The organism is Paenibacillus plantarum (genome assembly GCF_013141695.1).
GTDB lineage: Bacteria > Bacillota > Bacilli > Paenibacillales > NBRC-103111 > Paenibacillus_E > Paenibacillus_E plantarum.
Window position 1 is genome coordinate 57,672 of record NZ_WHNY01000027.1, and the last position, 56,575, is coordinate 114,246.

Annotated in this window: 59 protein-coding genes, 1 pseudogene and 1 riboswitch (2 of these 61 only partly in view); of the genes and pseudogenes, 36 read left to right on the plus strand and 24 right to left on the minus strand. The window is 48.1% G+C overall.

What is annotated here, in order from left to right; all coding sequences use genetic code 11:
* The 4 genes from GC096_RS08985 to GC096_RS09000 all read right to left on the minus strand — a co-directional run.
* Positions 1-2,465 carry the 5' portion of an Ig-like domain-containing protein gene (locus GC096_RS08985; RefSeq protein ID WP_171629907.1) on the minus strand. 136 nt of this gene lie to the left of the window's left edge, so the window shows 2,465 of its 2,601 coding nt (coding positions 1-2,465); its start codon is at positions 2,463-2,465; its stop codon lies beyond the left edge, outside the window.
* A 187-nt stretch (positions 2,466-2,652) separates the two neighbouring features.
* The gene (locus GC096_RS08990; protein ID WP_171629908.1) at positions 2,653-3,942 is read right to left on the minus strand and encodes a glycoside hydrolase family 18 protein; all 1,290 of its coding nucleotides are present in this window, start codon (positions 3,940-3,942) and stop codon (positions 2,653-2,655) included.
* 412 nt (positions 3,943-4,354) lie between these two features.
* Positions 4,355-6,277 carry an alpha/beta fold hydrolase gene (locus tag GC096_RS08995; RefSeq protein ID WP_171629909.1) on the minus strand — a complete coding sequence of 641 codons (1,923 nt, stop codon included), beginning with the start codon at positions 6,275-6,277 and terminating at the stop codon, positions 4,355-4,357.
* 59 nt (positions 6,278-6,336) lie between these two features.
* The gene (locus GC096_RS09000; protein ID WP_171629910.1) at positions 6,337-6,918 is read right to left on the minus strand and encodes a TetR/AcrR family transcriptional regulator; all 582 of its coding nucleotides are present in this window, start codon (positions 6,916-6,918) and stop codon (positions 6,337-6,339) included.
* A 221-nt stretch (positions 6,919-7,139) separates the two neighbouring features.
* Here GC096_RS09000 and GC096_RS39320 point away from each other — a divergent pair.
* The 4 genes and pseudogenes from GC096_RS39320 to GC096_RS09015 form a co-directional block, all read left to right on the plus strand.
* Positions 7,140-7,277 (plus strand): annotated as a pseudogene (locus tag GC096_RS39320) (YiaA/YiaB family inner membrane protein); the annotation flags it as partial.
* Positions 7,254-7,568, plus strand: coding sequence for a YiaA/YiaB family inner membrane protein (locus tag GC096_RS39325; RefSeq protein ID WP_246302660.1), 315 nt, complete (start codon positions 7,254-7,256; stop codon positions 7,566-7,568). The pseudogene GC096_RS39320 and the gene GC096_RS39325, both read left to right, overlap by 24 nt.
* 86 nt (positions 7,569-7,654) lie before the next feature.
* On the plus strand, positions 7,655-8,302 hold the full coding sequence (locus GC096_RS09010) for a hypothetical protein (protein WP_171629911.1): 648 nt from the start codon (positions 7,655-7,657) through the stop codon (positions 8,300-8,302).
* Positions 8,299-9,021, plus strand: a complete 723-nt coding sequence (locus tag GC096_RS09015) for an S-layer homology domain-containing protein (protein WP_171629912.1) — start codon at positions 8,299-8,301, stop codon at positions 9,019-9,021. Before GC096_RS09010 ends, GC096_RS09015 begins: the two co-directional genes overlap by 4 nt.
* 1,221 nt (positions 9,022-10,242) lie before the next feature.
* On the opposite strand, the gene xylA is transcribed toward GC096_RS09015, so the two are convergent.
* A complete protein-coding gene (gene xylA / locus GC096_RS09020) occupies positions 10,243-11,562 on the minus strand; it encodes a xylose isomerase (RefSeq protein ID WP_171629913.1) in 1,320 nt (439 codons plus the stop codon).
* Positions 11,563-11,735: 173 nt separating this feature from the next.
* Between xylA and GC096_RS09025 the strand changes: the two genes are divergently transcribed.
* From GC096_RS09025 to GC096_RS09035, 3 genes are all read left to right on the plus strand, one after another.
* Positions 11,736-12,911: an ROK family transcriptional regulator gene (locus GC096_RS09025; protein WP_171629914.1), complete on the plus strand. Its 1,176-nt coding sequence runs from the start codon at positions 11,736-11,738 to the stop codon at positions 12,909-12,911.
* A 145-nt stretch (positions 12,912-13,056) separates the two neighbouring features.
* A complete protein-coding gene (locus tag GC096_RS09030) occupies positions 13,057-13,563 on the plus strand; it encodes an HPP family protein (protein WP_171629915.1) in 507 nt (168 codons plus the stop codon).
* Between the two features lie 73 nt (positions 13,564-13,636).
* Entirely contained in the window at positions 13,637-14,143 is a 507-nt protein-coding gene (locus GC096_RS09035; protein ID WP_171629916.1) for a Crp/Fnr family transcriptional regulator, read from the plus strand.
* Positions 14,144-14,618: 475 nt separating this feature from the next.
* On the opposite strand, the gene hmpA is transcribed toward GC096_RS09035, so the two are convergent.
* Positions 14,619-15,836 carry an NO-inducible flavohemoprotein gene (gene hmpA, locus GC096_RS09040; protein WP_171629917.1) on the minus strand — a complete coding sequence of 406 codons (1,218 nt, stop codon included), beginning with the start codon at positions 15,834-15,836 and terminating at the stop codon, positions 14,619-14,621.
* A gap of 318 nt (positions 15,837-16,154) precedes the next feature.
* Here hmpA and GC096_RS09045 point away from each other — a divergent pair, with 318 nt between their 5' ends.
* Positions 16,155-18,128, plus strand: coding sequence for a beta/alpha barrel domain-containing protein (locus GC096_RS09045; protein ID WP_246302661.1), 1,974 nt, complete (start codon positions 16,155-16,157; stop codon positions 18,126-18,128).
* A 431-nt stretch (positions 18,129-18,559) separates the two neighbouring features.
* Here GC096_RS09045 and GC096_RS09050 read toward each other — a convergent pair whose 3' ends face one another.
* Entirely contained in the window at positions 18,560-19,195 is a 636-nt protein-coding gene (locus tag GC096_RS09050) for an FMN-dependent NADH-azoreductase (RefSeq protein ID WP_171629919.1), read from the minus strand.
* Positions 19,196-19,449: 254 nt separating this feature from the next.
* On the opposite strand from GC096_RS09050, the gene GC096_RS09055 reads away from it, so the two are divergent.
* The 5 genes from GC096_RS09055 (at position 19,450) to GC096_RS09075 (ending at position 24,512) form a co-directional block, all read left to right on the plus strand.
* A complete protein-coding gene (locus GC096_RS09055) occupies positions 19,450-20,490 on the plus strand; it encodes an agmatine deiminase family protein (RefSeq protein WP_246302655.1) in 1,041 nt (346 codons plus the stop codon).
* A 6-nt stretch (positions 20,491-20,496) separates the two neighbouring features.
* Positions 20,497-21,372, plus strand: a complete 876-nt coding sequence (gene aguB / locus GC096_RS09060) for an N-carbamoylputrescine amidase (RefSeq protein ID WP_171629920.1) — start codon at positions 20,497-20,499, stop codon at positions 21,370-21,372.
* A gap of 3 nt (positions 21,373-21,375) precedes the next feature.
* Positions 21,376-21,996, plus strand: a complete 621-nt coding sequence (locus tag GC096_RS09065) for a LysE family translocator (RefSeq protein ID WP_376769482.1) — start codon at positions 21,376-21,378, stop codon at positions 21,994-21,996.
* Positions 21,997-22,208: 212 nt separating this feature from the next.
* Complete coding sequence (locus GC096_RS09070) at positions 22,209-23,918, plus strand: methyl-accepting chemotaxis protein (RefSeq protein WP_171629922.1); 1,710 nt, start codon at positions 22,209-22,211, stop codon at positions 23,916-23,918.
* 87 nt (positions 23,919-24,005) lie between these two features.
* The gene (locus GC096_RS09075) at positions 24,006-24,512 is read left to right on the plus strand and encodes an ankyrin repeat domain-containing protein (RefSeq protein ID WP_171629923.1); all 507 of its coding nucleotides are present in this window, start codon (positions 24,006-24,008) and stop codon (positions 24,510-24,512) included.
* A 53-nt stretch (positions 24,513-24,565) separates the two neighbouring features.
* Here GC096_RS09075 and GC096_RS09080 read toward each other — a convergent pair whose 3' ends face one another.
* Entirely contained in the window at positions 24,566-25,084 is a 519-nt protein-coding gene (locus GC096_RS09080) for a DUF2812 domain-containing protein (protein WP_171629924.1), read from the minus strand.
* Positions 25,077-25,409 carry a PadR family transcriptional regulator gene (locus GC096_RS09085; protein WP_171629925.1) on the minus strand — a complete coding sequence of 111 codons (333 nt, stop codon included), beginning with the start codon at positions 25,407-25,409 and terminating at the stop codon, positions 25,077-25,079. The genes GC096_RS09080 and GC096_RS09085 overlap by 8 nt, the downstream gene beginning before the upstream one ends.
* Positions 25,410-25,597: 188 nt before the next feature.
* Here GC096_RS09085 and GC096_RS09090 point away from each other — a divergent pair, with 188 nt between their 5' ends.
* From GC096_RS09090 to glyA, 3 genes are all read left to right on the plus strand, one after another.
* Entirely contained in the window at positions 25,598-25,924 is a 327-nt protein-coding gene (locus tag GC096_RS09090; RefSeq protein WP_171629926.1) for an EthD family reductase, read from the plus strand.
* 25 nt (positions 25,925-25,949) lie between these two features.
* Positions 25,950-26,567: a dihydrofolate reductase family protein gene (locus GC096_RS09095; protein ID WP_216626073.1), complete on the plus strand. Its 618-nt coding sequence runs from the start codon at positions 25,950-25,952 to the stop codon at positions 26,565-26,567.
* Positions 26,568-26,771: 204 nt separating this feature from the next.
* A complete protein-coding gene (gene glyA / locus GC096_RS09100) occupies positions 26,772-28,016 on the plus strand; it encodes a serine hydroxymethyltransferase (protein WP_171629927.1) in 1,245 nt (414 codons plus the stop codon).
* On the opposite strand, the gene GC096_RS09105 is transcribed toward glyA, so the two are convergent.
* Positions 27,996-28,877 carry a LysR family transcriptional regulator gene (locus GC096_RS09105; protein WP_171629928.1) on the minus strand — a complete coding sequence of 294 codons (882 nt, stop codon included), beginning with the start codon at positions 28,875-28,877 and terminating at the stop codon, positions 27,996-27,998. The genes glyA and GC096_RS09105 overlap by 21 nt on opposite strands.
* Before the next feature lie 114 nt (positions 28,878-28,991).
* On the opposite strand from GC096_RS09105, the gene GC096_RS09110 reads away from it, so the two are divergent.
* On the plus strand, positions 28,992-29,711 hold the full coding sequence (locus GC096_RS09110) for an MOSC domain-containing protein (protein ID WP_171629929.1): 720 nt from the start codon (positions 28,992-28,994) through the stop codon (positions 29,709-29,711).
* Here the strand turns inward: GC096_RS09110 and GC096_RS09115 are convergent.
* Positions 29,691-30,911: an MDR family MFS transporter gene (locus tag GC096_RS09115; protein WP_171629930.1), complete on the minus strand. Its 1,221-nt coding sequence runs from the start codon at positions 30,909-30,911 to the stop codon at positions 29,691-29,693. The two genes, GC096_RS09110 and GC096_RS09115, sit on opposite strands and share 21 nt — an antisense overlap.
* Before the next feature lie 234 nt (positions 30,912-31,145).
* Here GC096_RS09115 and GC096_RS09120 point away from each other — a divergent pair, with 234 nt between their 5' ends.
* Positions 31,146-31,865, plus strand: a complete 720-nt coding sequence (locus GC096_RS09120; protein WP_171629931.1) for a hypothetical protein — start codon at positions 31,146-31,148, stop codon at positions 31,863-31,865.
* Positions 31,866-31,946: 81 nt separating this feature from the next.
* Here the strand turns inward: GC096_RS09120 and GC096_RS09125 are convergent, their stop codons facing one another.
* The gene (locus GC096_RS09125; RefSeq protein ID WP_171629932.1) at positions 31,947-32,138 is read right to left on the minus strand and encodes a CDGSH iron-sulfur domain-containing protein; all 192 of its coding nucleotides are present in this window, start codon (positions 32,136-32,138) and stop codon (positions 31,947-31,949) included.
* Between the two features lie 267 nt (positions 32,139-32,405).
* On the opposite strand from GC096_RS09125, the gene GC096_RS09130 reads away from it, so the two are divergent.
* Positions 32,406-32,840 carry a YkvA family protein gene (locus GC096_RS09130; RefSeq protein ID WP_171629933.1) on the plus strand — a complete coding sequence of 145 codons (435 nt, stop codon included), beginning with the start codon at positions 32,406-32,408 and terminating at the stop codon, positions 32,838-32,840.
* Between the two features lie 359 nt (positions 32,841-33,199).
* Here the strand turns inward: GC096_RS09130 and GC096_RS09135 are convergent, their stop codons facing one another.
* Entirely contained in the window at positions 33,200-34,270 is a 1,071-nt protein-coding gene (locus GC096_RS09135; protein ID WP_171629934.1) for a branched-chain amino acid aminotransferase, read from the minus strand.
* A 131-nt stretch (positions 34,271-34,401) separates the two neighbouring features.
* Here GC096_RS09135 and GC096_RS09140 point away from each other — a divergent pair, with 131 nt between their 5' ends.
* Positions 34,402-35,292: a LysR family transcriptional regulator gene (locus GC096_RS09140; RefSeq protein WP_171629935.1), complete on the plus strand. Its 891-nt coding sequence runs from the start codon at positions 34,402-34,404 to the stop codon at positions 35,290-35,292.
* A 36-nt stretch (positions 35,293-35,328) separates the two neighbouring features.
* Positions 35,329-36,354, plus strand: coding sequence for a TRM11 family SAM-dependent methyltransferase (locus GC096_RS09145; protein ID WP_312886227.1), 1,026 nt, complete (start codon positions 35,329-35,331; stop codon positions 36,352-36,354).
* A gap of 6 nt (positions 36,355-36,360) precedes the next feature.
* Here the strand turns inward: GC096_RS09145 and GC096_RS09150 are convergent, their stop codons facing one another.
* The 5 genes from GC096_RS09150 to GC096_RS09170 all read right to left on the minus strand — a co-directional run bounded on the left by GC096_RS09150 (position 36,361) and on the right by GC096_RS09170 (position 41,066).
* Positions 36,361-36,981, minus strand: coding sequence for a DUF3298 and DUF4163 domain-containing protein (locus GC096_RS09150; protein ID WP_171629970.1), 621 nt, complete (start codon positions 36,979-36,981; stop codon positions 36,361-36,363).
* 158 nt (positions 36,982-37,139) lie between these two features.
* A complete protein-coding gene (locus GC096_RS09155) occupies positions 37,140-37,304 on the minus strand; it encodes a hypothetical protein (protein WP_171629936.1) in 165 nt (54 codons plus the stop codon).
* 128 nt (positions 37,305-37,432) lie between these two features.
* Positions 37,433-38,533: a Ger(x)C family spore germination protein gene (locus tag GC096_RS09160; RefSeq protein ID WP_171629937.1), complete on the minus strand. Its 1,101-nt coding sequence runs from the start codon at positions 38,531-38,533 to the stop codon at positions 37,433-37,435.
* Positions 38,530-39,630 (minus strand): GerAB/ArcD/ProY family transporter, encoded by a 1,101-nt coding sequence (locus GC096_RS09165; RefSeq protein ID WP_171629938.1) that lies wholly within the window; start codon positions 39,628-39,630, stop codon positions 38,530-38,532. The genes GC096_RS09160 and GC096_RS09165 overlap by 4 nt, the downstream gene beginning before the upstream one ends.
* Positions 39,627-41,066 carry a spore germination protein gene (locus GC096_RS09170; protein WP_312886228.1) on the minus strand — a complete coding sequence of 480 codons (1,440 nt, stop codon included), beginning with the start codon at positions 41,064-41,066 and terminating at the stop codon, positions 39,627-39,629. Before GC096_RS09170 ends, GC096_RS09165 begins: the two co-directional genes overlap by 4 nt.
* A gap of 201 nt (positions 41,067-41,267) precedes the next feature.
* On the opposite strand from GC096_RS09170, the gene GC096_RS09175 reads away from it, so the two are divergent.
* Positions 41,268-41,837 carry a pyridoxamine 5'-phosphate oxidase family protein gene (locus tag GC096_RS09175; RefSeq protein ID WP_171629939.1) on the plus strand — a complete coding sequence of 190 codons (570 nt, stop codon included), beginning with the start codon at positions 41,268-41,270 and terminating at the stop codon, positions 41,835-41,837.
* Positions 41,838-41,878: 41 nt separating this feature from the next.
* Entirely contained in the window at positions 41,879-42,121 is a 243-nt protein-coding gene (locus tag GC096_RS09180) for a DUF2935 domain-containing protein (RefSeq protein ID WP_171629940.1), read from the plus strand.
* A 10-nt stretch (positions 42,122-42,131) separates the two neighbouring features.
* Here the strand turns inward: GC096_RS09180 and GC096_RS09185 are convergent, their stop codons facing one another.
* On the minus strand, positions 42,132-42,524 hold the full coding sequence (locus tag GC096_RS09185) for an acyl-CoA thioesterase (RefSeq protein WP_171629941.1): 393 nt from the start codon (positions 42,522-42,524) through the stop codon (positions 42,132-42,134).
* 198 nt (positions 42,525-42,722) lie between these two features.
* Between GC096_RS09185 and fumC the strand changes: the two genes are divergently transcribed.
* A complete protein-coding gene (gene fumC, locus GC096_RS09190) occupies positions 42,723-44,111 on the plus strand; it encodes a class II fumarate hydratase (protein WP_171629942.1) in 1,389 nt (462 codons plus the stop codon).
* A gap of 114 nt (positions 44,112-44,225) precedes the next feature.
* Here fumC and GC096_RS09195 read toward each other — a convergent pair whose 3' ends face one another.
* Both GC096_RS09195 and GC096_RS09200 read right to left on the minus strand, forming a co-directional pair.
* Positions 44,226-44,642, minus strand: coding sequence for a hypothetical protein (locus GC096_RS09195; protein WP_171629943.1), 417 nt, complete (start codon positions 44,640-44,642; stop codon positions 44,226-44,228).
* 44 nt (positions 44,643-44,686) lie between these two features.
* The gene (locus tag GC096_RS09200) at positions 44,687-45,031 is read right to left on the minus strand and encodes a YtxH domain-containing protein (protein ID WP_171629944.1); all 345 of its coding nucleotides are present in this window, start codon (positions 45,029-45,031) and stop codon (positions 44,687-44,689) included.
* A gap of 260 nt (positions 45,032-45,291) precedes the next feature.
* On the opposite strand from GC096_RS09200, the gene GC096_RS09205 reads away from it, so the two are divergent.
* The 3 genes from GC096_RS09205 to rsbW (GC096_RS09215) all read left to right on the plus strand — a co-directional run bounded on the left by GC096_RS09205 (position 45,292) and on the right by rsbW (GC096_RS09215) (position 47,280).
* Entirely contained in the window at positions 45,292-46,428 is a 1,137-nt protein-coding gene (locus tag GC096_RS09205) for a SpoIIE family protein phosphatase (protein ID WP_171629945.1), read from the plus strand.
* A 79-nt stretch (positions 46,429-46,507) separates the two neighbouring features.
* Positions 46,508-46,840, plus strand: a complete 333-nt coding sequence (locus tag GC096_RS09210) for an STAS domain-containing protein (RefSeq protein WP_171629946.1) — start codon at positions 46,508-46,510, stop codon at positions 46,838-46,840.
* Positions 46,837-47,280 carry an anti-sigma B factor RsbW gene (gene rsbW / locus GC096_RS09215; RefSeq protein ID WP_171629947.1) on the plus strand — a complete coding sequence of 148 codons (444 nt, stop codon included), beginning with the start codon at positions 46,837-46,839 and terminating at the stop codon, positions 47,278-47,280. The genes GC096_RS09210 and rsbW (GC096_RS09215) overlap by 4 nt, the downstream gene beginning before the upstream one ends.
* A gap of 29 nt (positions 47,281-47,309) precedes the next feature.
* Here rsbW (GC096_RS09215) and GC096_RS09220 read toward each other — a convergent pair whose 3' ends face one another.
* The gene (locus tag GC096_RS09220) at positions 47,310-47,777 is read right to left on the minus strand and encodes a Dps family protein (RefSeq protein ID WP_171629948.1); all 468 of its coding nucleotides are present in this window, start codon (positions 47,775-47,777) and stop codon (positions 47,310-47,312) included.
* 168 nt (positions 47,778-47,945) lie between these two features.
* Here GC096_RS09220 and GC096_RS09225 point away from each other — a divergent pair, with 168 nt between their 5' ends.
* From GC096_RS09225 to GC096_RS09260, 8 genes are all read left to right on the plus strand, one after another.
* Entirely contained in the window at positions 47,946-48,404 is a 459-nt protein-coding gene (locus GC096_RS09225; protein ID WP_171629949.1) for a DUF948 domain-containing protein, read from the plus strand.
* Between the two features lie 13 nt (positions 48,405-48,417).
* Positions 48,418-48,789 carry an STAS domain-containing protein gene (locus GC096_RS09230; protein WP_312886230.1) on the plus strand — a complete coding sequence of 124 codons (372 nt, stop codon included), beginning with the start codon at positions 48,418-48,420 and terminating at the stop codon, positions 48,787-48,789.
* Positions 48,786-49,232, plus strand: coding sequence for an anti-sigma B factor RsbW (gene rsbW, locus GC096_RS09235; RefSeq protein ID WP_171629950.1), 447 nt, complete (start codon positions 48,786-48,788; stop codon positions 49,230-49,232). The genes GC096_RS09230 and rsbW (GC096_RS09235) overlap by 4 nt, the downstream gene beginning before the upstream one ends.
* Entirely contained in the window at positions 49,229-50,002 is a 774-nt protein-coding gene (locus GC096_RS09240; RefSeq protein ID WP_171629951.1) for a sigma-70 family RNA polymerase sigma factor, read from the plus strand. Before rsbW (GC096_RS09235) ends, GC096_RS09240 begins: the two co-directional genes overlap by 4 nt.
* A 99-nt stretch (positions 50,003-50,101) precedes the next feature.
* Positions 50,102-52,879 carry a CHASE3 domain-containing protein gene (locus GC096_RS09245; protein ID WP_171629952.1) on the plus strand — a complete coding sequence of 926 codons (2,778 nt, stop codon included), beginning with the start codon at positions 50,102-50,104 and terminating at the stop codon, positions 52,877-52,879.
* Positions 52,876-53,742, plus strand: coding sequence for a CheR family methyltransferase (locus tag GC096_RS09250; protein ID WP_246302656.1), 867 nt, complete (start codon positions 52,876-52,878; stop codon positions 53,740-53,742). Before GC096_RS09245 ends, GC096_RS09250 begins: the two co-directional genes overlap by 4 nt.
* Before the next feature lie 644 nt (positions 53,743-54,386).
* A complete protein-coding gene (locus GC096_RS09255; RefSeq protein ID WP_171629953.1) occupies positions 54,387-54,551 on the plus strand; it encodes a DUF1328 domain-containing protein in 165 nt (54 codons plus the stop codon).
* Between the two features lie 77 nt (positions 54,552-54,628).
* Positions 54,629-55,024 carry a YflT domain-containing protein gene (locus GC096_RS09260; protein ID WP_171629954.1) on the plus strand — a complete coding sequence of 132 codons (396 nt, stop codon included), beginning with the start codon at positions 54,629-54,631 and terminating at the stop codon, positions 55,022-55,024.
* 78 nt (positions 55,025-55,102) lie between these two features.
* On the opposite strand, the gene GC096_RS09265 is transcribed toward GC096_RS09260, so the two are convergent.
* Together GC096_RS09265 and GC096_RS09270 are read right to left on the minus strand one after the other, a co-directional pair.
* Positions 55,103-55,303 (minus strand): cold-shock protein, encoded by a 201-nt coding sequence (locus GC096_RS09265; RefSeq protein ID WP_081787428.1) that lies wholly within the window; start codon positions 55,301-55,303, stop codon positions 55,103-55,105.
* Positions 55,304-55,368: 65 nt separating this feature from the next.
* Positions 55,369-55,569, minus strand: a complete 201-nt coding sequence (locus tag GC096_RS09270; RefSeq protein WP_028555458.1) for a cold-shock protein — start codon at positions 55,567-55,569, stop codon at positions 55,369-55,371.
* 224 nt (positions 55,570-55,793) lie between these two features.
* Positions 55,794-55,890, plus strand: a riboswitch (purine riboswitch).
* Positions 55,891-55,951: 61 nt separating this feature from the next.
* On the opposite strand from GC096_RS09270, the gene GC096_RS09275 reads away from it, so the two are divergent.
* A protein-coding gene (locus GC096_RS09275) for an 8-oxoguanine deaminase (RefSeq protein WP_171629955.1) crosses the window boundary here: on the plus strand, positions 55,952-56,575 show its 5' end (the start). The gene runs 741 nt beyond the window's last position; 624 of the gene's 1,365 nt are visible here — the first part of the coding sequence; it begins with the start codon at positions 55,952-55,954; the stop codon falls past the right edge of the window.

The following is a 56,575-nucleotide window of genomic DNA, read 5'->3' on the forward strand; positions in this document are numbered from 1 at the left end:
GCCGGCTTGGTCACATCTTCTTCGGATCCATCTGTATACGTAGCCAAGGCTTCTACTTTCGCTGTTTCGCCTTCTTTAAGCGTAAGTTTAACGACATTGGTCTTCAAATACTTCAAAGAATCAATTTCCACAGGAATGGATACGGTTTTACCTCCAAAGAAGCCAGTGATGGTTGTTTTCCCTGAAGCTGTTGCTGTGAAAAGTCCTTTTTCGATAGTTCCAAGTTTATAAGAAGAAACTTTCCAAGTTGCGCTATCCGTGACGTCTTTCGTTGAGCCATCGGACAAAGTTGCAGTTAATTTCAGTTGTGTTTCAGATCCGCTTTTCGTTACAAAAAAGGATTTATTCGCTGTTAAGCTATCAATCACACCGATTTCTACGGGAATAGAGATTGATTTACCTCCATAAGTTGCTGTGATGGTTGCTTTACCGCGGGCAACAGGTGTAACAAGACCCTTAGATACGGTAGCAATGCCTGTATTGCTTGACTTCCATTCGATATCGGTCGTAACGAGAACATCTTCCCCGTCGTCATTTGTTGCTGTAATTTTGATTAATCTTGTTTCATTTAAATCAAAAACCAAGCTAGTTACATTGGCTTTCAACTCACTAGCCATATCGACTTTTACTGGAATCGTAACTGTTTTGTTGTCCAGTTGAGCGGTAATTGTCGTTTCGCCGGACGCGATGGCTTTTACGACACCTTTGTCAACAGTAGCGGCTTTAACATTGCTGCTTGTCCAAATGACATCCGTAGTTACAGGTTTCTTGGTATCATCGGTATACACCGCTTCTGCAGTAAGGGTTGCCGTTTCGCCCTTTTTCATAGTTAATTTCTCTTGGCTAATCGTAAGAGTCTTCAACTCGCCTACCGAAACTTGCACAGTTGCTTTACGCGTACCGTATTCGGCAGTTACCGTAGCAGCCCCCGTAGCAATACCCGTAATGATACCGTCACGAACCTCAACAACATCTTTGTTGCTTGATGTCCATTTGGTTTTGTCATTCAGTTCGTCATCCGTGCGGCCTTTGAAATTCGCAGTCATGGTGACCGTAGTAGAGTCTCCGACTTGCATATTCACTATTTTCTTGTCTAGTGTGATGTTGGTAGGGACGTCAACTTCAACTCGGGTTGTCGTCGTTTTGCCGCCATAGGCAGCAGTTACAGTAACAACACCAGCTTTATACGTTTTGATAAGTCCATTCGTTACCGTAGCGATATTTTCATTATCTACGCTCCATACGGCTCTATCTTTTACAAGATTGTCTGTTGTGCCATCGGCATAGGTTGCAAATAACTCAAGTTGCTGAGTTTCAGTTGTTTTCAAGACAACGAGCTCGCTGCTCACGACCAAACGACGTGGAACCTCAACATCAACTTTGGCTGTGACTGTTTTATCCCCATACTTCGCAGTGATCGTTGCTTCGCCAATTGCGTTACCGATGAGCTTGCCTTTGGTTACAGAAACGATACTCTCATCGCTGGAAGTCCATTCTGCACGATCCGAAATATCCGTAGGCGTAGTGCTTGTTGGATAGGTAGCATTAAGCTTTAATGTGCCTGTTCCATTTTTCTTTAACAAAATACTTTGTTTATCTAACTCAAGTTTCTGCGTGCTATCCACATCAACCGTAATTGTCGTTGATTTGGTACCGTAGGTTGCAGTTAACGTCGCTTTCCCTACACTGTATCCGGTAATTGTTCCTTTGAGGGCATCTGCCACCTCTGGCTTGTCTGATGTCCATACCGCTTTCGTAGCTACGTTATCTTTGGTGCCATCCGGGTATGTAGCCGTTAATTCAAGCACGCTAGTCCCCTTCAGAAGTAAGGAAACATTGGATTTTTCTGCATCAAGGCGACGTACAACCTCGACATCGACATCCAAAACGATCGATTGATTCATATGAGATACCGTAATGGTCGTGCTTCCTGGGTTTTGTCCTTTAACTAGACCATTCGTCACCGTAGCGACAGAGCTGGATGCGACTGTGTAGTCTGCTTTACTTGTTACATCTGCAGAAGTACCGTCGTCATAGTAAGCTGTTATCAGCACTTGGCTCGTTCCATTGAGACGAAGGTCAAGGGCTTGTTTGTCGGTGGTTAACGATTTTACTTTTTTCGTAACGGTTACGTTAACGATGACAGTCTCTCCAAGATAGGTGGCTGTAATGACGGCTTTACCTTCTTTTTTGGCTGTCACGACACCCGCGTAGACAGATGCTACATCGGTCGTGCCGGAGTTCCAATCGGTCTTGACCGTTGCATTTTCCGTAGAGCCAGTTGTGAAAACGGCCGTTGCTGTCAGATTAGCTGTATCGCCAACCTGCAAGTTAAGCTCATTTTTGTTCAGAACTAATTTCGAAATGTCAGTCGCGGCAAAAGCACTTCCAGTGAAAATAGCCTGACTTGCAAGAATGAAAATGACAACTAGGGACAACCATTTACTTTGAGAAAACCATTTCATGCTTCATTTCCCTCCATTAAAGCTGTTGCTAGAATCTGCTTGTTGAAAATTGATATCTATTTTCATCGGCATTTCTTCGCGGAAAATGAAGGGAAATGCTTATTTAATTTGTTGAGATTTTGTTGATTATGTCGAAAAAGAGAACCCCACCATCTACACGCGCTTGCGGGAAGGGTGCTCAATGGCGTTAACCGCGTTTCACAATTTTGAAATTATCTTCAAGCAGCAGCCAGTTCTGCGGGAACTTGAGTCCAAGCTTCCAATAACTAATACCGCGAAGTCCGAGCTCTTCGATCAATCGGAACTTCGCTTGAATCGAGCGAGCGTCCTCGAACCAGACGGTGTGCTCCTTGCCCGCGTCATCCCAATAGTTAAAGTGCGGCGCTTGTGCCGTGTAGTCATATAAAATTTGCGCGTTATATTTGCGGGCTAGATCAATGGCTGCCTGTGGCGAAATCGCTTTGGCGTAGGCGCCTCCTTGGACAAAGGGCAGCGTCCAATCGTAACCGTACAAATTTTGCCCCATCATGATTTTGGAAGATGGCATTTCACTGCGTGCGTACTCCAACACTTTGCGAACAGGTCCAATAGGGGAAACGGCCATAGGCGGTCCGCCACTGTAACCCCACTCATAGGTCATGATAATGACAAAATCGACAATCTGGCCATGGGCTTTATAATCATGAGCTTCGTACCAGGCTCCTGCTTGTGTGGCACTTGTTTTTGGCGCGAGGGCAGTGGATACGAGATAGCCTTTCCGATGAAAGCGATCTACCGCTTTGCGCAGGAACTTGTTGTAAGCCTCCCGATCCGCGGGCAGTAGATGTTCAATGTCAAAATGAATATCTTTAAACCCAAGCTTATCAGCAGTGGTTTCGATGTTTTGTAGCAAACGATTTTGGACAGCTTCGTCGGTTAAGATCACATGCCCAAGTTCTGCGCTGAATTGGTCATTCTCGAGGTTGGTGACTACCATCATGAGGGTGACGCCATGCTGCTGGGCGATTTCGCGCAAATCGTTAAGCGGCGGCTGGACCAAGGTGCCATCTCGGTTAATGCGGAAGCTGAAGGGAGCTAAGTAGGTCAAATGAGGTGCGGCTTCGCGGGCAGCTTGAACGAGAACAGGTGACACATCCGTGCCTCTAGGTTCGATATAGGCATTGACTTCGGCTTGTTTGCGCGGGGTAGGGGGGATATATAATCGGAAACCGCTGGGCAAAGTTTGATATAGCGTAAGTCCATTGGCAGACGCGAGTGCTTCAAGGTCAATGCCAAGCTTTTGTGCGATTCGATAAAGGCCCTCACCAGGCTGTACCCAATAGTAGGAGCCAACAATCGGAATGACTAATGCCTGTCCGATGACTAACGATTGAGAGGGAGTTAACTCATTCGCCTCTGCGACCTCCTCGACCGACACGCCGTAGGTTTGCGAAATACGATACAACGTTTGCCCTTTTTGGACAACGTGAATTTGCATAGGTTATGCCTCCTTGAAAAAAATGACCGAGCCGCCCTACATGGTAGTCTCAGTGGCTGAAACTGACTAAAGCGCAACTGAGACACCCAAAGTGGGAGGCTCAGGAAATGGGGAGTCGGAAATGACTGTATCCGAGCCTGCTTTTCGATAAAACTAACCTCTTAACGGCGGGCACTCATCCCTGGAATGACCTCGTCAAAGGTTTTCTCATATGTTATTCCGAAGGTAGGCTTTAGGTGAATGTCTTGGGGAAACTTTGGGGAAAAAGAAAAGAAGCTCGCCTCTGCGGCCCCATGTGGGGAGAGAGGCGAGCTTGGTAACGGACAAGAGACAAAGACAACGACATGACACATTTGGATGGGTGGTGGATGAATGAATGGATGAGGGAGCTGAATGAGATTGGCGAGCTTGGTTACAGCCCTTGCTGCCGAAGCAGCTGAGCTGTTAGCTCTGGATGCGAGATCGGGAAATGGTGCGCCGCTCCGATCTCCAGCGTATGGGCGGAGCGAAGCTCCTCCGCCAGGGCGCGATCCTGTGTGCCCCACAGGATCGAAGCCTTCCGCAGCAGCTCCGCCTGCTGCTGCGGAGGTAACATCTCTGCGCGTGCCAGCGCAGAGAGGGTCTCAGCAGTCGTCTTCCGCACACGCGGCGACTGCAGTTCTTGCAGGACATAAGTGACATACGAAGTCGGTATGTCACTTATGTCCACGAAGCAGCGCTGCGCCAGCAGCTGCTTCCGCAGGTCTTTCTCGCGCAGCCTGCGCAGCGCGAGCTGGTTGAGGCGCGCGCTGCGGTACATGCGCGCAGCCGGTTGCAGGGCAGGCTGCAGCAGATGCAGCCTGTGGATCCGCTCCGGCACGCGAGCGTAGGCGTGGGCTGCTAGGAGGCCGCCCAGCGAGTGGCCCACGAGCGTGACCGGGCTGTCGAAGGCGCGGATCGCCTCGACGAGCGCTGCGATGTGGCCCTCCATCACGTCGGCAGCGTGATGGTAGGGTGAGCGCCCGAAGCCTGGCAGATCGACCAGGCAGACGTCGTGCTCTGGAAACTGCGCCGCGAGAGGGAGCAGGCAATCCGCTCCGCTTAGGGTGCCGTGCACGAAGAGGAGAGTGGATTTTTGCTTTATGGGGGACTTGTGTGCCAGTCGTAATTCCGAGTCGCTCCTTACCAAACCCACTTCCGTTGTACGCAGCCCAGTTCCTCTTCGCTCCAGACTAGCCAATGGCCCTCGTTTCCCTCTCACAAACCCTTCTGTAGGCATATGACCATGTACAAGCTGAAAATCAAGATCTGCCATCGTAAAAGGCAGCAACTCACCCTGAACTTTATTCGGGAGCTTATGTTTGTGCAGCAAGCTTTCTTTCGGTGCAATCGGAAAAGGATTGCTCGTTTTCACGATAAATTCTAGGGATTCTTTGGGGATGCCTAACTTTTGTCCTAACGTTGTACCTAAAATCTTACTGAGCCACTTTGGCGAGATGGAGCCATGAGGCTTACGAACACGCAGCTCTTTGGCGATCATGGAAACTAGCTCTTGCATGGAAGGGCTTGCCTTAGGATCGTCCAGCAAATAGTACGTTTGCGTAGGCGGCGGTGATGCTTCTTTGGTTAATACGTTGATGAAGGAGGCGACATGATCGACATGGACAAGCGGCAACCAATGTGTAGAACCACCAGGGACGATAGACATCAAGCCGCGCGCCGTAGCTCGGACAAGAATGCCGAGACCGCCGGTTTGAGGCGTTTCTCCATGCTGCGAACTACCGATGACGACACTGGGGTGAACGATGGAAAGAGGGAATTCCAGCTCCTGAGCGCCTTCCCGAATGCGCAAATCTGCAAGGCATTTCATCAGCTCATACGGCGGACCTTCTTCTAAATGTGCGATGACGGGAGCGGGATTGCGCATGTTTTCGTTCGTCCAGGGGCTTTTGAATCCGACCACATGGATAAAATGCTTTAATCCCCCGCGCAGCTGAATGTCCGCAGCCAATCGAAGCATTTCCTCTGCAGCCTGTAGGAAAACCACACGTGCCTCCGCTTCACTGATCCGAATATCCATCGGCCCGCCCGCATGGATAATGACATCTGCGGTCAGAACCTTTTCCCTGTCAGAGTGACTCAAACCAAGTCCGGACATGCCCAAATCGCCAATGACTGGGCGGATGCGACTTAGGTTTGAATCAGCACTGTCTGACCAACCTAGCTCCTTACAAATATGCTCCCAACGCGAACTTGACCGCACGAGCACAGACACCGTGTGATTCTCTTGGGCAAGCTGCGCTAACGTGTGGGTTCCGATAAACCCTGTACCACCAGTTATAAAAATATGAGCCAAATGAATAACCTCCAATTTGTTTTTTTAGTACTATTTAGTACTAATTAAGGGTAAAAAAATTACTTTAGCAATTGGGCTAAAGTAGTAAGTGTTTGACCCAGCAAAGCTGGATCTTGATTCGCATGCTGTAGAAATAGAGCGCCTTCGAGTGTTGAAACGATAAGCCCTGCGACAGCTTTTGTAGAAAGAGTAGGAGAGAACTCCCCTTTGCGCACACCTTCGAGGAGCAGATCTTCCACTAGCCGCATTTGATCCTGAAAAAACAACCCAACTTTCCGTCGAAGTTCGTCCGCTTCCTGCGGCATTTGGGTATACAAGGTGAGAAAGGGGCAGCCGGCTAAGAAACTAGTTTCTGGGCCGGCCATGCCTTGAAGGAACAGATCGAAACGCTCCTGTACAGGTAAGTCTAAACGAGCTGCGATCTCCTGCATCTGCTGCGTATAAGCCCCGATAAGCTGATCGAGAATCGCTGTTAAGAGCTCTTCTTTACTTTTGAAATAATAGTAAATATTCGTTTTAGACACCTTGCTGATGATCACGATTTCATCCATACTTGTCGCCAAATAGCCTTGAGTCAGAAAGAGATTCCTAGCGGTGAGAAGTACAACATCACGATTGGTTATTCTTTTTGTTTTTGTCATGAATAGTACTATACAGTACTAAAAACAAGGTGTCAAATTGTTCCATGTTATTTAGGCTTAGTCTTAGGAGTAGGTACTATCGAAAGATAGTACTATTTGGAAAAGGTGCGGCACCCTATACTGAGTATCAAGAGCAAGTCATTCATAACGTTGCTTGGCAACGATAGGGGGATTTTAACATGATGAATCAGCGGAAACGGAATACAACGGCGTTTACTTTTATGGCGTGGGCGTCCTTTATTGGAGCTTTCGTAGCAATGTTTATTGGGATATATACACTTGAAGAATCGCTTAGTGTGAAGGGATATTTCGCGGTGTGTGCACTGTTTCTCACCATGTCGGCGTTCGTGCTGCAGAAAGTCATTCGTGATAATTTGGAGGATGGTTACGAATCTCGCAAACGCAATACTTCGGCTTTTACCTTCTTGGCGTGGAGCTCATTTGCCTTAGCTTTGCTAGGCATGTTCATCGGCATCATTAATCTCGATCAGATTCTTTCGGTTAAAGGGTACTACGCCGTCACGGCTTTGTTCCTGACTATGTCCTCGTTTGTTTTGCAAAAAACAGTTCGTGATAATAACGATGACGAAGCGCCTGCTTCTACTGTAAATACACCTTTTCATTCAAATGAAATTAAAGTAGAAGAGTAGTAGTAATTTGCCTAGCAGTCTATAGTTTATGACATATTGCCAACCTCCTACTCATCTAGTAATCTATGAGTTGGGAGGGATTTGGTATGATTAGGAAAATATGCAAAGTAATCTCTGTGTTCATGTTAATAGGCTGTCTTGGCTTTACAGTTCCTGTGTGGGGGGCTGAGCAAGTTGTCACTAAGCCCGGCAGTGTTACGTATGAGATGCAGGATATTCAGGTACAGTATGCGGCCGAATTTACCGCTTATCCGCAAGCCATGGTGGGGAAACCTTCGGTATCTAAGTCAGTCTATGATGCGGTTTACAGTGACACGGCTAAGCCATTGCAAGTGTTGTATGGTGTGGTTAAGTTGACGATGCCGACGGGCTATTCCTTCACAGAGGAGTTCATTAGCGTTACGGATGGCGTGAATATTGCGCGTGGTTTATCTAATGGTGGCGGTCCTATTTACAACTTGAATAACCAAGTAAGAGGGCAGAATACCGAGTTCGTTACAGGCAAAAAGCTAACCGATAAAAGCGTCGTAAAAGACTACTCCGATGGCTGGAAAACGATTAGACTGACGCGCAAATGGGATGATTATGCCAATCCGATGGATTTTACCATTAGTTTCAAATGGGATTTGGTGGGTTCGGTCGATCCCTTTTTCCAAAAGCTAACGGAGACTTCCTACGTGATTGACCTCACCACGCTTCGTCATAAGGGCGCGAATCAGGCGGTGCAGCGATGAGGGGATCCTTTGTTAAAAAGCTGGCTATGACCGTAGCTGGAGCCGTGCTTCTCTCGACATTGCTTGCCGCAGGAGCTTGGGCTGCGGACGCTGAGGTGAAGCACACGGCAGAAGCCGACAGCTTGAATAAGCTGCAGCTGTTCCAAGGCACGGATCGCGGCTACGAGCTCGAGCAGACGCTGACACGGGCGCAAGGCGCCACGATGCTGCTGCGTCTGTTCGGCTGGGAGACCGCCGCCGCGAATGCGCAAGGGCTGAGCTCGCCGTTCACGGATGTGCCGGCGACGCACTGGGCCGCGAAGTCCGTTGGCTTCGCGTTTAGTAATGCGTTGGTGCACGGTGTGAGCGACGTGCACTTTGCGCCGGATGCGAGCATCACCGGCGAGCAGTTCTTGGCGCTGTCGCTGCGCGCGCTCGGCTATGCAGAGGCAGAGCCGCAGACGGCCAGCGAGCTTGCGGCGACAAGCGGGCTGCTCAGCGCGAGTGAGGCGCAGCAGTTCGCGCAAGGCACAGTGTTCCGCCGCGACGAAATGGTCGCGGTGGCGTATCGCGCCATCCAGACCAAGCTCAAGGGCAGCACGCGCACGCTGTTGCAGAAGCTGGTCGAGGATGACAAAGCGGTGAGCGTCAGCGCCGCAGTGGCTAGCGGGCTTTACAAAGCGCCGAGCAGCGACCCGATGGATCAGATCGAAGATGCGATCCGCGATGCATTGAAATAAGCGAGAAATCCCGCCCCAGCCGGAAGGTTGAAGCGGGATTTTTTTGCATAATAGCCTTATGGTTGGGTAGCTAATCGAGCTCGCATCGTCGTGATGGGGACACCTGGACACTTAACTGTAAAAACTACAGTTATTTTTTCACTAATCGGCCAGTTTAGAAGATTAGATGGAAAATCTACAGTTAAAATTGCCAATATCATTGATTTCAAGCAAATGCGACGATTTTAACTACATATTATCCATTTATTTCAATTAATCTGGCATTTAGGGCAAAAATAACTACATAATTTCCATCTAAATCTGTTTGCTTTGTTTCAATAGTTGTTTCAAATGATCTAGTTGGCCCTACATGCTTATGCTATCCGATTTGTCAGTTTCTCCAGCCTGCCAGTTTTTTTATTTTGTTTCATTGTTGGTTCAAGCTACCCGTCTAGTGTGAAAGCGAGGGACGGCGGCGAAGGAGGGACAGCTGTGGCATGTGATGGGAAGGTGGCAAAGGGAGGGACAGCTGTGGCATGTGATGGGAAGGTGGCAAAGGGAGGGACAGCTGTGGAAGGTGATGGGAAGGTGGCAAAGGGAGGATTAGTGTGAAAGGTGAGAGATGGCGACGAAGGGAGGACTGGTGTGGAAGGTGAGGGATGGCGACGAAGGGAGGACTGGTGTGGAAGGTGAGGGATGGCGACGAAGGGAGAACTGGTGTGGAAGGTAGTGAGATGGCGGCGAAGGAAGTACTGGTGTGAAAGGGAGGTACGGCGGGAGAGGGGAGTACTGGTGTAGAGGCTGATGGGATGGCGGCGAAGGAAGTACTGGTGTGAAAGGGAGGTACGGAGGGAGAGAGGAGTACTGGTGTAGAGGCTGATGGGATGGTGGTGATGGAAGTACTGGTGTGGAAGGTGAGGGACGGAGGGAGAGGGGAGTACTGGTGAAGAGGCTGATGGGATGGCGGCGAAGGGAGGCAGGTGTGAAAGGTGATGAGATGGCGGCAAAGGGAGTACTGGTGTCGAAGGTGATGGGAAGGTGGCAAAAGGAGTGACAGCGTGGAAGAGTAGCAAATATTGATGGAGATAAACGCGATTGTACAAAAAGTAATATTGAAGTGGATTTGTAATAGGGATAGTAGTAGTAGTTATTGTTGTTGTCATGGAAACAGAAGCCCCCAGCACCCCAAAAAATCCCGCCCCAGCCCAATGGCTGAAGCGGGATTTTGTCGTCTAGAACAAATTAAGCGTTGAGCAAATATTGATTTACAGTTGCTTTGATCAATTCCAAACGACCGGATTGATTCACAATCGGAGCATTGTTCTCAAGGGCATAAGCTTCAAGTGACTTGAAGTCTGCTTTGCCAGAGACGATGTCTGCGCCGATGCCGGACTTGAAGGAACCGTAGCGTGTATCAAGGATATTGTCGAATACTTTATCTTCGATCAATTTCGCTGCAACTTGCAAGCCGCGAGCGAATGCGTCCATACCTGCGATGTGTGCATACACAACGTCGATGGGCTCGAAAGAAGTACGACGAACTTTTGCGTCGAAGTTCACGCCACCACGGCCGATGCCGCCTTCGTTCAAAAGGATTTCGTACATCGCCATCGTTGTCGAATACAAGTCAGTTGGGAACTCATCTGTATCCCAGCCTAGCAACAAGTCGCCTTGGTTAGCATCGATGGAGCCAAGAATGCCGTTAACGCGAGCTACACGAAGCTCGTGCTCAAACGTGTGACCAGCAAGTGTTGCATGGTTAGCTTCAAGGTTTAATTTGAAGTAAGGAAGCAGGTCGTATTTTTGCAAGAATGAAAGTGTTGTTGCTGCATCGAAATCGTATTGGTGCTTGGAAGGCTCTTTCGGTTTAGGCTCAATCAAGAATTGACCTGTATAGCCGATTTCTTTGGCATAAGCCACAGCCATGTGCAAGAAGCGAGCAAGGTTGTCGAGTTCAAGACCAAGATCCGTGTTCAAAAGCGTTTCGTAACCTTCACGCCCACCCCAGAACACGTAATTTTCAGAGCCAAGCTCTTTCGCGTGATCCAAAGCTTTTTTCACTTGTGCGGCTGCATAAGCAAAAACTTCTGCATTATTGGAAGTCGCAGCCCCGTGAACGAAGCGCGGGTTAGTGAACATGTTGGCTGTGTTCCATAGCAGCTTTTTGCCTGTGGAAGCCATTTTATCTTTGATCAAACCAACGATTTCGTCGAGGTTGGCATTCGTTTCTTGCAGGGTGTTGCCTTCAGGCGCGATATCACGATCGTGGAATGCGAAGTAGTCGACACCTAGAATGTTTAGAAGCTCGAAGCAAGCGTCAACGCGAGCTTTCGCCAACTCTAGACCATCGTATTTGTCCCATGCACGGACATTCGTACCTGCACCGAATGGATCGGAGCCATTAGCGGAGAAGGAGTGCCAGTAAGCGACTGCGAAACGCATATGCTCACGCATTGTTTTGCCTAGAATAACTTGATCTGGGTTGTAAAATTTAAAGGAAAGTGGGTTCGTGGATGTCGGGCCCTCGTATTTAACTGGTTGAACATTGTCAAAGTAGCTCATGAATTCAGCCTCCGTATAAATGAATGATAAGTGCTTATGAAGTCATCATAGCATCATTCCGAAAGTTTGTAAATTCATTAAACAAACTTAGTTGGTGCATGAAAAAGTCTTCTATGTTAGAATCATTTCCATAGCGATGACTCGCAGCATTTGGAACGGTATGGAGGCTAATTATGAAACAAACAGGCGACTTAAACCTCGTGAAAAAGATAAATAAAACAATCGTCTTGCATCACATCCGCACGGATTCACCGATCTCACGCGCTAGAATCGCTGAGATTACAGGGCTGACGAAAGCGACGGTATCTAGTCTTGTGAATGAGCTCATCGAGAGCTCCCTCGTGGAGGAAATCGGCGCTGGGGAATCGAGCGGCGGGCGCAAGCCGATGATGCTGCTTTTTAATGGGATGGCGGGATATGCGATTGGCGTTGATCTTGGTGTGCATGATATGTTGGCTGTTCTCACCGATCTAACGGGTAAAGTGATTCGGGAAAACCGCATCCAGCATCACAATGAGTCTGTAGAGCAGGTTACGCAGTTACTCAAAACGACGATCCGTGAGTTCATCGAAACAGCACCGGAGAGTGTATATGGTGTGATTGGCATAGGTCTTGGCGTGCCAGGTATCGTTGATGAGGAGGGGAATTTGTTGTTTGCCCCGAATCTGGGCTGGGAGAATGTGCCGCTGCAGAGCCAATTAGAAGCCGAATTCGGGCTTCCTGTTGTGATTGATAATGAAGCGAACGCTGGGGCAGTAGGCGAGAAACAGTTCGGTGCAGGGAAAGACACTGCGAATCTCATCTATGTATCTATCGGTATGGGGATCGGTGCGGGCATTATTATCAAAAACGAGCTGTATCGCGGGGCGACAGGTTTCTCCGGCGAGATCGGCCACATCTCGATTCAACATGATGGTCCGAAGTGCCGCTGTGGCAGCTTAGGTTGCTGGGAGCTTTACGCATCGGAGCATGCCTTATTGGAGCAAGCGGGTAAAGAATTAGGGCGAGAAGTCGACCTAGAGACCTTATTAACAAAAGCCGAGAGCGGCGACGCAGGGGTCATCAAGCTTTTTGAACGGCTAGGCTACTACCTTGGGGTCGGTGTGGTAAACATCATTAACGGGTATAATCCGGAATTTATCATTCTCGGAGGTCGGTTGGCCGGTGGCGAGAAGTGGCTGATGAAGCCGCTTTTGGATCTGCTAGAGAAGCGATCTCTACCGCATCCGCGCAAGCAGTTGAAGGTGGAATTTTCGGAGCTTCGTGATCGGTCTACGGTGCTTGGGGCAGCGTCTTTTGCGGTGACGAAGTTCTTTGCTTCGACAACGGTTTCGGTTGAACGGAATTAATCAAGTTAAGAATATGGGAAAAATGACATAACATGGCTTGTAAAGTTATTGACTGACTCTCTGTCTTTTTTGTAAAATGGGAAAGGTCTGATTTAGAACATGAACGGCCTCATGAATCCCATATAGAAAAGGACGGGAGCCAACGATGTTTCTTCGTTCACTTATCATTTGCTGTTATCTGATGGGAGCTTACTGGGCATCCTATCACTTTCCATCGATGAAGATGGTTTTCTACCCAACGCTGGGCGCATTTAGTTTTCTTTTCATGCATCGTGTAGACAACATTAGAGAAATACGTCGCATTATTATCGGAGCCATTATTGCGGTTACGATGGGCAGTATTTTTTATACCATTAGCACGGGAGCTGTTTCCTTTTTCCTGACAGCCCTTGTGACGATTACGTTAATTCAATTTTTCAAATGGAATGCGGCGCCAATCTTGGCGGTTTCATTCATCCCTTATTTCGCTCATCCAGTCTCCATGTGGGCATTGCCGATTGCAGTTCTCGTGTCGCTTACAGGTTTACTGGTATCCATTTGGCTGATTGGCAAGGTCGAGCAGTTCAATTGGTACGTGAGCTTATCGGGTAAACTAACACAGGCACGTCAGTCCATTCGGCCACCTTTTGAGCCATTGAAAAAAGAAGTATAGTCGTTCAAGATATCCATAAAAGCGATCAGCCCCAAGTGTGCTGTCGCTTTTTCTCATTAAAGGGGATACGAAGATGAAATTACATAAAGGAGAAATCCTGTTCCGCCAAGGTGAGAGGGGTTCACTATTCAAACTGCATTCGGGTCTGCTGAAAATTGTTCGTTCACATGAAGATGGTAACACCACCCTTGTGAATATCATTGTACCTGGTGAAACGATTCCGCATCATTCCCTGATTACTCCGAGTGCCTACTATGCAACGGCGGTTGCGCTAGTGACAAGCGAGGTTGAAGTGCTACCCGCTGAGCGTTGGTATGAAGACTTGGAAAGCAATCCAGACCACTTTCGCACCATTGCGCGTCAATTGCAGGAGAAGCTGCGCATGATGCAGCAGCGGATTGATCAGCTAACAGCAGTTGCCCCAGCAGCCAAATTGTTGAAAATGGAGGCATGGTTCCAGACGTATATTGGTACTTTGAAGCTGACCGACGTGCTAATTCAAGAGGAAATAGGGCAGTTCATTGGGCTTCGACGTGAAACGGTGAATCGGTTGTTACGTGAAAGAGGGAGGAAGAGCTAGCGGACCGCACACTCTCCAGCAAAGGACCGCCCCCTCCCTAATGAACCGCGCACTTTCCAGCAAAGGAGCGATCCCCTTCAACAAACGAACCCCACACATTCCGACAACCGGGCCGCTCACCCTTCAATAAATGGCCCGCACGTCCTCCGATAAACGCCTCCTCCCCCCTCCAACAAATTAGATGGATTTTATGATGTTAAATTGGTGGAATCTAGCGCCAAAAGAGGAATAACTGGATTATATGTAGTTATTTTCAGTGATTTCTATCCTGATTGCGAAAAGTAGCGAAATTACCTGTATATAATCCAGTTAAACACCTTTTACGCTCAAAATGAGCTCAATTAGATGGACAAATTCCAGTTATTTGGATTTTCAATCCTATGAAGTGATCCCCGGCATTACTCAGATGCCCTTCAAATATCAAAACGGCCCTGTCGCAACATGCGAGCAGAGCCGTTTTGCATAGGGGGTCCAATTAGGAAAGCGCACCTGAGGGACCGAAGAATTCGTAATGACGGTCCGATTCCGTAACACCCCACGCGATGAGCGATTGGTTCACGGTTTTCATGAACGGCAGGGGTCCACAGAAGTAAAAGCTGCCATTTACAGATGGCACTAGGCTTTGAATCCACGGTAGATCTACATAGCCCTCTTTGTGGTAAGACTGCTCACTGGTATCGGCAGCTGTCGGTTGCGTATAGCACCAAGCAATGGTGACTTGAGGATGCTTCTCAGCCAACTGTTCGACCTCTCTGCGGAGAGCGTGATGCGCCCCATTTTGAGCAGCATGGATGAAAGTAACTTTCCGATTCGGCTGGGTGGTGACGAGTGCATGCAGCATACTCACCATAGGGGTAAGTCCGACGCCGCCGCTTAGAAGCGTAACAGGTCGTGTATCCGTTTGATCTAACGTAAAGTCACCTGCTGGCGCGGAGAGCCAGAGAACATCTCCCTCTTGAACCTGATTGTGCAAAAAGACGGAAACTTTGCCCGCAGGCACAGCTGGATTGGTGTCTTCGCGTTTTACCGAGATCCGGTAGAACGGTTGCCCAGACGCATGGGAGAGGCTGTATTGCCGAATGTGTGTGTAGGCATCGCCGGGGATTTGGACACGAACACTGACATACTGTCCTGCTTCAAATCCAGCAATCGGACCTTGATCCTGCGGCGTTAGGTAAAAGGAGGTAATGACGTCGCTTTCTCTGTCTTTGCGCGCGATGACAAAAGGTCTGAAATCGGACCATCCCCCAGGCTGAAGAGCTGAGTTCGTATACATATCAGATTCAATGCCAATGAATGCACTGGCAATGACCCTATAGGCTTCAGCCCAAGCTCCGAGAATGTCATCTGTCGCGGCATCGCCGAGTACATCTTTAATCGCTCCTAGTAAGTGCTCTCCAACGATGGGATACTGCTCAGGTTTAACGCCGAGACTGCGATGTTTATGGGCAATTTGTTTAACTACTGGCAGGATCATTTCCAATCGATCGATATGCTTCGCTGCCGCATAAACGGCATTCGCTAACGCTGCCTGTTGTCGGCCTTGTTTTTGATTGGCGTGATTGAATAGATGCAAAAGCTCAGGGTGAGACGTGAACAGCTTGTCGTAGAAACGCTTAGTTATCGCAACACCATGAACTTCTAATACAGGCACGGTGGATTTAATGATTCGGATGGTTTGTTCGCTTAACATGTCGGATCATCTCATTTCCAGTAGAATGACTTGATGCCTTCAGTATAGCGAATAAGTGGAGGGAACCCCTGTGATTAGAATCACAGGGAATCGCAACAAAGTGTGTCTATGGGCAGAGGGAAGGATACACGGTATACTGGAACTATCATCCAAAAGAGGAGGCGGCCTATGCCCGATTGGTCGTATCATACGTTATTTAAACCGCTGCTTTTCCGACTTAGCGGGCGGAGGGCAAGAGATCTTACCCTGCATGCGATAGGCGGGCTAAGTCGCATTCCTGGCGGGACCTTCGTGATCCGCACGATGGGCCATATGGAAATGTCGCCGCACCTTGCGAGCGAGCTGGCAGGCGTGCCGATCGCCTGTCCCGTCGGCCTCAGCGGCGGCCTTGACCCGCACGGCACCGCACACAAGGCCCTCGCCCAGTTCGGGCTCGGGTTCATCGAACTCGGACCTGTGACGGTCCGAGCTGTCCAGAGTCATGCATCGATATCTCGCATGACGGAGGAGGAAGCCATCGTGTACCCCGATGGCTATGAGAACGACGGCGCGGACGCGATCGCTGCGCGCCTGCGCAAGGGCACGGGGCATCGACTGCCGCACTTCGTGCGGCTGCGGCCGATGCCGGGAAGTTCGCCGCGCGAAGCGGCAGAGGAGCAGCGGGAGCTGCTCCGGGGGCTGGCGCCGTACGCGGCGGGGTTCACCCTCGATGGCCTCAGCGAAGGCTGGCCATCGGCAATGGCTTTGGCGTACCTCACGGAGGTACGCCAGCTGGCAGAAGCGGCGGCCCCGGGCAAGCCGGTGCTGTTGTATGTGCCGCAGCAGCTCCCGGAGGGGGAGCTGCTGGCGATCATGGACACCGCGCGAAGCTTCAGCGGTGTCGTCCTCGGCGACGCGCAGCGGGAGCCGGGCACTCGCCGCGAGCGCGTCGGCGGCGGCGCTTCGTTGCTCAGCGCGCAGCTGAGCAAGGTCCGGTTGCTGCGCGAGTCGCTGGGCGAGCGCAGCGCAGTTGTCGCGGCCGGCGGCGTGCACCAGCCGGAGGACGCGCTCGCGCTGCTGGCAGCAGGAGCGACTAGCGTCATGCTGCACAGCGGGCTCGTCTACGCGGGGCCAGGGCTGCCCAAGCGGATCAATGAAGCGATCCTGTATGATCGCATAACCGCTTGTGTGGCTTCCACGGACGCTGAGGCTTTGCCATACGAAGTCAGTGTTGACGCTAACGAGCAGGCTTCCAATTCCGATTCCAGAGCGTCTGTCGTTACGTCTTCCGATCCTTCAATGGCTCCCCATCATGGGGAGATCTCCGTCTTACGGCCTTCTTCAATCTTCCCGCATTCACCAGTCTTTCCACCCACCCCTTCCTTCTGGGCGAATTGGGGATGGATGAGCCTTCTTGGATTAGGGATGATGATCGGTGGTGTGCTCGCGTGGTTTATCGCAGCGACGACGGTGTTGTTGCCATATGATGAAGACTTTTTAGGTAAATCACGCAGTGAAATTATCCGTTTCAATGCACATCTCCTACATTTCATGTCTCATGATCGCATTACCTTAGCGGGTACGATGATCTCCATTGGCATTTTCTATTATCAGTTAGCTCATCACGGTTTACGGTACGGGCTGCATTGGGCGCGAACGGCAGTCATATCCTCTTGCGTTGTCGGTTTTAGCAGTTTCTTTCTTTATCTGGGTTACGGCTATTTTGATCCGCTTCATGCGGCTGCAGCGGTTGTTTTGCTTCCAATGTTGCTGCTGACGTTACGTGGCTTGAAGGATCATCCGTCTCGTAAGCCGCCAGGTCTACGAAATGATCGCGTTTGGCTAAGAGCGCAATGGGGGCAGTGCTGCTTCGTGATTCTTGGTTTTGGTCTGGGCATCGGGGGGCTTACGATATCCGTTGTCGGCATTACGGAGGTATTCGTCCCAAGTGATTTGGTTTACTTAGGCGTAACTTCTTCGGAGCTGTCGGCGTGGAGTGAGACCATTATTCCGCTCATCGCCCATGATCGTGCGGGCTTTGGTGGTGCGCTGTTTTCCTTGGCAGTAGCGATAACCGCTTCGGCACTTTGGGGTGTCAATCAAGGTGAGGGCTGGTTATGGTGGACATTCCTCTGGGGTGGGCTGCCCGGCTTCATGGCAGGGCTGTTCATTCATGCGCATATTGGATACACGGATTTTGTCCATCTGCTGCCTGTCTACATAGCGGTGATGCTGTATGTAGGCGGATTATATTTAACTTATCCCTATCTCGTAGGAAAAGGGGGGACTAGTGTTACGACAGCTAGATCCTAATTCAAACTGGTAAAGATGAGAGAGCCTCCAAATGTCCACGTGAGTGGCGCTGGTGGCTTATTTGCTATACTGAGGGGGGGAGTGCTACTTGCATGCTTGTCTTGCCTGTGAATTCTAATTTCCTGTCGACCACCTGTCCCACCTATCTAACGGACACTAGCGACCTTATTCCGCAGAAAAGAAGCCCTTCTTCCACGTAACGGACACCAGCGACGTTATTCATCCATTTTTTATGATTAGCATGTGCCAATAAAGCAATTAGCGACTCTCATGTCCGTTAGCTATGCTAAGGGGCACTTTTGAACCAATTAGGGTCATCTGTGTCCGTTAAACAGCTCAACTCCTGCTAATTAGAGATTGTCCGCTCTACTGAGCTGAGCGGCCAATCCAAAAAGTAAAAGCTGTCCCCCATCTTAGGGGACAGCTCCTTATTAAAACGTATGCGCCAAATCCTTCGCACGCGCAATCGCGTCCTCTTTGATCTGCGCGGCTTTATCAGGGAATTGGTTATGCCCCTCTACGAACAAACCTTGCGTCTCTGTAATCCCGAAAAATGCCATGATAATGCTGATATACCGATGACCAGACTCCATGCCGGCCGCAGGCCCTTCGGAATACACGCCGCCGCGCGCTTGAATGTGGAGTGCCTTTTTGCCAGAAAGTAAGCCAACAGGGCCTGCTTCGGTGTATTTGAACGTTTTGCCAGCCACGCAAAGAGCATCCAGATAAGCTTTCATCACAGGAGGGAACGAGAAATTCCACATTGGCGTAACGAATACGTATTTGTCTGCGGCAATGAACTGCTCGGTGAGTTCACTAATGCGTCCTACCTTGGCGCTTTCCTCGCTAGATAAGGAGGAGAAATCTTGTCCACTGCGCAGCTTCCCCCATCCGCTGAACACGTCCGCATCAATATGCGGCACTTGGACACGATACAAATCAATAGGAATCACTTCGTCATTGGGGTTCGCTTCTCGATAGGCATCGATGAAAGCTTTACCTACGGCCATACTGTAAGACGTTTGATGATCATGAGGATGTGCGGTAATATGCAGAACAGTTGCCAAAGTGATCCATCCTTTCGGGTATGCAGTCTATGAAATCCTCTTCTAATGTGTATTAAAAGCACTTTGAATATGCTGGTAGGTAATGGTGACGCGGCAGCATGCCTTATAGCGAGTTCCTTTCGACAAAGATTTGGTCACAGAACTACCTATTTACATTGAGCGTTGGCGGCTTTTGAGTTATGATGGGAGACGATGTTTTTATTTGAATTTTCCTATGAGCTAATTAACTAAATTGAGATAAAGTGAGATGACGGATGATGACGAAACCTAAAGATGTAAACTATAGCATGCCAGCAGAGTGGACAGAGCACGAGCGGACTTTCATTTCTTGGCCGGTACAAGCCTCGATGGTATACCCAGAGGATCACGCAGTTGTGTCCCAAGGGTATGCGGATTTGGCGAAGGCGATTGCCGAGTTTGAACCTGTTACCGTAATTGTTAACCCTTCGGATGCAGAGCAAGTGAAGGCGATGTTCACAGAGTCGAACGTGGATTTCCTTGAGATTCAGCACAATGATGCTTGGTTCCGCGACAACGGTCCAACTTTCGTCCTGAACGAGCAGCAAGAAATCGCAGCAGTTAACTGGAAATTCAATGCATGGGGCGGCAAATATGCGCCTTGGGATCTTGATGATAATGTAGCTCCACAAATCGCGGAGCACCATGGTGTGAAACGTTTTGACGCTCCGCTTGTCATGGAGGGTGGTTCCATCCACGTGGATGGAGAAGGTACGCTTTTGACCACAGAAGAATGTCTGTTGAACACGAATCGCAATCCAGATCTAAGTCGCGCTGAGATTGAGGATCATGTCCGCAACTTCGTGAACGTAGAGAAGATTATTTGGTTGAACAAAGGGCTAGACGGCGACGAGACAGATGGTCACGTTGATAATATTGCTTGCTTCGCGGCTCCAGGCAAAATCATTCTGCAAGTGTGCAACGATCCTTCGGATGCCAACTATGCGATTACGCAGGAGAATTTGGGAATTCTCCGCAGTGCGACAGATGCCAAAGGCCGTTCATTTGAGATTATCCAAATCGAGCAACCGCCTCTGACATTCTTTGAAGAGCAGCGCTTGACGCTGAGCTATTTGAACTTCTATTTCGTGAACGGCGGCATTATTTTGCCGGTGTTTGGTGGTACAGCTGAAGAGACAGACCGCAAGGCGATTGAAGTGCTTCAAGCGGCGTTCCCAGAACGTAGAATCCGTACAATTAACGGCATGTCCATTATCAAAGAAGGCGGCAATGTTCACTGCACGACGCAACAAATGCCAGCCAGCAAGAAAGGGTGATTTCACGTGAGAAAAGTGACTGTAGCAGCCACACAAATGAGCTGTTCCGATAATATAGAAGAAAACATCGCCAAAGCTGAGAAATTGGTGCGTGAAGCCGCGGCGAAGGGTGCGCAAGTGATTTTGATTCAAGAGTTGTTTGAAACACCGTATTTCTGCCAAAAAGAAAAATCCGATTACTACCGCTACGCAACGGAACTTGAGACGAATAAAGCGATCAATCACTTCCGTGAGATCGCCAAAGAGTTGGCAGTTGTTCTGCCTATCTCCTTCTATGAGAAAAAGAACTACGCTCGCTATAACTCGCTTGCGGTCATCGATGCTGATGGTACTGTGCTCGGCACGTACCGCAAAAGCCACATCCCTGACGGTCCAGGGTATGAGGAGAAGTTCTATTTTAACCCGGGCGATACGGGGTTCAAGGTATGGAAAACTCGCTACGCCAAAATCGGTGTCGGCGTGTGTTGGGACCAGTGGTACCCGGAAGCTGCTCGCGTAATGGCGCTGATGGGGGCAGAACTGTTGTTCTACCCGACTGCTATTGGCTCAGAGCCGCAGGATGGTTCCATTGATTCGAAGGATCACTGGCAAATGTGCATGCGCGGTCACGCGGCGTGCAACTTGATGCCGGTAATCGCATCGAACCGTATCGGGAAGGAAGAAGATGAGGATTCCAGCATCAACTTCTATGGTTCTTCTTTCATTGCAGGCCCGCAGGGCAATCTGATTGAGGAAGCGGGGCGTGACGAAGAAACGGTTCTCGTTGCCGAGTTCGACTTGGATCAGCTCGAGATCCAGCGTATCGAATGGGGGATTTTCCGCGATCGTCGTCCGGATCTATACAAGAAAATCGCTACGTATGACGGTGAGCAGGTGTTCTAATTGCTGATCCCGTTGTTAAAAGGGCTTCTGCTGGGCTTTTCGATTGCAGCGCCGGTTGGTCCTATCGGGATCCTATGCATGCGCAGGACCTTGACGCTGGGCCGTCTGCACGGTTTTCTGTCAGGTTTAGGCGCTGCTACGGCAGATGCCATCTATGGCTTCATCGCAGGGTTCGGTTTGACGCTGATTACCAGCTTTCTTATGGATCAAAAGGTGGTTCTCCAGTTGGTCGGCGGTCTTTTCCTTATCTATCTGGGCGCGCAAACCTTTCGCTCAAAGCCTGCCTCTGAAGCTGCCAAAGCAACAGGGGACACGCTGTTCAAATCGTATGCGTCGACGCTGCTGCTCACCATTACGAATCCGATGACGATCATGTCGTTCGTCGGCGCATTTGCGGGGCTCGGGCTGGGAGATAGCGCGGATGCAGGCTTCACGCCTGCGATCGCCTTGGTGACCGGCGTGTTTGCAGGCTCGGCGCTATGGTGGTTGTTACTCAGTTTGTTAGTTGGCTTGTTGCGGGAACGGCTCAAAGGAGCGGCGTTCCTGTGGATTAATCGCGTCTCTGGTGCGATGTTATCGGTATTTGGTTTGTTTGCAGTTATGGGGCTACTCTTCCGGGGGTAGCCTTATTTGTTATGTTATGGAAGATGACATAGCACCTTATTTTTTCAATAGCATTTGTCGATATAGATAGAATAGCTCGCGAGATTTGTCGGATGAAAACCTCTTAGATGACGACTTAGATGAGAAAAGGACTTTCTTGAATTCAATGGCAATAGAACGATGAACGTTAAGGTAGCGGCTAGAATTCGAAACAAGAAAGAAGGGGTCTTTTCATGATTAAAAATTGGTCATTAAAAACGAAACTGCTATCTGGTATGCTTTTGGTTATTTTATTATTTACAATTGCTGCAGGGAATAATTACTTTAAACTGTCTCAAGTCGAAAGTGCGTTGGATCAGGAAACGCAACGAAATGCGGAGGTAAAGGCTGCTTACGAGCTTAAGAATTATGTAGGTATCCTGTACAGCAATCAAGCCGATGTCATTATCAATCAAAGTGATGAAGCAGCTAAAGCGTACAAGGAAAACGAAGTGAAATTCAGAGAATACCTCGAGTTCATTGCGCTAAGATCGGAGAGTCCGAAGGAAGTAGAGTTGGCTGCTAGTTTGCGAACCGCCAGCGAGGGTTTTATCAAATCATTTGATGTGGTCAGGGACATTAATAAAAAAGACAGTAAACTGACGGCTGCGCAGCTTCGCGATGAAAATAAGAAGGCAGATGATCAGACAGACCAATTCAAACAAACGATCTATACCGTGGCAGATCAATACATTAACAGCTTCAATCAAGAATCTAAGGAGTCAACAGATCAGTTAATTGAGGAAATTCATTCCGTCAATTTTACACTCATTATTTCCTGTATTATCGATGTTTTACTTGGCATAGGCATAGCATTGTTGCTTAGCAGAATCATCATTGGACCTATCAATGTGTTGATGAATGTAGCACAAAGTATTGCTGGGGGAGACTTAACGCGCACGATTACGAGTCGGAGTAAGGATGAAGTTGGGAAATTAACCGATAGCTTCAGTCGAATGATCCTTAATTTGCAAGAGTTGATTAGAGAGGTGAACGCAAGCTCGCAGGATGTAGCCGTTTCTTCGAAGCAGCTTTCGGCAAGCGCTGAAGAAACCTCGGCAGCTTCGAACGAGATTGCGATTTCCATCCAGGCCGTAGCGCGAGGGGCTGAAGCTCAGGGCTTAACTTCCAATGAAAGCGCTCGAGCCATGGAGGAAATGTCAATAGGCATACAACGGATTGCAGAAACGTCTTCTTCCGTGTCGGAAGTTTCCATGGATGCCTCCGAGAAAGCCAAGCATGGCAACAAATCCTTGCAGCAAGTCATTCGTCAGATGGAATCCATTCGGGCGACAGTCGATCGTACAGCTTCCATGGTGCAGAAGCTCGACAAGCAATCCATAGAAATCGGCAGCATTGTCAGTGTGATCTCCAGTATCGCCACGCAGACGAATCTGCTCGCGCTCAATGCAGCTATTGAAGCGGCTCGTGCCGGCGAACATGGTCGCGGTTTTGCCGTTGTTGCTGGTGAAGTACGGAAGCTAGCTGAACAATCAGGCACCTCAGCCAATCAGATTATCGGGTTGATTGAACAAATCCAGCAGGGCACTCAGCTAGCTGTCGAGGCGATGAATGAGGGAACCAAAGAAGTTCATACGGGGATCGTCGTGGTGCATGAGGCAGGCGAGGCCTTTCAATTGATCCTGCAGGCGATCGATCAAGTGGCTGATCAGATCCGTGATGTGTCTGCAGTGGCTGAAGAGATGTCAGCAGGATCCGAACAGGTGACAGCTTCGGTGATCGAATCCTCTAACATTGCCCAGCAATCCGCTTTCGCTGCTCAGAATGTAGCGGGGAGCGCGGAGCAGCAGCTTGCAGCGCTGCAAGAAGTTGCTGCTTTCGCGAACGACTTGAACAGTATGTCACTGAGACTGCAGCAAGCCGTCGGTAAGTTCAAGCTATAAAATGATTTTCCTTAAAAGGGAAAAAAGGGGATTTCTAGATATTTGCCGAATTGAAATAGCGAATATATTAGAGGAGGCCCCCCCTACATGATCAACGATGTATTTACTGCAGCACGTACAGGCGATGTAAACCGAGTCAAGGATTTGCTGGACACGGATCTTTCGCTTGCCAATGCTGAGAACAGCGATGGCCTTACCCTTCTGGGATTTGCAGCGCATTTCGGTCAGAGCGAAGTGGTTCGGCTGCTTTTGGAAAATGGCGCTGATGTGAATGCTTTATCGCATTCTATCGTTAGTTACATTCCGTCGAATACAGCACTGCATGCGGCTATTGCCGGTGAGAGGAGCTTAGCGGTCATACAATTACTGCTCGCTCACCGTGCGAAGCCGACGATTATGGATAGCAATGGGCATACGAGTCTGCATGTGGCCGCCTTTCATAAGGATAGTACACAGATCATTGAGCTCTTGATTAACCAAGGTGCGGATGTGAATGCGAAGTCAGAGGGTGGCGCCTATGCAATTGATCTGGCCAAAGAACAGGGACATACTGCGGTGATTGGCTTGTTACGAGAGCACGGGGCTCTTGGGTAAGGGATCGCGAAGGGTAAATCGAGGACATTCAAATCAGCTAGTGGGCTAGCGGATTATAGAATGTCCTTTTTGGCTTGGAGTTTTTTATTGGCAGCAACTAAACGGTATAGACTAATGCCCAGTAAGACAAGGACTGGCACATAGATAATCAGTAAGGGATAAAAGATCGTATTGTTGATGTTTATCATAAAAACAGGGATTTGTGCGGCAGTAACCGCCGTAAATACAGCGATAAGCCGTTTATTTCGATCGATCATGGAGTCGATGTCTGTGAAAATTTCAGGCTTGGTATGTTGATACGTTTGTCTCCAGATATACCAGCCTGCGCCGCTGTATATTTGATCCCATCCTGTATCCTCGAAAATACCTACATAAGTAGCATCAACCTTCGTTTGGTAATCTACGCAATAGCTCATTTTGCGGGGAGCACCTTTCTCAAAGTGAAAACGCAGGCCATTCCAATTTACACGTTGTAAATGCCAGCCCTGCGCCTCCATATCCTCCAACCATGCTGTAATCGTCTCCGATTGTGAACTGTCCCACCACTTAAACACCTTTTTAGTGTCATTCATATAAAGATCCCTCTACTTTCTTCGCATTTTCGTATAGCTCCGTAATTCTGGCGATCTCCAGCTTGAGTAGTTCTTTACCAGATGCGGTGATTAGGTACAGCTTACGACGCTCTTCTTCAGCTACAGCCTGAATCAAACGATCCTTCTCCATGCGAGATAGGCTGCCATAAATCGTTCCAGGACCTAAGTGAATGCGACCTTGCGTGAGCTCCTCTACAAACTGAATAATGCCATAACCATGCCGAACGTTTGTCAGGGAAAGCAAAATGTAATAAGCCGTTTCAGACATCGGCAAGTACTGACGGTAGAGCTTCTCACTATCCATAAAATCTCCTTTTTCTTATATCAGGCTATGTTGTATCATATCTCGTTGTATCACGTCGTGATATATCATGAGATGAGTATATCACCGCGTGATATAGAGTGCAATAGGCACTTACGAATTTACGAATTGACACTGCCACTAATGTCATCGTTTAAAATGCTTTTATATCCATATAAGGAGATGATTGCATGCTAGTACTAACGTTTCACTACAAACAAGGTATCCCCTTCGATGAAGCTTATTATTTGAATACACATGTTGCTGTGTTATCCAAGAAGACAGTCCTTGAAATGGGGGCCAGCAAGTATGAAGTCAAAAAGGTCCTATCTTCAGCAGATGGAACAACTCCAAGGTATTCGTTCATATTCAGCTTGTATTTCGAAACGAAAGAAGACTTAGAGACGTTCATCAGCGATCCTCGCGTTCAGGAATTGAAGGATGATGTTGCGAACTATTATATCGGGGAGCAGGATATCTATATTGAGGAAGTTGTGGCGTCGTTCCAAGGGGAATGAAGGAAATGCCTCATTGCGCGAATGAATGAATTCTTCCTATCCCGTTGCTTTCGGTATATTAGTCAAACGAAGCCATAGAAGGAGCAACTATACAATGAGAAAAATCGTAGCTGGGCTGTTCATGTCACTGGATGGGGTCATCGATTCGCCGGAGAACTCGCCCAAGAAATGGGGCAATGCGGAGATCATGACGCGCATCGCGGAAGGTGTAGCGAAAGCAGATACGGTACTCTTGGGGCCGCAGACGTATCAGTTTCTGGCGGGATTCTGGCAGCACCAAAGCGATGATGTGCCGATGGCAAAATTCTTAAACAACTCGCCGAAGTATGTTGTCTCGCAAACGCTCGACACGCTGGACTGGCAGCCAGCGACTCTGCTGAGAGGTGATTTCGCACACGAAATCACGAAGCTCAAACAACAGCCAGGACTGAACATTCAGGTCCCGGGCAGCCCGACACTCGTGAGATCGCTGCTGCGTGAAGGGTTGCTGGATGAGCTTAACCTCAACATTTGCCCGGTTGTTGCTGGATCTGGTATGCGTCTCTTCGGAGGGATCGAGGAGTCAATAAACCTCAAGTTGATCGATTCCAAAGGCTATAGTAACGGCGTTCTAGCTGTAACTTACCAGATAGTTAAGAGCTAGCGAATAAACAGCGTATCACCCATTTAGGCTGCCGTGTCTGGAATCTCTATTTCCGCGGACATTAGGCGGTCTTATTTTCGCATTAATCATAGGTAATACCTATCGTTATAAGAAGAAATGATGTATTGTGCAATCGTTTGTCTCGATCTATACTGAACCCGAAAAGAGATGGTAAGTGAAACATTCGCAAGGGAGGATCATGGCATGCAGCATTTGCTTAAACAAGACCCTGTGATCGCATCAGCGATTAAGCAAGAGGCGAACAGGCAACACGATAAAATCGAGCTGATTGCGTCCGAGAATTTCGTCAGTGGTGCGGTGATGGAAGCGATGGGGACGGTATTTACCAATAAATATGCGGAAGGTTACCCTGGTAAGCGATATTACGGTGGATGTGAACATGCGGATACCGTGGAAGAACTGGCCATCCAAAGAGTGAAGGATTTGTTCGGCGCGGAGCATGCCAATGTTCAACCTCACTCGGGGGCTCAAGCGAATATGGCCGTTTATTTTGCTGCGGCTAAGATCGGGGATACGATCCTGGGGATGAATCTCGCGCATGGCGGCCACTTAACGCATGGAAGCTCGGTCAATGCGTCGGGACAATGGTACAATTTCGTCCCCTACGGCGTGAACGAGCGGACGTTCCGCATTGACTATGATGAAGTGCGCAAATTAGCCCACAGATCCAAGCCGCGGATCATAGTGGTCGGGGCTAGCGCGTATCCGCGCACGATTGATTTCGAATCCTTCGCGCAGATCGCCGAAGAAGTTGGGGCCCTATTCCTCGTAGATATGGCCCATATCGCGGGTATTGTTGCCGCTGGACTGCATCCAAGCCCAGTGCCGCATGCGCACTTCGTCACGACCACCACGCACAAAACATTGCGTGGGCCAAGGGGCGGGGTCATTTTATGCCGGAAGCCATGGGCAGCTTCGATCGATAAGGCGGTGTTTCCGGCAACGCAAGGCGGTCCCTTCATGCATACCATTGCGGCCAAAGCTGTCGCTTTCGGAGAAGCCAGTCATCCGGCATTCAATCAGTACATGGCGGATGTCCTCTTCAATGCCCGTACATTGGCGGAATCGCTAATGGCCGAAGGGCTCGATGTTGTGACCGGTGGAACGGACAATCATCTGATCCTGCTTGATCTGCGCAGCATTCAGCTGACAGGCAAGGACGCACAGCATCTGCTGGACGAAGTGGGCATTACCGTTAACAAGAATGCGATCCCTTTTGACCCAACCAGTCCGTTAGTTACGAGTGGTATTCGTCTGGGAACTCCTGCGGTCACCACGAGAGGTATGGGAGCGGCGGACATGCAAGAAATAGCTCAGCTCATAGCACGCACGTTACGCCACCCTAATCAGACAGCCATTCAGGAGCAAGTGCGCAAGAAAGTGAAGGAGATTACCTCGCAATTCACGCTACACGCAAGCCGCAATTAGCTGCTCCATAAAGACACGGCTGGCTGCGCAGAGGAACTTGTTTTTGCGATAAACGATGCCAATTTGCGTCGTGAGCACGGGATTCTGAATCGGTATCGCACGAATATGCGGATGATCCATATAGTCGAGATAAGCCTTCGGCAGAACGGTCACACCGACGCCTTTGCGGACCATTTGAATAATGGATTCTAACGTCGTCATTTCGATGACAGGCTGCACGGTGAAATCAAGTGTACGGCATTGGTCATTGAGGAATTGTCGGATAAAATACGAGCTAGGCAATAAGACGCTAGGTGTTTCTTTTAAAATATCAAGTGATGCGTAGGGCTCCTTCGCAAGCGGATGATCGATTGGCACGGCAAGCACTAGATGATCCGTATACAACGGAATGGTTTCTAAGTCGTTATGCTCCATAGGCAAATAAACGATTCCGAGATCTAATTCATTTTGCAGGAGACCCTCATAAATATCTCCCGTCCGAAGCCCTAGGACAGACAATTCAATTTGGGGATAGCTCTCATGAAATGAAATAACCGTAGGTGGGAGTAGATAATTAACAACGGTGAGCAGCGCACCGATTTTTAATGTTCCTCGCTCCAGTCCCTGAAGCTCGCTGATGGCGGCACGTGCCTGAGTTAGCTCATGAAAAACTTGAAAGCCATGCTGCTGCAAGATGCGTCCAGCTTCGGTGATGACCGTCTTCTTGCCAATGCGATCGAATAGAGGCGTGCCGATTTCATGCTCGAGCAACTTGATTTGCTGGCTCAATGAGGGTTGAGCAATCCCCATTTTCTCAGCGGCACGGGTAAAATGAAGTTCTCGGCATACCGCCATAAAGTACTCTAATTGTTTAAGCTCCATCTTGGAAAGCCTCCGTTGTTCCTGTAACATCAATACGGAATGAATGATAGGTTTTAGCTATCATTATAAACGGAATCATAATGAAATAATAACTATTCCTGGAGATGACCTCATATGAAACCCATCGAAATCCTGTCGATTAATATCGGTAAGCCACAGCTAGTTCCGTATAAAAACAAAGAAGTTTCCACAGGGATTCATAAGCAGCCAACGGAGGGAGCTTTATTTTTATCATGGGAGAATTTCAAGGGGGATGGACAGGCGGATCTCGTTCATCACGGTGGCCGAGAAAAGGCCGTGTGTGTATATCCTTTTGAACATTATGCGTATTGGGAGCAAGAGTTGGGCCAAGCGCTGACCTATGGCGCATTTGGAGAAAATCTAACGATCCGTGGAATCGTGGAGACAGAGGTGTGCATCGGAGATATCTTTGAGCTGGGGGAAGCGATCGTTGAAGTGAGCCAACCTCGGCAACCTTGCTTCAAATTATCGGTCAAGTACGACAGGCCTGATATGCCGCTGAAAGTGCAGGAAACCGGGTATACCGGCTTCTATTTTCGCGTGCTGCGTGAAGGGTTCGTAGCCAAATCCGATGGATTGAAGCGGATCTTCGCACATCCCCAAGCGGTCACTTTGGCCTACGCCAATCGGATTATGCATCAGGAGAAAGATCATCTTGCAGGTATTCGTAAGCTGCTTGAAGTCGATAAGCTGTCAGTGAGTTGGCGGGCAACGTTCCTGAAGCGTCTCGGAGGTCAGGAGACAGATACGCGAGAACGACTAACTGGCAGTACAAGTGTAACGACGGACGCTTCAGACGGCTCTGCGAACTGAGCTTCGTGAGCCCGTCGTTCTTTGCTCTTTGAGCATAAACCGAATATTCATAAGCCCAAATACCAAGAAACATACCCATGGAAGGCCCTGCCAGCCAAGCACATTTCCTAGATCGTACAAATAGCCACCGCCTACGTTTCCGATAATAGCTCCGATGGAAAGCGCAAAGCTGTTAAAACCGAAATAACTGGCAATTTGCTCATCCCCAGCATAGTCTGAAACCATAGTATTCATCATGGGCTGTAGAAAAACCTGTCCAATCATGAAGGTGATAACCCCCGCATAGATCCCCCACATGGATCCGATCATCCCCATTGTAAATAAGCCCCCAGCTAGCAGCACCGTGCCTAATGACATCACGCCAAAAGGCTGTAATTTACGGTTGCCTAATTTGGACAGTGGAACTTGCAGCAAGACCATGACAATGGCGCCACAGCTATAAATGAGCCCGATATTCGCACTCGATGCAAGTTGATGGACACGAAACGGAACGGCAATGTATAACTGAGTGACCAAGGACCACGAGATCATCGTGAAGAGCATGAAGCGTCGGAAGGGGCGATTACGCCATACGGTTTGCATTTGAGACCAGATGCCTGTATAGGCCTTGTGAGATTGTTCACTTTGGATAGCTGGCAAAAAGAAGAGACTAAAGAAAAAGGAAAAAGCGAAAATTAGCGTAGCAGCCAAACTAACGTATTTGAAATGAAAGCCCATGAGTAAGGCACCCACAACGGGACCCACGACGAATCCCATATTGCTTAACATTTCTCGAATGGCATAAATCGTGATCCGATTGCTCGAAGTCGATAGTGCTGCATAATACGCATAACTAGCTGGGTTGAACAGTGATCCGCCTAAGCCAGAGAAGAAACAAGCGATGATGAATCCTGGGATGCTGTCAACAAAGCCGAACATACCAAACCCAAAGGTACGGATGAGTAAACCGATCAGAATCGTGCGCTTATAGCCAAGTTTGTCGGCCAATGTACCGCAAAGGACGGAAAGACCTTGCTGGCTGAAGCTGCGGATAGCGGAAATGATACCAACCATGGAGACGGTCAGCAGGATGTCATTTAATAAATAAGAAGCAAGCAGGGGGATCATCATATAAAATCCGACGGCCATACTGAACGTATTCATAAACATGACCCAGAACGGCAGCCGAATGGAAGTAAGTTTACGTAGGGCTGAAATCATAAGATCGCCTCGTTTCATGCTGTAAGATGTCGATTTCAACACCATACAGGATATGCTATACGTTGTATAGGGCTTTCTTTGGGTGGACTTGGGTAAAAGTTAGTTGAGGCGGTTTGGATGTGTGATGAGGATAAAATTGTAACAGTAACTTCCAGTTGATGGTAAAATGAGTGAGTGGTGTGTTCCGCTTATGCCGCCGATTATCATCGAACATCGAACGGAGGTAGATAGAACATGCTAAATCTAGTTCGGCGAATGCCCAGATACGCTTTGGTGACAGGAATGCTCGTTGTCGTGCTAATCCTAGCCTATTCCGCGATCTATGCGATAGAGAAACCGGGAGGTATAGCGGATTGGCGGCTGTCCAAAGCGACGGGGCAAACAGAGACGCTGCGTTTTCCACTCGAACGAACATCCCAGGAGGCCATACGACAATTTCGAGGATCTTTCATTGAGGATAAATATAAGATCATTCTTCGAGTGCCTATTCACCGAGGCGTTCTACAATTTAGCAAACGGCTGCAAGATAATAATGGGTCAGATTTGAAAGTGGAAATTGCAAAGAAGGTTTGGCTGGGGTGGAAGTGGGCTTCTGGCGGTGGGTACTCCTTTGGCGGAGATAAGATGGACGCATCATCGGAATCCGCACTATCCTATATGATGATGCCAATTCGTTTGGAGGAGCCTAAGGGTGACTTCCTTTTATTCGGAGAAATAGGAGATACGTCTATCACGCATATCGTTGTTAAGGGTAATGAAGCAGTTGCGAGGGAATATACGGCGGAAATTGCAAAAACGGACGAAGGTTATCTCGTTTGGTATATGATTTTAACTGCTTCCGTCAGAGTGCCATTCGACTTGCAAGCATACACCGATCAGAATGTGCTGCGAGCAAAACAGACGATAACTACTGAGCGAGAAAATGGTTCGATCGGGCGATCGTCTATACGCTAAATAAACAAAAGGGCTGTTCTTCAAGTATCAACTTGAGAACAGCCCTTTGCAGTGAAAAAGGTCGTGCACATGCTATGAAGGTTAGTCGCGAACCTGACTTTCAAAATGCCCTTTGTGAGCACCGTTGCAATAAGGTTTGTTCGAAGAGAGTCCGCAACGACACAGGTAAATCTGTTCTTTCGTTTCCATCGGATCTCCTTCGCCATCCATTAACGTAACGCCACTTACAAGCAAAGGACCATTATCAAGAACTTTAATTTCTGCCACAACCATACGCCTCCAATTTGTACCTAAATAGAAGTATGAGTTTTTGGTTCCCGCAATCATCTTTCTATTTGGCGATAATACCTCATCTAATACGCTCACAGCCTTGCTGGGACTAGGGTAGAGGTTTCTCACCATTGTTGCCAGATGCGATTAACTATAATCAATTAGAGGCATAACAATATCAGATGAACACAAACCGAGACTTCCTGCGTTAGATAGGTGTAGAATGGTGGTATATACAGGGTAAATGCCGATGAATGGAGTGATCGCGAAATGAATCCTTCCAAATATGAAAAATACTTCTCTATTGATGGCTTCTGGTCCAAGTTGAAAAAAGGTGCTAAGAAGGCAGGCAGTAAAGTGATTTATAGTGGATTGTTGCTTTTTTACGCATTGGATAGTCCGAAAACGCCGCTCCGCGCGAAGGTTCAAATCTACGGTGCGTTGGGATATCTCATCTTGCCGCTCGATCTCATACCAGATTTGCTGCCGATTGTGGGCTATGTGGATGATCTAAGTGCGCTAGGCTTCGCCCTGGCGGCCGTGTCGAAGAGCATTGATGACGATGTCAGGCGGAAAGCGAAGAGCAAGCTGAGAGATTTCCTTGGCGATGATGTCGTGAGCAGCAAAGATATTATCGATATTGATGGTCACGTGGTGGAGGAGCAGGGGAAAACGAAGGTCGATGACGTGCATGTGGAGAAGTAACGGGGTGGGAAATGGTTGATCGCTTCGTTTAACTGGAAAATCTACAGCTAATTTCACTGCGAACGGGTGAAAATCACGATTAGATGGAAAATACGTAGTTATTTTCCCCGAATCCGCCACTTTCGCTGAAAACGAGCAGAATTACCTACATAATTTCCAACTATTTTACAAAAGTCGTGGAATAGCGCGGATTTAACTGTACTATTTCCAGCTATTCGTCTGGTGGAGCAACTGTAAATGAAGCAGTTGAGGTGTTTGGGTAGCTAGGGGAGTCATTAAATAGCATGAGTAGTCAAATAACCGACGAATAGAACATTCGTCGGTTATTTGCTGCGCAGTTACTGCGCGACAATAGATTTTTAAACCTTTAACAACCAACCGAACGTGTCCGGCAGCTTACCACTTTGAATACCCGTGATCGTTGTATACAGTCGTTCCACAAGCTCGCCGATCTCTCCATGGTTCACGACCATCGGCGTTCCGTTCCACAGCAGGCTGCCAATTGGCGATACAACCGCTGCAGTGCCGGTGCCGAACGCCTCTTCCAGCGTCCCATCTGCATGAGCGCTGACGATGTCATCGATTGATATTTTCCGCTCAGATACAGGGATACCCCATGACTTCAGCAAGTGGATGATGCTTCCACGCGTGATGCCTTCCAGAATGCTGCCGCTAAGGCTAGGCGTGACGACTTCTCCGTTAATTTTGAAAAAGACATTCATACTGCCGACTTCTTCTAAATACTTCTTCTCGATCGCATCGAGCCATAGCACTTGGGCGCAGTTATGCTCTTTCGCCAGCATTTGTGCCTTCAAGCTCGCTGCGTAATTGCCAGCTACTTTGGCATTGCCTGTCCCGCCTTGCACGGATCGAGCATAATAGCTTTCTACCAGGATGTTAATCGGTTGCAGCCCCTCATCATAGTAAGCATCAACAGGCGACATAATGATGATAAAGGAATACTGCATAGATGGGCGTACGCCTAGAATCGCTTCCGTTGCAATAACGAAAGGGCGAATGTATAAGGAAGAGCCGTTCTTCTTCGGCACCCAAGCAGCATCAATACGAACTAGCTCCTGAATGGCACGGACAACGAATTCTTCATCGATTTGCGGGATGCTCAGGCGTTCACTAGAGCGGTTCAATCGCTTAGCATTTTGATCTGGCCGAAATAAAACAACGTCATCGTTCTCGGTGCGAAACGCCTTCATACCTTCGAAAACCGCTTGCCCATAGTGGAATACCATTGCCGCGGGATCATGTGAGATCGGACCGTAGGGAATGATGCGCGGATCATGCCAGCCTTGGCCTTCTTGGTAATCCATCATAAACATATGATTTGTAAAAAGTTTTCCAAACCCTAGATTTTCGTCTAAATTAGGCAGGGGTTTGCCCTTTAGATTTTGTTCGATGCGAATGCTACCGTACATATGTTGTGCCACCTTTCCCATTGAGGGTTCTCACAATCTTTTACCCTTAACTATAGAAAATTCACAATCATTGATCAATTGCGATTTATCAATTAATATCATAGTTAATAGCTATGATCGGGGGGCGTCAGGTGGATTATCGATTATTGGTGTATTTTTTGGCGGTGTGTGAGGAACTTCACTTCACCAAAGCCGCAGAGAAGCTGGGCATCAGCCAGCCTACACTTAGTCAACAGATCCGATTGCTGGAGGATCGGGTGGGCTCTCCACTTTTTCAGCGCATCGGCAAAAAGATTTATGTGACCGAAGCGGGCGAGATTTTGCGCAAGCATAGCCGGAATATTTTTCATGAGCTGGAGCAAGCGCAGATGGCGATGAATGAGCTCCAAGGCATGCAGCGGGGACGGTTGCGGATCGGCTGTTCAGGGAATCATTTGTTGACAGCGACGATCATGACGTTTCATGCCAAATATCCCAAAATCGAGCTATCGGTGATGGAGCTGGCAACGGAGGAAACGAAAGAAAAGCTGCTGAGCAATGAGCTGGATGTGGGTGTTGTTTTTTTGCCTGAGGAGGACGAGCAGCTGCGGTGTGTGCCGTTGTACCAAGAGAAGCTTCAACTTGTGGTGTCGGCTCAGCATGCATTTGCCCAAGATCAGGTGAGGGAGATCAGATTGGCGGAGTTGACCGAAATTCCGATTGCGATGCTGCAACAGAAGTTCTATGTTCGGCAAATGATGGATGATTGCTGTGCGCAAATTGGACTTGCTTGGAAGCCGATTGTAGAGCTGTCTACGCTGGAATCTTTGCTGCAAATGGCGAAAAATCATGTATGCGGAGCGATTCTACCTCAATCCTATGTGGAGGGCATGGGTAATCAGATGCGTGAGCAGAAGCTGTGCGCAATCCCGATCATTGATCCCATTCCTCAGAAGGAAGTGGGGATTGTGTATCGGAAGGATATGTTTTTGTGTAAAACGATGGATACGTTCGTAAAGCAGGTTATTCAGGAATTTGCTTAGTGTGCAGGAAAGAGTGAGGGTTTGGAGCAGATGCGTATGAAACATATGAGTGCAGAGCAAAAGAGTCTAGTGCAACAGAAATATAAGAGCATAGAGCAGAGCGGGAAATATGTGTATGTATTTGCCTGTCATGAAGATGAACAGGCGTTGTGTCAGCTCGAGCTGCGCACCTTGCTGGGCGCAGACGCAGTTATTGAAGCGCGCTACGCCGTCAGCGTGCGCAGGGTGGAGCCGAGTCGCAGCCCATTTCTGAAGCTGCGGATGGATGTTGCCTATGAGGCCGACAGCCTGCCGGAGTTGGCCTCGCAGTTAGAGACGTTGACCGTGCGCGGCGCAACGTTCAAGGTCGTGTTCGCGGAGACGGACACGGCGGTCAGCTATGACCGCCAGCGCAACGTAGAGCGCGAACTGGGGCTGGGGCTGCGCGGCAAGGCCGAGATGCGCAGGCCGGAGCAATATTTCGCCGTGACGGAGCTGGGAGGCCGATGGTTGTTCGGCGAGGGCAGCTACGGCGAAGCCGTGTGGCTTCAGCATCAGCAGAAGCCACAGAACTACTCCACCGCCCTAGGGACGCGCCTCGCGCGGGCGGTGGTGAACATCGCCGTGCCCGAGGTGGCGGGCACGCGGGTCATTGACCCGTGCTGCGGCATCGGCACGGTGCTGGTGGAGGCGATGTCGATGGGGATCGACATCGTGGGCTACGACATCAACCCGCTGGCCGTGCGCGGCGCGCGGGTGAATCTAGACCACTTCGGCATGCCGGATGTGGTCCAGGTCGCGGACATGCGGACGCTCGTTCCGACGCATCCTACAGCCCTGCCAGGCAGTCCAGAGCCCATCTACGATGCGCTGATTCTGGACATGCCGTACAATCTCTGCTCTGTCCTGCCTGAGGCAGAGAAGCTGGACATGCTGCAAACCGCCCGCCGGTTAGCGCGGCGCGCGGTTATTATTACAACCGAGCAGATCGACTCGCTTTTGATCAAAGCTGGTTTTCACATCGACTCGCGCTGCACGGTGAACAAAGGCAATTTCAGTCGGCAAATTATCGTCTGCGTCTAGTCTGTTCTAATACATCATTTTTCCGAGAGGGCCATCCTCTGCAATCATATCCTGCAGCGCATAGACGGAAATCGGGAAGTAGAGGAATCCATAGACATAAGCGGCTAGCTCATAGACTTGAAAATATACAACTAGCGATTTATCAGCGATATAGAAATCCTGATCAGGGCGAATGCTTGTAAAATCAACTAACAAAGGAATATCACGCAGCTTGATCTCAGCTGCAATGATGGCACTCAGCTTAGCAACGTAATCACTGCCAGGTTTGAATAATTCCTTGAGCGTGTAGCTTTTGCCAGTTTCCGTGCTGAAAGTTAACGAATTCTGGATCGTGAGTCCATGGGCTCCGCCTGAAAAAGCATAGTTCATCAGAGATAGGCTTAGCACGCGGCGCTCATTGGTTTTGATTTCATAATAAGCCGTCACATCAGTCGAGGGGTTTTGCGGAAATCCCTGATCATGCAGCTGCTTGTTGACGGCACCTACAATCGTTGTATTGATTTGATGTTGAACCAAAGGGTTCTTCATGTGAATAACAGCAGGGTACATCAGATCTAATTTGCTCTTTAGCACTTTAAAGGTTTGTATACTTACCGGTTGGTGTTCCAAGTCCAAGTCTTGGTCCATGTCTCTCACGTTTCATCATCCCTACGTTTTTGCTACACCATATTCGCTAGCTGGGCGTTTGGTTAATGATTCGAAACGATTTCACAGTATATAGAAAAAGAGCTCTCCCTTCATCACGATTGACGTGAGGGAAAGCTCTTTGGTGTAACTGTAGCGAATTATTCCTGTGAGGTGTTTTCCTCATCACTAGCATCGGATGTTGCACTTTGCAGCGCAGCTGACAATTCCTCAACCTGTTGCTGGGATTGGCTGTCTTCAGCACTCGCTTGTGCAGCATTAATCGCGTGACTGACTACGTCATCATTACTGTTCGTCGTTGACATGGTACGATCACCTCCTTCACGTTTTCGCCAGGAAACTGGCGTCTTAAGCATGAGCTAAGATTCAACCAACTAAGTATGCTTCGCTTGGAGGAAAAATATGCAAATATAACGAAAGTTTTTTGCAGGTGTTAGTCCAAAATCCCCGTGTTAAGAATCTTGACCTTCACTTTTGGTGTAATCGGGATCTTGGGATACTGCTCACGCCACCACTCCATGCCTATAAACAACTTGGGTTGATAGGCTGAAACCTCATGTCCAAGCTGTAGGTAATCGCAATTCGTTTTCTGCAAGGTTGCAATCACGTTAGACACCTTTGTCGTTATATCAGCTGCGATTTGCTTTTCGAGCTCTGCGAGTATGTCTTTCGTATGTTTTTTAGACTCATGTCCTGCTTCGATTAATTTAAGATCCAGGTTTAAGGAGATTTCAATGTCATGAAGACGTTTGTCCTTTTCGTTAATATGGAAATCTCGATGGGCGCTTTGCACCAGAGCTGAGTAATTCTTTCCTTCCAATTTACCTACGATCAGCTGGTTTTTGCCCGATGTGCCATCCAGCAGAATGGCAAACTGGGTATCCTCATCATTCAGATTGACGCCGGTATACTTCCCTTCTCGAAACAACGCGGTGCCAGCTAGACGAACCCCGTTCTCATAAGGCTCGAACCGATTAAGTGCGAAGTCATTATTGAACCTTGCTCCATCAAGTATAAAATGGACTAATTTGTGTGAAGGGATTTTGCCCTTCTCCTTATCCTCTTCTAATAAGCCTACGAGAAATTCCGATAAGGTCTGGTCTTTAATTTTCTTCTTATCCAGCAGCTTCGAAAGATCGCCGTCATATATCGCAAGATAGCCGTATAACGGATTGGCTATAAATTGGCTCGTAATATTCAGATAGTTTAGCGGCTGATCTTTGGCGAATCGGGTGCTTATGAGAAATAGCCTAGTTTCCAGTACTGAGAGGACGCCAGGAAATTCTTTATTTGTTTTACTCACGGCGTCATAGATGTTATCGCCTGTGGACTCCAAGAATATATTGTTCGGGTTGCCTCCCCCCTGATTAGCATTCTGAAGCGAGGAAATCACATAGCTGACCTTGAGTTGCTTGCTGTCACCCTCGTAGTCTACGCCGATCACATCGACAAAAAGCAACTTCTTCAGCTGTAACTGATCCCAGCATCCTGTCAGCAACAGGCAGATGAGAAGTGAAGCCATCACTCTCTTCATATCTCTTTCCTCCCCGCGCCACGCAGCCCGGAAATGATGAGCAGAACGACTGGTAGACCTACGATCAATGTGATGGACACGATATCCTGAATTGCACCAAACTGCAGAATATCGTTACGCTTCGTCATGAAGAAACCTCCAAGGAGACAAATGCCTATTATCGTCCAAACCCATACATGCTGCTTCCCCAAGCCTTGACTGCGTAAATGTACGAATGCTTTAGCGGCCATGAAGAAATACACATAGACCGTTGCCGATACAATGCATACATAAAAGATGAGGAACAAGATGTCAATGCTCTGCAAGATCTGGATTTGATAGTTTTTTAATATAAAAATGATGGGTTCTGGAATAAGTGTAAGCTGCTTTAAGTTGAACTTCATCGTGCAGATCAGGCAAACGGCAATATAAAACACACCCGTGGAGACATTCGCCACTGACATCCAAAGCATCAGTTTTTTCTTGCTTTGGGTCTGTACGTACGGATAGGCATAAAGGAGCAGATCATAACCTACATAAGCGCTAAATGCGGTGTAGACACCCTTCATAATCGGATACCAGCCGCCTTGCAAAACCGGCAGCAAGTTTCTCACTTCTAGACCGTAGATTCCACTTAATACGATTAGCAAAAAGCTGATGTAAGCGAAAACCATAAAGGTTTGCGATACATTCGCAAGCTGTCTCAACGTTGACGTAGCGGCATAACCGCACACAAGGAGAAGCATAAGAATGAGAACCCACCTAGGCGTGAGTTGAAACAGCCACCTTTTTAAAATGTCACTATAAAGTATGGTCAACAAGAGTCCGGAAAGGGTGTAATAGCATCCGAATATGAAGTTGATGCTTGCTCCAATCGGTTTACCCACAATAAGGGGGAGATAAGCATAAAAGTTACGCGTAGGGTATCGGCTGCCAAGCCACCAAAGCAACACGATGCCTACTTGCGCGGCAACTCCGGCAAGCAAAACCGCCAGCCACGTATCTTTGCCTGTAACTCCAGCTCCTACATGAGGCAGGGATAAGACTTCGGTTCCGAGTTGAACCATAACAACTAGCGAGATCAGTTGTCTTCCCGAGATCGTCTCTTCCTTTCTCAACGCTTCCAACTCCTTGGATTTCGTGTCCTTATTCGATTGCTCGCAACCGTACCTAGAGGACGCTTACGCAAGCTCCAAATCGGTGCCCGAAACAGCGTATCCTTCGTATCACGAAAGGAGAAGGGTGGCGTATAGTAAGGGAGTCCTAGTGTTGTCATTTGGCACAGATGGATACAAATCATCATGAAGAAGAAGGCGAGGCCAAATAAGCCGAACATGGAGGAAAGCAGGAGCGCAGGATAGCTTAACAGGCGAACCGCACTGCTCATCTCGTAAGAAGGCAGAACAAAGGAGGCGAGTCCCGTTAAAGCCGTTACGATAACGATTGTATTGGAAACCAAATTGGCCTGCACAACCACTGTTCCGATTACAATACCACCTACTACGCCGATCGTTTGACCGACGGGACTCGCTAGCCGAATGGTCGCTTCTCTTAAAATTTCAAGCATGAACATCATCGAGAGCGCCTCGAGAACCGGTGGGAACGTGGCGAATTTCAGTGAGCTCTGTAGCGTGTTGACGAAATTGATTGGCAGCAGTTGTGGATTAAAGGCACTGACCGCCACATAAACGGCAGGTAGGCCAATCGTAACAAAAAGGCAGCTAATGCGTAAAAGCCGATAAAAAGTGCCTATCAGCCAACTAACTTGGTAATCATCAGGACTTTGGAAGAAAGACCAGAACGTTACCGGTAGGATGATTGTATCTGGTGATCCTGCTGTTCCAATGACGATTTTCCCTTCCATTAAATAGGCACGTGCACGGTCTGGACGTTCCGTGATGAGCAGTTTTGGAAATAGGCTGAATTTCTTTTCCAGGACGAGCTCATCAATAAATCCTGGCGCCTCGACATAGTCAATGTCAATGCTTGTAAGCCTTCTGTCTAGTTCCTCTATGATCGCTGTTTGCGCAATTGACTTGATGTACATGACAGCAACCTTCGTCCGAGAGAGCCGACCAATCGTATAGGTTTTGACGACGAATTCCGTAGAATTAATAAGCTTGCGCATCAGATTGATATTGGTATCTAAATTTTCAATGAACGCCTCGTTCGCACCGCGTAAAACCCGTTCGTTAGTCGGGATATTGATGGAGCGCTCCTTCTTTAAATCCACCCCGAGCAGGTAAAGCTTGCTGTCTCCGCTTTGATAGAGTACGACCTTACCGTACAAAATGGCCTGAACCGATTCTTCCAAACTCTCAGATTCAGCATAGTCAAGAATCGACACTACCTCGCGGATCGAATCCTGAGGACGGAGAAGCAGAGGCTGTAGAATGAAGTCTTGAACGAGAGAGGAGTCGACCAACGTCTCGAAATAAAACAGTTTGAACACGTTTCCTCCAATGAGCAGCTGTTTCGATTGAAAGTCGCTTTGCTCGGAGAACAGTTGTTTAAAATAGGACTCTGCTGCTTCAATCGATGGATGTTGTCTCACGCGTTTTCCCTCCTTCATCATCAGTTCTCCTTACTTTAACCTGAGAATTCCAGAAATATGTAAAAGTTATATGAGAGGGTATAATCAATCATGGACATGGTTGTCTATAGGTAAAACCTATAGAATAGGAATAATTAATATATTTCACAAATAGAGTCGAGGGGCGCATAATAGAAGAAAATGGAAAGAGGTGAGTGCGGTATGGGGAAATCGTTTGAGGCACTGTTACCGGAGCATGAGACATTTATCGCCAAGCAACATATCTTCTTCGTTGGTTCAGCACCATTATCAGCGGATGGGCATGTCAATATTTCGCCGAAAGGGCACGATGTGCTGCGAATTCTATCGGTCAATCAAGTGGCTTATCTGGATTTAACAGGAAGTGGGAATGAAACCAGCGCACATCTAGTGGAAAATGGCCGGATCACCATCATGTTCATGGCTATCGAAGGTCCGCCTCAGATTATCAGGCTGTATGGCAAAGGCCGTGTGGTACTGTCTGGATCTGACGAATGGGATCGGTTAGCGCCGAAGTTCGAATTGCTGCCAGGGGCGCGGCAAATCATGGTCGTTGACATTCACGAGGTGAAGTCATCCTGCGGATTCAGCGTCCCTTTTTACACCTATGAGGGTGAGCGGAATACGCTGCAAAACTGGGCGGCGAAGCAAGGGGATGAAGGGTTGCACGCCTATTGGCAGAAGAAAAATATGACGAGCATGGACGGACTTGCGACACCGATCGGCCAAAAGTTATCCACAGGTGGTATGTGATTGCCTATGCAAATATGGCCAGTGGCTCCGCCGTGTGATGCATGCCGCCAGGTTTTCCAGCCGAGGCGCAGTTCGCTAAGGGAGTGCTCGGAACCGTGAAAGCCTTCTATGATTTTGTGCAGCGAATCATTGTGCAATACCGTGACGACCAGCTGCTATCGAAAGCAACGCTGCGATTTCTGGAACATCATTTTCCAGAGTCCTGTTATTTCATGCGGAAGCTGACTGTATGTATTCCGGATGCGTCGCCACTTGGGAGTTGCCCGCTAACGCGTCCTTGCTGAGGCAGGCCGATTAAGCAAAATACTTCCTTAATGACGCCGGGGCTTCCCGACTTTTGCGCGTTGTGCTGTCCATCGTCACGCTGGTCACAAGGGCATCTGCACACAGTTGACCTTGCTCATTGCGAATCTCTTGGTGCAGCACATAGCTGGTGTTGCCAATTTTTTCGGGGCGACAACTCACGGTCAGGTGCTCCCCTTGCTTGCACTCTTTTCGGTAATTAATGTTGATATTAACAGTCACCGTCTGAATACCGAGGGCACCGAAAGTCTCGTAAGATAGCTCACACGTCTCATACCACTCTTCACGTCCCCATTCGAGGTATTCCAAATATTTCGCATTATTTACATGTCCGTTTACATCAATTTCAGTCGAGCGAACGATGATCGCTAACTTCGTTTCCATAGAAGTGATCTCCTTTGTTTGAATGAGTAGTCTACCTATTATAGCTTTCTTGCTAGCGGGATAACCAGCGGTGACTCATAAGGTTCCAACATTTGGGGAAACTATGCGAGGTGTGTTTATATGTATCTAAGTGTGGGTAGTAGTGGGTACGGTACTAAGTAAATAGAAGTAGTATTGACAGGACCAAGGAGGGAAATTATGACGCAAGACTATCGTATAGAACGTGATACCATGGGGGAAATCAGAGTGCCTGTGGATAAGTTGTGGGGGGCACAGACGCAGCGCAGCTTCGAAAATTTTAAAATCGGTACGGAGCGAATGCTGCCACGCTTGATAAGTGCCTTCGCGCTGCTCAAAAAAGCAGCAGCTCACGTTAACCGCGACCTCGGCGGTTTGCCGCCGGAGAAAGCGGAGGCGATTTCGCAAGCGGCAGATGAAATCGTACAAGGCCGCTGGGACGACGAGTTCCCGCTTGTCGTCTGGCAGACGGGCAGCGGGACGCAGTCGAACATGAACGTCAACGAGGTGATCGCCCACCGCGGCAGCGAACTGCTCGGGGATGGCGCTTCGCGCATCCATCCCAATGATGATGTGAATCGTTCGCAAAGCTCGAACGATACGTTCCCGACCGCGATGCACGTTGCCGGTGTCATCGCGGTAGAGCAAGAGCTGTTGCCTGCGCTGGAGCTGATGCAGGCGACGCTGCACACCAAGATGTCGGCCTTCGCCGACATCGTCAAGATCGGCCGCACCCACCTGCAGGACGCGACCCCGCTGACGCTGGGTCAGGAGATCAGCGGGTGGTGGGCGATGCTGGATATGGCGGCGCGCATGGTGCGCAGCGCCGTGGATACGATGCGCGAGCTCGCGATCGGCGGCACTGCCGTCGGCACGGGGCTGAACGCGCATCCCGAATTCGGCGCCCGCGTCGCCGAAGCCCTGACTCGCGAGACGGGCACGCGCTTCGTCTCGGCGGAGAACAAGTATCATGCGCTGACCAGCCATGATCAGATCGTTTACGCCCACGGCGCGCTGAAGGCGCTCGCGGCGAACTTAATGAAGATAGCCAACGATGTTCGCTGGCTATCGAGCGGCCCCCGCTGCGGAATCGGTGAAATCACGATTCCGGAGAATGAGCCCGGCAGCTCGATTATGCCGGGCAAGGTCAACCCCACGCAGAGTGAAGCGATGACGATGGTCGTGTGCCAGGTGATGGGCAACGATGCGGCCATCGGCTTCGCCGCTAGCCAAGGCAATTTCGAGCTGAACGTGTTCAAGCCCGTGATCATACACAACTTCCTGCAGTCTGTGCGACTGCTGGCCGACAGCATGCGCTCGTTCAATGACCATTGCCTCGCGGGCATGGAACCGAATCGCGCGGTGATTCAGCGCAATCTCGAGCAATCGCTTATGCTGGTCACGGCGCTCAACCCGTATATCGGGTATGAGAAGGCAGCCAGCATTGCAAAGCAAGCGCATAAGGAAGGGCTGACGCTGAAGGAGTCAGCGGTACGCAGTGGCTACTTGACGGCGGAGCAATTCGACAGCTACGTGAAGCCAGCGGATATGGTGCATCCGAAGGCATAAGGCTGGAACATAGGGAAGAGGGTATCCCAAAGCCACGTATGTGGCGGGATACCCTCTTTTTAATCGAATGGAGCTCCTAATCAGACAAGCGTGCAGTCTCTCCACCTCTCCAACCTATTTCTGCATCGGATCAGGAACCATATCGTTCTCAATGAGCTCGCTATTGGTTTTCATATGCTTCATTTCGTTCCCGAGTTTCTTCATCTCATCCATATCCTGAGCCATAGAGCCATTGTTGGCTTCTTCAATGGATTTACCGGTCGATCCGTTACAGATCTGCTCAAGTTCAATTAATTTATCCAGCGCGGCTCGGCGAACTTGAAGGGGAACGAATTGGTTGTCTGCAAAATCAGCCTCATGGAAATGCACGGATGTATTCCCAAGCTCTGAGGTTATCGTGGTTAACGTCAGCGGATAGGCCGCTGAGGTGGCATCGTTATAGATATCAATGCGGTACACGGACTTTTCGACGTATTCCATACGTTCAAGTCCAAGGTCAGTTAATTGTTGATGCAAGGTATGTTTGTCCATCGGAAAGCACTCCTTTATTGGGGATGACCCCTGTACAACTCGTGTTAATTATTTTGAAAGGTTGTTTTCGCTGCCTGGATCGAGTCTGTGACACGATGCTGACTTTCTTTAGCTGTATCGACAAGGTTCTCTGTTTTTTCTTTGGCTGTATCGACAATGTCCTCTGTTTTTTGGCTAACGGTTTCCGCAAGGTTTTTTGAGTTTTCGCATACAGTAGAGGCGATCTCTTTCGTTTTATCCTGCCAAATTTGATAGGTGCTCCAGAGGTCTTTGCGCAGCTTCGACCCCGCTTTAGGGGCAATTAACAATGAGGTGATCGCGCCGACAGCACCACCAATCACTAGACCTAACAATAATCCACCTTTGTTCGTCTCGACAGCTTCACTCATACGTCATCTCTCCTTTAGTTTGGGGTTGGTGTTGTTACACGTCCATACTGGGATGTACCCGTTTAGAAGGAGATTGAAACAGGTGAAGGTACAAATGTTACCCTGCAATGTTTATTTATATCTTGATTAGTGGGGATATTTGGCTAATATAGACAAAATTCTTCATTACCTGATTGAATTGTTTGCGATAGGGTTATAGAGTATATGATAGATTATACCTATGGGACTCTGTTCCTATTTACCCGAAAGGGGTTAGTGCGATGAGTATTGCCATTGTGGATGATAATAAGACGAATTTATTAATTATTGAAAAAATTTTGGAGAAAGCCGGCTACACGGATTTAATTACGCTATCATCGGCAAGAGAGCTCTATCACTTGCTTGGTATGGATACGCCCGATCAGGAGGAAGTAACGGTTGATCTGATCCTTATGGATATGATGATGCCGGAAATCGATGGGGTAGAAGCCTGTCGAACGGTACAAGCCGATGAGCGGTTAAGGGATATTCCGATCATTTTCGTAACGGCGATGGGAGATTCCAATAAGTTGGCGGAGGCATTGGATGCAGGAGCGCTCGATTATGTGATGAAACCGATTAACAAGGTGGAGCTTCTGGCGCGGATTCGTTCAACTCTTCGCTTGAAACAGGAGAAGGATTGGCATAAAGAGCGAGATAAGCGGATTAAGTATGAGCTTGATTTGGCGAAACAAGTCCAGCTTAGTGTACTTAGTCATCCGCTGAAGAATGAGCACATCGAGATTTCAGCTGTGTATAAGCCGTCGTCGGAGCTGGCGGGAGACTTTTATGCATGGTACCCGATTGGGCCAAATCGGTATGGCATTATTTTGCTCGATATGATGGGGCACGGTATCTCTTCATCCTTAGTATGTATGTACATTTACTCGGCATTGAAGGATACGATCATGGGGAAAGGCGACCCTGAGCTGGTGATGCAGGAGCTTAATCGGCGAATGAATCAGCTCCATGTCACGGATAGTCTTATTAATTATTACTTTACCGCGATCTATCTGGTCCTTGATACCGAGCAGCGTACCATTGAATATGTGAATGCAGGCCATCCAACAGGCGTTGCTGTGCTCGATGGCGAAGTGCAGCTGCTCTCTGAAGGGTGCTGTGCAATTGGCTTTTTTGAAGGAATTGAGATTACCAAAGGGTACGCGACCTACGAGAAACAAGCTCGGATTGTCTTATATACGGATGGGTTGACGGAATGGATTGCAGATGAGGAGCATGATGGTATGGCTCAAATCAAGGGCAGCCTCCTGGATATGATGGGGCACGATCCAGAAGGACTAGTCGAAAGGCTTACTCCTACAACGATGAGCGGCCCTTCGCAGGATGACATGTGCTTAGTCATGATCACTGCCTCCTAGCTTGCACAATTCAATGAAACTTGAATACTAGCAGTGGTCTTGGTACGATTTAGACAATAATGACTAGGGAGTGTGGCTTATGTCCTCAGAAAGATTTCAAATTGATCTTGAAGAATCGGAGAAGTCAATACAGCTCATGATGCGTGGGGAGCTTGATTTGGCAGCAGCACAGGCCTTTCGCCAGGCACTTGAGGCCGTCATTCATCGTGAAGATAAGGCATTAATTCTCAATTTGAAGCATTTAGGCTATATCGATAGTACGGGGATTGGCATTGTGGTATCTACCTTGAAAATTCGCGATGAAATCAAAGCGCCGTTCGCCGTTCATGATATTCCGCCAGGGATAAGGAAGTTGTTTGATTTGACGGGGATTACTGGATTTCTGAATGAAGGGATCGAAGGCTGCGTATGAAGGTCATTCGCTTACATATTCCAGCAGCAGCGGAGCATTTGGAGATCGTAAGACTTAGCTTGTATGGTGTAGCAACGAAACTGGGCTTCTCGTATGAAGACATTGAAGATATGAAGGTAGCTGTATCTGAAGCTTGTAATAATGCCATTTTACATGCGAATCCTGAAGACGGCAGCGGTCACATCGACATTAGCTATGAACTTAGTGATGATGCACTCCGGGTGAAAGTGAAGGATAATGGTACTGGTTATGAGGCGGCTAGCGAAAGTCGGCAAACGGGTCCTTTCACGGGGACGATGCCGAGTGAGCTTACCACCGGTGGTCTGGGTATTTATCTGATGGAAGCGTTAATGGATGAAGTCTTGGTCGACACAACGGGTGGCACTGAGGTTACTTTAGTTAAATATGTTCACAGCAAAAACCACGGAATGACGGAGTAACCGCCAAACCGTGGTTTTTCTTTCCAATCCTATTTGCCGAGATAGGCGGCCAGCATCCAACTGTGTTTCTCCAAGGAGGAGCGGATGGTAATGAGCATATCGGCTGTAGGCTGATCCTTTTGGTCTTCGGCCAGCTGGATCCCCTCGGTCAATTCGGAGCCTAACATAGTGAAATCATCAACGAGCTGTTCCACCATGAGATTAGCATCACTTTCCGTCTTCTTAGCTTCTTTAATTGAAGCCATTTGCAGATGTTCTTTCAGAGTGGCAGTCGGGATCGCACGTAGAGAAAGCATTCTCTCTGCTATCGTGTCCAAATGGAGTGTGGTTTCCGTGTACAATTCCTCGAATTTGATATGTAGGGTGAAGAAATTCTCACCTTTCACATACCAGTGATAATTATGCAGCTTCATATAGAGTACTGAGAAGTTGGCGACCTGTTTATCGAGCATGTCTGTTAGCGGGCTAGCCTTCGTTATCGTAGTCGTATTCACCATGATCATTCCTCCACTTAATTGATTTATTTGTGTCTACAAGAAATAAGTACCCTTACGAGGGCGGAGTGAAACAGTTAAATTAAGATGAACTTATTTGTGCTTCGTGTGTTTCAATTATTTCTAACTTGGGTAACTACGTAATAACAAGGCACAATAGGAGGGATTCCCATGTTGCTTCAAATAAGTGTATGTGTTGTAGCAGTTGCGTTTGTGTTTCTGGTTTTTTATTTGATCCAAACCTTGAAATCCTTGAAGCATTCCCTTGATGAGATAACCTCAACAATGGGACAGATGAAAAATGAAGTGACGGAGATCAGTTCTGATGTGAAGGATGTCATTCTCAATACGAATGAGGTTGCGATCGATATGCGAATGAAACTTTCCACACTTAATCATCTTTTTGGAACGGTGCAGGATGTTGGTCAAGTACTTCATGAGCTATCTTCTTCCGTTAAACAATCCGCTTCAGCCCTGATTGCTTCTGTCAAGCCAACTGAAACTTCTGGGAAAACATCTCCGCTGAATGGGAAGTTGAAGGCTATTCTGCAAGGAGCGACCATGACGCTCGAGATTTGGGATAAAATCAAAGTGAAGAAGTCATCACCGCAAGCCGGTACGATGAAATAGGAGGGGTCATCACGTGAACGCTATACGTAAATTTATGTTTTATAAACAGTCGGATGGGAAAGAAAATAGGATATATCTCAGTGGGGAGCTTGATCTCTCTGCAGCGTCTTCGCTAGCGAATGTGCTGGACTCAGTGGTTAGAAAAGAAGATGAGGCACTCGTCCTCGATTTAAAGGAGTTAAAATATATAGACAGCACGGGAATCGGGCTCATCGTCTCCGCGATTAAAGTAAGGGCTGCTATGCACGCAGCGTTCCAGATCGACCATATTCCAGCTAAAGTAAGACGATTATTCGATATCACTGGCGTTTCCAGTTACTTGCATAACAATGGCAGCTTAAGAGAAAATCAACGTGTAACTGAAAGGAAAGAAGAAATCATATGAGCCCATACATTGGCCTGTCCATACCTGCACAAGCGGAATATTTGGATATTGTTCGACTCACGTTATACGGCGTAGCAACCAAAGCCGGTTTCTCCTTTGAAGATATTGAAGATATGAAAGTTGCTGTCGCGGAAGCTTGCAACAATGCCATTCTTCATGCTTATGCAGAGGGGGAGCCAGGCATCGTAGAGATTCAATTTGAGCCTAGTGAGGGCTATATGAAAATAACGGTGAAGGATGAAGGCGATAGCTTTCATTATGTTCAAACAGCTCCCGAAGAATTAACGCTGCACCACAAATCGATTCAAGAAGCTTCGGTCGGGGGACTTGGTCTCTTTCTAATGCAGGCTTTAATGGACGATGTGCAGGTGTTTGCTCGCGGAGGCCAAGGAACGAAGGTCATTCTGACCAAGCAGGTGTATAGAAAAGAGGAGATTGTATGAATGCGAAGGGAACTGTCTCTTCCTCCGACTCTTTATATGATATCTACGAAAAGAAGAAGATTTATAAGGAAACCGGTTGTCAAGAGGCAGCTACCGCATTGCTCTTACACTATGAACCGATCGTTCGAATGGCAGTAGCCAAAATGTCGCGAAGTCGCCCTGACCTCTATGAAGACCTCTTTCAAGTTGGTCAGATGTCGATGCTCAGGTTGTTTACGCAGTATGACCATGCGATGGAAGTGCCATTTGAAGGCTATGCGATGAAAAGCCTCATCGGTCATCTCAAAAATTATTTGCGTGACAAATCCTGGTACATACAAGTTCCGAGACGTATTAAGGAAAAGGGAGCGCAGATGGGGCGTGCGTTGGACGAACTGACGGCTAAGCTGGAGCGCTCGCCGAATGTGGAGGAAATAGCAGCATATCTAGAGCTGAGTTCTGAAGAAACCATGGAAATCTTAGCCGGCCGCGATTATTATCACTACACATCCCTCGATACCCCGCTCACAAGTGAGGGGGATGGGGCCACGATTGGGGATATGATTGCAGGTACCTCTGATGATTATCAAGCCATAGAGCATCGTATGGACCTTGCTGAAGCTATGGATTGTTTGAAAGAAGATGAACGTATCGTCATTGGGATGATCTACCAAGAGGGGCAGTCCCAGCGACATATTGCAGATCAGCTAGGCATCTCTCAGATGAGTGTATCTCGCATTCAGAAGAGGGCGATGATGAAATTAAAAACAGCCTTAACATCGAATGTATAAAGGTTAGCTACCTGCTAGGGGACGAAAATGTGGTATAGTAGGTTAGTATAATGTTATTTTATTACATTTTCTACCAACTGTACCAGGAGGCACTTTCCTATGTTTACTTCCCTTCTTAAAATTAAGCCCAAGATTATGCTTGGTTATGTATTCATTCTTATTTGCCTTGGTCTAGCACTCTTGGTCGTAAGTAGTCGCGTGACCGATCTGCAGAAAGAAGTTAGCTATGTTTCTTCGCATGATATGGACGTACACGATCAGGTGCATAGTTTACTGAAAAACATACTTGATATGGAAACAGGCATGCGTGGCTATGTGATTACAGGAAATGAACAGTATCTTGACTCTTATTATGAAGGCAGTCGCAACTGGCAGGTGACGTATGATCATATTCATCAACTTATCAGTGATAACCCCTCCCAAGTGCAAAGCCTGGATGCGATCGAAGAGACCATTAAGAGTTGGTTGAAAACTAGCGGAGAGTACGTTATTCGTATGAAAAAAGATAACAATACGGCTGCTATCAATGAATTCTTTAAGCAGAATACAGGCAAAAAAACGATGGATCAGCTGCGGACGCAATTGGATACCTTCCTCGTCACAGAGAAAGTGCTTACTTCCACAAGAGTCGAGCAAATCTCCAAAAGCAACTATAATCTTAAAGTTGTTCTTTTTACTATTTTAGGCCTTATTTCGATTATTGCTATAGTTGTGGCTTTGATTCTATCGAATTCGATAACAAACACGATCAAACAAGTTACACGGAAAATACGTGATATCACGGTCATGGAGGGCAATCTGGCCTCACGGATTGAAGTGAGGACGAATGATGAGATCCGTGAGCTGGCCGAAGCCACGAACGAGCTATTGGCGAGTTTGGAGAAAACGAGCTGGATTCAATCCAGTATTACCGAGGTGTCCACCCTGTATCAAGGTATACGTGATATAACTGTGCTGAGTGAGGCTTTTATTCAGAAGCTTGCTCCCCTGTTAGAGGCCAGTTATGGCGTTGTCTACCTGAAACAGTATGAGGGGGGGCAGCTTTCTTATGTCAAAATTGCAGGATACGCCGCTTATGGACAAAATCATGCGAGTACAAGCTTTCTATCAGGTGAAGGCTTGGTTGGACAGTGCGCGGTCGACAAGCGAATCTTCCTCATGGATAACCTGCCGGATAATCATGTGAAAATAACGTCAGGTCTCGGAATTTCAACGCCGCGCAGCTTATTAGTCGCACCAATTCTTGTGGATGGAAGAACAGAGGCTGTTATTGAATTAGCTTCCCTACATCAATTTGAGTCGAAGCATCTGACGTTGATTGATTCTCTGCAAGAGAAATTCGGGACCGCGATTACGAGTGTGCGCAGCCGTATGGAAGTGGAGCGTCTCCTCTCCGAGTCGCAAATGCTGACGGAGGAGCTGCAAGCTCAATCAGAGGAGCTTCAGACGCAGTCGGAAGAGCTGCAGATGCAACAAGAGCAGCTGCGGATGACGAATGAGTTTCTAGAGGAGCAGAACCAGTTTGCCGAGCAGAAAGCGACGGAGCTCGAGAAGGCCAAAGACGAACTCGAAGAGTATTCCTTGCAATTAAAGACAAGTTCACAGTACAAGTCCGACTTCTTGGCTAATATGTCCCATGAATTACGAACACCGCTGAATAGCATCATGATTCTTTCGCAAATGCTAGCAGAGAGCAACGGAGACATGCAAATGTCCGAAGTTGTGGAGTATTCGCGTGTGGTGAATGCAGCGGGTCATGATTTGCTGTCGCTCATTGATGATATTCTGGATTTATCCAAGGTCGAAGCTGGGAAAATTGAGATTATGCAGGACGAAGTTAATGTGACGGAGTTACCGCAGTCTATGGAGCTTATGTTCGCACCGGTAGCCGCTAAGAAAGAGCTTGATTTCCAAGTTATTCTTGAGCCCGATGTGCCGTCCGTCATCGTGACCGATGGTCAACGACTGCAGCAAATTCTGAAGAACCTGCTGTCGAATGCATTTAAATTTACCGAAACGGGTTCCGTTTCCATGCGAATAGCGCTTGCAGAATCGGCACGGATTAAAGAACTTTTCAACCGAGATCCTGAGGGGACGATTCTTGCGATCTCGATTAAGGATACGGGTATTGGGATTCCCATCGATAAGCAGCATATTATTTTCGAGGCGTTCCAACAAGTGGATGGTACAACCAATCGTCAGTATGGCGGGACTGGACTAGGATTATCCATTTGCCGCGAGTTTACGCGATTGCTTGGAGGGACGATCGTTGTGAAGAGTGAGCTGCAGGTTGGCTCAACGTTCACCCTCTATATTCCCGATGGCAAGGAAGCCCTGAGTCACCCTGGTAGTTCTTACGCACAAGATCAGATCGCCGCTTCGAGTGAGCAAGAGAATTCGTATAGGGGAGGATCTTCTTATTCGAAGAGCTTCTTTAGCGAAGAAGGGCTATCCCTAGACGAGCCTATCCACACGGATGCGCAGCTGTTCGAAGGAAAGACAGTGCTGCTTGTTGATGATGACGCCCGTAACGTATTCGCGCTCGTCAGCGCATTGGAAGTAAAGGGAATAACGGTCGTTGTCGCCGAGAATGGCAAGGAAGCAATCGATCTTTTAACGGTGAAGCCAGATTACGATTTGGTATTAATGGACATCATGATGCCAGTTATGGGTGGTTACGACGCCATGAAGGAGATACGGGAAGGTCTGGAGTTGCGCCATTTACCGATCATTGCATTGACAGCGAAGGCGATGAAGAGCGAGAAAGAGAAGTGTCTCGAAGCGGGAGCATCGGACTACATTACGAAGCCGCTGCAGATGGAACAACTTTTCTCGCTGATGCGAGTGTGGCTTACGAAGCAGGTGAAGCAGCATTGACAATTGAACCTCAGGATGGATGGAACGAGCTCCAAGAGCCGCCTGACGATGAGCGGGAAAATATTGAGATTAATCTGCTCCTAGAGGGCTTATATCAAATGTACGGATTCGACTTCCGACATTATGTGCGCTCCTCTTTACGCAGACGTATTCTGAATCGAATGAAAATGGAAAAGCTGCGAACGATAACAGCGCTTCTGGAAAAAGTACTGCATGAGCCGCAATTCGTAGATAAACTGCTAAGCGACATGTCGATTCGCGTGACGGAGATGTTCCGTGATCCGAGCTTCTTCAATGCTTTTCGCACCCAAGTCGTGCCGGAGCTACGGGATTATCCGGAGATTCGTATCTGGCACGCAGGTTGCGCTACAGGCGAAGAAGCCTATGCAATGGCGATTCTCATGCAAGAAGAGGGCTTAGCAGAGAAGACGCGAATCTATGCCACTGACATGAATGAGCAAGCCATTGTGTCGGCGCAAAGAGGCGCTTTCCCGCTGAAGCAGATGCAGCTGTATACGACGAATTATTTGGAATCTGGCGGCACCAAAGCGTTCTCGGAGTATTACTCGGCGGATCATCAGTATGCCTATTTTAAACCGCAGCTGAAAGAAAACATGATGTTTGCCCAGCACAACCTGGTGACAGACGGCTCTTTTAATGAGTTCCATGTGATACTTTGCCGGAATGTGATGATCTACTTCGATCCGAAACTGCAGCAGCAGGTGCACAGTTTGTTTTACAGCAGCTTAACCCCGCAAGGTTACTTGGGTCTCGGGAAGAAAGAGTATATTCTCCACGTACCTGAAGGTGTGGACTATGATGATTTTGTGCCACATGAGCGAATATACCGTAAGAAATCATAGCTGTGTTATCGAAGAGGTGTCCCCAAGGCCATGTATGTGGATGGCGGGGGCGCCTTTTTTCTTTTCGCTGATGAGAGCGGGGGGGATAACTGGAAAAAATACAGCTATTTATGCGAGATTCTCTCGGAAATTCGATTTAACTGTAAAACATGTAGGTAAAACGGCCTCTTTTGATCAGATTGGGTAAAATGGGTGAAAGTAACTACAGGTTTTCCATCTATTCAGCGTTTGATCAGAAAATCTCATGATTTAACTGTAGTAAATCCATCTATTCATCTGGAACATAGGAGAGTTAACTGACCTTTCAGTACTCCATACTCAAACTGCTATATTTACCTCTACTATTACCTCTACTATTACCTCTACTATTACCTCTACTATTACCTCTACTATTACCTCTACCTCTACCTCTCACCCTAACCCCACTCACAACCAGCTTTTCACACATCAGGTCTTATTCAATGACGAGTAAGCTTTGCTTACGCTCTGGGCCACACACACATGAATAACGTACACGTTCTTAATTGATGGCATAGTCGTTTTTGATCAAGTTCGTTTAAGGCCTGTTTCAACCTTAGCTGGTGTGGGTAATAGAAAGCATAGCAAGATGAACACTATCGAAAAGGAAGAGAGAGGTGTTGGGTATGCTAGGATGGGCTATGACGTTTCTGGTAATTGCGCTAGTTGCAGGTGTTTTTGGATTCTTTGGGATTGTCTCAACAGCAGTAGGTATCGCCAAAATTTTGTTCTTCGTCTTCCTTATTATGTTCGTAGTATCGCTGATTTTCGGAAGACGTCAACGCTTCTAGCGAGCATGTGACCTGAGCAACGAACTCAAGGTAACACGGATACACCCTATAAAACCCATTGACGAGGAGGAATTACCATGAGTACGACGTATACCAGAGTAAGTGTGACATCCAGTCTTGAGGATACGCAGAACAAAGTACAGCAACTGCATAACGAAGGCTTTAAAAAGGATCATATTTATGTTCTGACACACAGTGCTGAAGGTACTAATTACGTCGCGGAGTATGCGGGTGCAGAGCAGATTTCGATGGCCGAAGAAGGATTGTTCACGTCGATTGCCAATCTGTTCCGATCACGTGGCGAGGAGCTGAGAGCGAAGATCCTGGCGCTCGGCGTGCCAGAAGCGGAGACGGACAGACTCATAACGGAGCTGGAGTGGGGGAAAATTCTCGTATTAGCTACCCCTCATATGAGTGAGGAAGATACCTTGATGATGTATCAAGGCGAAGCATTTCAGCGAACTATCATATAAGTGGATTACTATATAATAGTCCTATATCGAGAAAAAGCCCTTGTCTCCATTGGAGACAGGGGCTTTTGGGTGCCGGATTCATCGCCTGCTGCTTGTGTTCGATAAGGTTGGGAGCATCTTTAAATCCTTGACCATGGATGAATTGCAAATCGGACATGCGGGACTATCCGCGAATGAAAAGTTATCTCTCATCCAGCAAGAGCACTGATCAGTGCTGCAGGTCCAGATGCTGGTTTGTTCCTCCGGTACTGGTTCCAATGATTTTTTTGAAAAGTACAATCGAACTCCTCCTTGTCATAATTGACTCTGACGCGCAAGCAGTTAAAGCAATATGTGATGAAGGACTACAGCTTGACTACATTTTCAGCTTGCGGTCCGCGGTTACCTTGAACAACTTCGAATTGCACACGTTGGCCTTCATCCAAGCTTTTAAAACCTTCCCCTGTAATGGCGCTGAAATGAACGAATACGTCATTGCCGCCTTCCATTTCGATAAATCCAAATCCTTTTTCTGCGTTAAACCATTTTACTGTACCTGTTTCCATGTGTTCATAAACCTCCAAAGATAATTTGTGCCTGCGCTTCTCATTCGCGGAAGTGATTCCTGCCAGAGAGCTTGTTAATCATTAACGCAGCTTTGATAATATATCCATTAATCAGGAAGCTTATTCCACTTTTCTGAAAAAACATCAAAGTTATTTTCAGACAGCGATAAGCTATTGACGCTTCCTTAGTAGGTGCTCTATACTATTCCTAAATTTAACTAAAGTTTTGTGACAATTTCATAGTTCGTATAACCTCGATAATTCGGTTCGGGGGCTCTACTGGGAACCTAAATCCTAACTACGAACACAATATATGCGTATATTGTGTTTGTGGTTAGGATTTTTTTTGGTTCCCTTATTCTATTTGAGGAGGCTGAAGAGAATGGGTTCCATCTTAATTCAAAATGCGAAAGCGATAGTAACGGTGGATGCAGAAGACCGCGTGTTGGAGAATGCAGATTTGCTGATTGACGGCAATCAGATTGTACAGATAGGGAAGGGGTTATCTCCAAGGGATGCCTCCACGCAACTGATTGATGCGTCCAATATGTTCGTGTATCCTGGCCTCATTAATGTGCATCATCACTTGTATCAGACGTTTACACGTAACCTGCCGCAGGTGCAGAAGCTCGAGCTATTCGATTGGCTCCGCTATCTGTATGAGATCTGGAAAGGTCTTACGCCGGACGCTATCTATCACAGTTCACTAACTGGAATTGCCGACCTCATGAAGAACGGTTGTACGACCGTATTTGACCATCATTATGTGTTTCCCGATCAAAATAGTGAGCATTTCATCGATAAACAGTTCGAAGCTGCTGATCGACTCGGCATACGCTTCGTGGCTTCACGAGGATCGATGACGCTGGGCAAGGATCAGGGCGGATTGCCGCCGATGAGCGTCGTGCAGGACATCCACACGATCCTCGCGGATAGCGAGCGGCTTATTGACCTGTATCACGACGCCAGAGCAGGCTCGATGCGGCAGGTCGTGCTGGCGCCATGC

What these genes read in the sequence shown, in the direction of transcription:
- GC096_RS08990 (WP_171629908.1), bottom strand. Translation starts at nt 3,942, where the DNA reads ATGCAAATTCACGTTGTCCAAAAAGGGCAAACGTTGTATCGTATTTCG.
- GC096_RS09000 (WP_171629910.1), bottom strand. Translation starts at nt 6,918, where the DNA reads ATGACAAAAACAAAAAGAATAACCAATCGTGATGTTGTACTTCTCACC.
- GC096_RS39325 (WP_246302660.1), top strand. Translation starts at nt 7,254, where the DNA reads ATGTCGGCGTTCGTGCTGCAGAAAGTCATTCGTGATAATTTGGAGGAT.
- GC096_RS09010 (WP_171629911.1), top strand. Translation starts at nt 7,655, where the DNA reads ATGATTAGGAAAATATGCAAAGTAATCTCTGTGTTCATGTTAATAGGC.
- GC096_RS09015 (WP_171629912.1), top strand. Translation starts at nt 8,299, where the DNA reads ATGAGGGGATCCTTTGTTAAAAAGCTGGCTATGACCGTAGCTGGAGCC.
- xylA (WP_171629913.1), bottom strand. Translation starts at nt 11,562, where the DNA reads ATGAGCTACTTTGACAATGTTCAACCAGTTAAATACGAGGGCCCGACA.
- GC096_RS09025 (WP_171629914.1), top strand. Translation starts at nt 11,736, where the DNA reads ATGAAACAAACAGGCGACTTAAACCTCGTGAAAAAGATAAATAAAACA.
- GC096_RS09030 (WP_171629915.1), top strand. Translation starts at nt 13,057, where the DNA reads ATGTTTCTTCGTTCACTTATCATTTGCTGTTATCTGATGGGAGCTTAC.
- GC096_RS09035 (WP_171629916.1), top strand. Translation starts at nt 13,637, where the DNA reads ATGAAATTACATAAAGGAGAAATCCTGTTCCGCCAAGGTGAGAGGGGT.
- hmpA (WP_171629917.1), bottom strand. Translation starts at nt 15,836, where the DNA reads ATGTTAAGCGAACAAACCATCCGAATCATTAAATCCACCGTGCCTGTA.
- GC096_RS09045 (WP_246302661.1), top strand. Translation starts at nt 16,155, where the DNA reads ATGTCGCCGCACCTTGCGAGCGAGCTGGCAGGCGTGCCGATCGCCTGT.
- GC096_RS09055 (WP_246302655.1), top strand. Translation starts at nt 19,450, where the DNA reads ATGATGACGAAACCTAAAGATGTAAACTATAGCATGCCAGCAGAGTGG.
- GC096_RS09070 (WP_171629922.1), top strand. Translation starts at nt 22,209, where the DNA reads ATGATTAAAAATTGGTCATTAAAAACGAAACTGCTATCTGGTATGCTT.
- GC096_RS09075 (WP_171629923.1), top strand. Translation starts at nt 24,006, where the DNA reads ATGATCAACGATGTATTTACTGCAGCACGTACAGGCGATGTAAACCGA.
- GC096_RS09080 (WP_171629924.1), bottom strand. Translation starts at nt 25,084, where the DNA reads ATGAATGACACTAAAAAGGTGTTTAAGTGGTGGGACAGTTCACAATCG.
- GC096_RS09085 (WP_171629925.1), bottom strand. Translation starts at nt 25,409, where the DNA reads ATGGATAGTGAGAAGCTCTACCGTCAGTACTTGCCGATGTCTGAAACG.
- GC096_RS09090 (WP_171629926.1), top strand. Translation starts at nt 25,598, where the DNA reads ATGCTAGTACTAACGTTTCACTACAAACAAGGTATCCCCTTCGATGAA.
- GC096_RS09095 (WP_216626073.1), top strand. Translation starts at nt 25,950, where the DNA reads ATGAATTCTTCCTATCCCGTTGCTTTCGGTATATTAGTCAAACGAAGC.
- glyA (WP_171629927.1), top strand. Translation starts at nt 26,772, where the DNA reads ATGCAGCATTTGCTTAAACAAGACCCTGTGATCGCATCAGCGATTAAG.
- GC096_RS09105 (WP_171629928.1), bottom strand. Translation starts at nt 28,877, where the DNA reads ATGGAGCTTAAACAATTAGAGTACTTTATGGCGGTATGCCGAGAACTT.
- GC096_RS09110 (WP_171629929.1), top strand. Translation starts at nt 28,992, where the DNA reads ATGAAACCCATCGAAATCCTGTCGATTAATATCGGTAAGCCACAGCTA.
- GC096_RS09115 (WP_171629930.1), bottom strand. Translation starts at nt 30,911, where the DNA reads ATGATTTCAGCCCTACGTAAACTTACTTCCATTCGGCTGCCGTTCTGG.
- GC096_RS09120 (WP_171629931.1), top strand. Translation starts at nt 31,146, where the DNA reads ATGCTAAATCTAGTTCGGCGAATGCCCAGATACGCTTTGGTGACAGGA.
- GC096_RS09125 (WP_171629932.1), bottom strand. Translation starts at nt 32,138, where the DNA reads ATGGTTGTGGCAGAAATTAAAGTTCTTGATAATGGTCCTTTGCTTGTA.
- GC096_RS09130 (WP_171629933.1), top strand. Translation starts at nt 32,406, where the DNA reads ATGAATCCTTCCAAATATGAAAAATACTTCTCTATTGATGGCTTCTGG.
- GC096_RS09135 (WP_171629934.1), bottom strand. Translation starts at nt 34,270, where the DNA reads ATGTACGGTAGCATTCGCATCGAACAAAATCTAAAGGGCAAACCCCTG.
- GC096_RS09145 (WP_312886227.1), top strand. Translation starts at nt 35,329, where the DNA reads ATGAAACATATGAGTGCAGAGCAAAAGAGTCTAGTGCAACAGAAATAT.
- GC096_RS09150 (WP_171629970.1), bottom strand. Translation starts at nt 36,981, where the DNA reads ATGGACCAAGACTTGGACTTGGAACACCAACCGGTAAGTATACAAACC.
- GC096_RS09155 (WP_171629936.1), bottom strand. Translation starts at nt 37,304, where the DNA reads ATGTCAACGACGAACAGTAATGATGACGTAGTCAGTCACGCGATTAAT.
- GC096_RS09160 (WP_171629937.1), bottom strand. Translation starts at nt 38,533, where the DNA reads ATGAAGAGAGTGATGGCTTCACTTCTCATCTGCCTGTTGCTGACAGGA.
- GC096_RS09175 (WP_171629939.1), top strand. Translation starts at nt 41,268, where the DNA reads ATGGGGAAATCGTTTGAGGCACTGTTACCGGAGCATGAGACATTTATC.
- GC096_RS09180 (WP_171629940.1), top strand. Translation starts at nt 41,879, where the DNA reads ATGCCGCCAGGTTTTCCAGCCGAGGCGCAGTTCGCTAAGGGAGTGCTC.
- GC096_RS09185 (WP_171629941.1), bottom strand. Translation starts at nt 42,524, where the DNA reads ATGGAAACGAAGTTAGCGATCATCGTTCGCTCGACTGAAATTGATGTA.
- fumC (WP_171629942.1), top strand. Translation starts at nt 42,723, where the DNA reads ATGACGCAAGACTATCGTATAGAACGTGATACCATGGGGGAAATCAGA.
- GC096_RS09195 (WP_171629943.1), bottom strand. Translation starts at nt 44,642, where the DNA reads ATGGACAAACATACCTTGCATCAACAATTAACTGACCTTGGACTTGAA.
- GC096_RS09200 (WP_171629944.1), bottom strand. Translation starts at nt 45,031, where the DNA reads ATGAGTGAAGCTGTCGAGACGAACAAAGGTGGATTATTGTTAGGTCTA.
- GC096_RS09205 (WP_171629945.1), top strand. Translation starts at nt 45,292, where the DNA reads ATGAGTATTGCCATTGTGGATGATAATAAGACGAATTTATTAATTATT.
- GC096_RS09210 (WP_171629946.1), top strand. Translation starts at nt 46,508, where the DNA reads ATGTCCTCAGAAAGATTTCAAATTGATCTTGAAGAATCGGAGAAGTCA.
- rsbW (WP_171629947.1), top strand. Translation starts at nt 46,837, where the DNA reads ATGAAGGTCATTCGCTTACATATTCCAGCAGCAGCGGAGCATTTGGAG.
- GC096_RS09220 (WP_171629948.1), bottom strand. Translation starts at nt 47,777, where the DNA reads ATGGTGAATACGACTACGATAACGAAGGCTAGCCCGCTAACAGACATG.
- GC096_RS09225 (WP_171629949.1), top strand. Translation starts at nt 47,946, where the DNA reads ATGTTGCTTCAAATAAGTGTATGTGTTGTAGCAGTTGCGTTTGTGTTT.
- rsbW (WP_171629950.1), top strand. Translation starts at nt 48,786, where the DNA reads ATGAGCCCATACATTGGCCTGTCCATACCTGCACAAGCGGAATATTTG.
- GC096_RS09240 (WP_171629951.1), top strand. Translation starts at nt 49,229, where the DNA reads ATGAATGCGAAGGGAACTGTCTCTTCCTCCGACTCTTTATATGATATC.
- GC096_RS09245 (WP_171629952.1), top strand. Translation starts at nt 50,102, where the DNA reads ATGTTTACTTCCCTTCTTAAAATTAAGCCCAAGATTATGCTTGGTTAT.
- GC096_RS09255 (WP_171629953.1), top strand. Translation starts at nt 54,387, where the DNA reads ATGCTAGGATGGGCTATGACGTTTCTGGTAATTGCGCTAGTTGCAGGT.
- GC096_RS09260 (WP_171629954.1), top strand. Translation starts at nt 54,629, where the DNA reads ATGAGTACGACGTATACCAGAGTAAGTGTGACATCCAGTCTTGAGGAT.
- GC096_RS09270 (WP_028555458.1), bottom strand. Translation starts at nt 55,569, where the DNA reads ATGGAAACAGGTACAGTAAAATGGTTTAACGCAGAAAAAGGATTTGGA.